Below are 57,671 nucleotides of genomic sequence, written 5' to 3' on the forward strand. Positions count from 1 at the left end.
TGCTAAAGTTGGTAAATAGCGCCATGTTTCGCCGGCCTTTTTAGCATCAGCTTCAACATACAAAGACAAGAATGGCGATTGTTCATCTGGAAAATCCAGCTCAAATTCGCCAATCGCCGATAAGTCTGAATTCGATACTTCAATTTTATCCGCCCAAAGTTTCCAACCAGATTGATACTTTTGCCATACCAGATTGACTTTACTTTGTTCAATATTGAGAGGCGCTTGGAATACATCGCCATAAGGCACCACATCATCTTGCAATGTTGCCTTAATCGAGGCGTTATTAGCATCTCCCGTCACAGTAGCTGAAAGCTTATTAATACCAGGTAGGAGATCCCATTGCTTCATCGCCACTTTATTTAATGAAACGGAATAAGTCAGCTTTTCACTTTGCTTAGGAATATTGACACGAATATCTTCAATAGAACCGGTGGGTTGTAATTTACTAAGCCATTCCATTGAGCCATTTTGGCTTTTCAATACACCAAGCAAAGGAGTTAATTTTTCAATCTCTAAACGAGATAAATTCAGCGCTTGATGATCAGGTTGCCAATCCAAGGCAAATTGAAATTGCGGCCATTTGCCATCGTTGGTCTTTATTAAAAAGTTAGAACCTAAGATCTTCCAACCTTCATCGCTCGGCTTGAGGTTGACCACACCATGATCAATATCGAGTTGATGTCGATTCTCTTTATTACCCCAAATTAAATGTGAAGGCTTTAACTCAACTAAAGCATCTGTTGGTGCCCCTTGCTTTAGCGTTAACCATGCATTCAGGCTAACTCTACCTGAATCGATCGTGGTCGACTCTTTAACATATTGTGGCACCCATGGAGTCACTCGGATATTTTCTGCTGAAACAAAAAACTGCCCATCGAGATAACGTAAGTTCCCTTGCTCACTAAAGTTAGCGATAACAGAAACCTTGTTTAAATTCGCCCCAGCGATACTCACCACCCCTTCTGCACGGTGCTGATTATCATTATTCTCCCAACGTAAACGTTCGATATCGACTAAACGAATTTCACCATTGAGCGAAAGGTATTGGATACTTGAATCGACAAGAGAAAACTCACCAAGTTGTCGTAAGAATAAGTTTTGCACATTTTTCAGGGATTTATCTGAAGGTTCAGAGTGTGAGGTTGTCTTTTGATCTTTTTCAGGAATTAAAGGCCAGCGACTAAGATCGGCACGCAGCCCTTCAATTTTAATATCCGCTAATTTAAGTTGCAGGTGAATTAAGGATTGGATTAAATCGATTTCAGCATCAGCTCGATCGATCGTCACTATTGGGATTGACTCCCCCGGCAAAAAGACTTGCACATGTTTTAAAGCTAGTGCTGGGGTAATATTTCCCCAGTAACCGCGGATCGATTCAAATTGAACTTCGACACCTGTGGATTGTAATACTTGAGCTTCAATCTCATCGCGATAACTATCAAGACTAGGAAGAAACAGACGGAGTAAAGTGACGCTAACCGCCCATACCACCGCTATCGTTAATACTGTCCATAATAAAATCCGCCACAGGCGCTTAGGCAAGGTCACTCTTTTCTCCGCTACATCATCACGACGTCAAACTGCTCTTGAATATACAAAGGCTCAGCTTGAATCTTAACTTCTTTTCCGATAAATACTTCTAGCTCACCTAATGCATGTGACTCTTCACCTTGTAATGCTTCGGCAACGGCAACGGCGGCATACACCACGAATTTATCAGCATCGTAAGCACGGTTAACTCGAGTCACTTCTCGTAGAATTTCATAACAGACGGTTTCAACGGTTTTCACCGAACCGCGACCTTTACAAGTAGGACAACCAGAACATAGAACATGTTCAATACTTTCTCGAGTACGCTTGCGGGTCATTTCAACTAAACCAAGCTGAGTAAAGCCATTAATGTTGGTTTTTACTCGATCTTTCGATAGAGCTAACTCTAGTGATTGAATCACTCGACGGCGGTGTTCATCTTCAAGCATATCGATAAAGTCGATAATAATAATACCACCAAGGTTACGTAAACGAAGTTGACGAGCAATCGCTTGAGTCGCTTCAATGTTGGTATTAAAGATTGTCTCTTCTAGGTTGCGTCGACCAACAAATGCACCAGTATTAATATCCACCGTCGTCATGGCTTCCGTCTGATCAATGATCAAATAACCACCAGATTTTAACTCCACCTTACGATCTAATGAACGTTGAACTTCATTCTCGGTGTCGTACATATCAAAAATTGGTTTATCACCATGATATAGCTCTAACTTGTCGGTCAAGTTAGGCACAAACTCGCCGGTAAATTCTAGCAAAGTCTCATAGGCTAAACGCGAATCGACCTGAATTCTGCTGATCTCTGTGCCGACAAAGTCACGTAAAATACGCTGAGCCAAGCCAATCTCACCGTACAACATAGATTTAGTCTTATATTTACTACGACGTTCGTTGATCTTATTCCACAAACGTTTTAGAAAAGCCGCATCTTGCGCCAGCTCTTCACTATCCGCTCCTTCTGCAGCAGTACGGATAATAAAGCCACCATTCTCATCACAATAAGGCAAAACCGTTTGTTTTAGGCGGTTACGTTCCGATTCATCATCAATACGCTGTGAAACGCCAACATGAGCGGCTCCAGGCATAAATACTAAGTAACGCGAAGGCAAAGTTATGTCAGTGGTTAGACGAGCGCCTTTAGTGCCTAGTGGATCTTTAACGACCTGCACAACTAGATCTTGACCTTGACGAACCAATTCTGCGATATCTCTTACTTGGAATTGTTTCTTTTCATTTTCGGCTACACATTCAGTATGAGGAACAATATCTGAGGCATGTAAAAAGGCCGCTTTATCTAAACCAATATCCACAAAAGCCGCTTGCATGCCAGGCAATACTCGGCTGACTTTACCTTTATAAATGTTGCCTACGATGCCACGGCGTGACTCACGTTCAATATGGACTTCTTGTAATAACCCAGCCTCAATCATCGCGACTCGAGTTTCACTAGGGGTGACGTTGATCAGTAATTCTGCACTCATGATTGTGCCTCATAAATTTTGGTCGCTAAAAATGGAATAGCGCAATAAATCTTAAATATATCGATTCAATAACTCATCGGTCTCATATAAAGGTAACCCCATTACAGCATGAAAACTGCCATCAATACGGGAAACAAAACGGCCACCAATACCTTGAATGCCATAGCCACCTGCTTTATCGCACGGTTCGCCAGTTTGCCAATAAGTTTCAATTTCTTGTTCAGTTAAAGACTTAAACCATACATCAGTTATCACCACTTTAGTGTGATGCTCAATAGAAGTTGCGACAGTCACAGAAGTCATTACTTGATGTTGTCGATCCGATAATGCCTGCAACATGCGTAAACAATCCGCATAATCATTTGGTTTTTCGAGAACTTGATCATCGACAACAACAATTGTATCAGCCCCTAAAACAGGAAGCTCTGATGCTTCTGCCATAGATGAAATAAGTTTAACACCCGCTTGGGCTTTTTCACGAGAAAGGCGCTTTACATAATCGACAGGGGATTCGTTGATTTGTTTCTGTTCTTCAATATTAGGAACCACAATATTGAATTGGTAGCCAAGTTGAGTGAGAAGTTCTTTGCGTCTAGGTGATCCTGAAGCCAGATAAAAATTAAAATGCTTTGAATCAGAAGAATTAGACATGCCACCTCACCAATGAAAGTTATTTATCGAAGTTGTAGTGTGAATGTATTTGCAACTAACCACACTGCAACTTCAAGTCACTATAATACTCTAGCGCATGTGCCAATGTCGTCTCACTCTTCTTAAAAGTAAGAACATCCACGGCCATAAAATGCAATTCACTGCACCCGACCATAGAAGATGAGGATTAAAGTCGATATCTTTTATTAAAAACTCACCAAAGAACTCTATAAACTCAGCTAATGCCGTTAACCCTCCAATCACTACACCTTGCTGCCATAATGCCATGTTACGTAATACTTGGAAGTTTAGTGCAACCAGATATGCGGTAATCGACATTACGATACCGTGTACACCTAACGTCGTACCTATCACCAAATCCCAAAGTAGACCTAAGATCAAAGCGGTTCCAACATTAACACGATGTGGTAAGGCTAATATCCAGTAACTAGAAACAAGAATAAGCCAACTTGGACGCATCATTTCGAGCGGTCCAGGCCAAGGCACAGCTTGTAGAATAAGAGCAATAAAAAAAGATACCCAAATAATTAACTTGCTTCTAAATAAGTGATTAGTCATTACCAATCGCCTCTTCTTCAGTTAATTCGATGGTTTGAGCTTGCTTTTGGCGCTCTTGATCAGGCCACACCAACAATAAATAACGCAGGCGATCAAATTCAACGACAGGTTTAGCGGTAATTTCAGCAAAAGGAAGGTGGTTATCATTTTTAACGCTAGTGACATAAGCCACTGGATAACCTTCAGGATATCGTCCCGCTAAGCCAGAAGTCACTAATAAGTCACCAGTTTCAATATTAGTACTGGTTGGTACGTTTTCTAATTTAATAGAATCGATATCGCCATTGCCCGATGCAATTACGCGAATATCATTACGTAAAACTTGGACCGGAATAGAACTATTACTATCGGTTAATAACAATACGCGACTATTATGAGCCGATACATTAATGACTTGGCCGACAATACCTTTTTCGTTAATGACGGGTTGTCCTTCATAAACACCATCAGTACGGCCTTTATCGATTACGACCTGATGACGATAAGGTGACGAGTCAACGGCCATCACCTCTGTCACCACTTTACGCTCATCTCTCACATAAGGAGAGCCTAGTAGTTCTCGTAAACGAACATTTTCTTCTTTGTATTGCTCAAGTAATAACAAATTACTCTTTAAGCTAAGAACTTCATTTTTTAACGCACTGTTAGTTTGAACCAAGGTTTTCATACTATTCAAACGTTCATACATTCCATCAAACATACTTCTTGGTAAGTTGGCCGCATATTGAATTGGCGCTACCGAGCTATTGAGTAAATATCGAATATTTGAAAAAGTATCTAAACGACTATCAGCCAGCATTAAGCCGGCTGATAATATCAGTGCGAAAAACAAACGCAATTGTAAAGAAGGGCCGCGGCCAAATATCAATTTCATGCAGTTAAATTGTTCTATCTATTCTTATAGATAATTCCCAAATACTTAGGAATTATTCTTCGCTGAATAGATCACCACCATGCATATCGATCATTTCAAGCGCTTTACCGCCACCAAGAGCAACACAAGTTAGTGGCTCATCAGCAACCACAACCGGAATACCCGTTTCTTCAGTGAGTAGGCGATCAAGATCTTTTAGTAGTGCACCACCACCAGTCAAAACCATACCATTTTCAGAGATATCTGAAGCAAGCTCTGGTGGACATTGTTCTAATGCAACCATTACGGCAGATACGATGCCAGATAGAGGCTCTTGCAATGCTTCTAAAATTTCGTTTGAGTTCAATGTAAAGCTACGCGGCACACCTTCAGCAAGGTTACGACCACGAACTTCCATTTCCATCACTTCATCGCCAGGGTAAGCTGAACCGATTTCGTGCTTGATTTTCTCAGCTGTCGATTCACCGATTAAGCTGCCGTAGTTACGACGAACATAATTAATGATCGCTTCATCAAAACGGTCACCACCGATACGAACAGAAGATGAATAAACCACACCATTCAAAGAAATCACGGCCACTTCCGTCGTACCACCACCGATATCGACAACCATAGAGCCGGTTGGCTCAGAAACGCGAAGGCCAGCACCAATTGCTGCTGCCATTGGTTCATCGATTAAGTACACTTCACGAGCACCTGCACCCAGTGCTGACTCACGAATTGCACGGCGTTCAACTTGAGTAGAACCACAAGGTACACATACCAATACGCGTGGGCTTGGTTTTAAAACACTATTATCATGCACTTGCTTAATAAAGTGTTGCAGCATTTTTTCTGTCACGTAGAAATCAGCGATCACACCGTCTTTCATTGGACGAATGGCAGAAATATTACCCGGTGTACGACCAAGCATTTGCTTAGCTTCATGACCTACTGCTGCTACGCTTTTTGCAGAACCAGTACGATCCTGACGAATAGCGACTACAGAAGGCTCATCAAGAACAATGCCTTGACCTTTAACATAAATAAGTGTGTTGGCTGTACCTAAATCTATTGAAAGATCGTTTGAAAACATACCACGAAGTTTCTTGAACATATTCTTCGTTATCCTAAGAGCGATAGAAGGAAATAAAATTGTGCTAAATGTACCAATGCCTTGCACTGTCGGCAAGCATTAACCGTACACAGAGTAAGAATAGGCGGTATTCTTACATAAAGTTAACTCAAGGTCAGGAAAAAGATGGGATTCGGATCTCGATACTCGGGAGTTTCACTGCTCGTAGCTCGAAAAAAGAGCAAAAGCGGTTCCTAGTTTCTAGAAAAATAAGATCGCTGGTCGTTACTCGGTGCTCGGACGGTTTCGTAGCTAGCTAAAAACCGTCATCCTGAAAAGCGACGTAGGAGCGCAGTTCAGGATCTCCAACCGCTGTAGGAGATTCCAAACAGTTCGTACCTCACTTTTGGAATAACGACGTTACATTTCCCTTCTCTAAAAGACGCTCCCCGAAACCACTCTTCCTAGGGACTAGGACCCGCTCCCCTATCACTTCCCCGTTAAATTCGGCTCACCCCGATAAATAATACGATCATTACCTCGATAGGCGCCAAAATTAACGACAGTCGAAGGATCTTCATCCCCTTTATTGCGCCAATTAAATTGCAGCCAAGGTTGCTCGACATTTTCAGCATTACTCCAGCCATCAATCGTTTCATAAAGATCATCATCTTGCTTTGGTTCAGGGTTATTACCAAAGCCACCAGAATCATTCCCCTGTCTTAAGAATAAACGGACCGTCTCGCGAGTCAAGGTCTCTTGCTTAGCTTTTACTTGGCTCGAACGACCATTCGAAACCGTCACAAAGGACGACGAATTACCACTGGTCAGTGTTGCTGAGCTGCCAGAGACATTACTCATCACATAGTAAATATCGGTTTTAAACTGACTACCATTATCATCTTCATTAACAACAAAGTTTGAATCATCCCAATACTCTATTCGAAGTGGTACTGAAATAGGGCCACCAATAGGGCCACTCACCGCATTTAGTACCATACGACCATAACGGAAGTCTGGTTGGTGCATAAAGGCTACACCTACGTTATCTAACCCAAATGGTGTAGTGAAAGTATCCGTAGAAACAAAATTCTCATTGAAATTCACTTGATCATCATTGGTATATTCACTACTTGATGTATCAACAACGACACCAAAAGTACTATTTGAATTACTATATGGTCCATCAGGAGTGCTTAAATATGGTGAACTATCAAGTAAAATCTTTAAAAACATAAAATCATTACTCTCAAATTCATAAGTTGCTTTATCCCAAGCATTATCTACTTGATTCGACCCTTGAGAAATTCGGCTGTTTAAAGAATCACCCTCAATCTCACCGCCAAAAACCACTTCTTTTTCTATTGCCTCTACAGAAAAAGCCGCTTTTAAACTATTCACAAAATAGTCATAGTTTTCAGTATCACTATCCGTTGCACTTTTCGCTTTGACTCGATAATCCATCTGAATAGGCTGATTCATATAAGCAAATTCATAATGACCATCGGCATAATCCCAAATATTGTCATTTTCCAATTTGAAATGGTGTGGATAGAAGCGACCAATTTCACGGTAGCCTAGATTAATATCCATGCCTAAATAATCTGACGTAGTATCAGCATTAATATTTAAACTGCCGACTTCCTGCCAAGCTAAAGTATTATAGCTATAGTAATGATCGCCATCATTTGCTTCAGCATTATAGGCTCTCTCTAAACCATCATCAGATTGAATTCCGGAACCTAAACGGCCATTTACTGGTGTTGCTAAAGTGTTCCCCATCAAGACCGTAGCTGATTGAGCGTTATCTAAGAAGAAGTTGGATGTAACTGCAACATCACAATAACTAGAAATGTCAATATCATCCGTTAACGAGCCTCTATCTTGCCAAACAATCGGCGCTACGCGTAGGCTGAATTTTTCCCCAGCAGCAACAAAGCCACTGCCTCCATTTGAATCACCACTCATATCTTGGTTATCAGGAGAACATATAGCAAACGTCCACGGACGAACATCAACATTAATAAGCCCGGTTAAGGTTTCAATATTTTCTGTGGTGCTATCGCTATTGGTTACTTCACATCCATCATAATCTTCTGGACAAACAAAATCTGGGTCGGTTAACGTAAAATTTAACGAACCAGATTGCATATATTTCAAGTAAGCCGTGCTTTTTGCTTCACCAGAAAAATCTAACGTTACATCGGTAGCACTATAACTGCCATTTTCATCGCTACTTACCTGTAAATCACCATTGGTAGCACCTTGTGCGACGGTAGGTTTGGTTAAAGTCACATCCGATATTTTCAGTGCTTTGCCACCGCTATAACCTTCAACAAGCGTGACGGTATCATCCTTACAAGCAAGAACTTGAACATCAAACTTTGTAGGATGGCCAGCAATGGCTTTAATGGGATCAGGAGTCGATGAGAATTTATACGGACCAAATAAAATATGACCTTCATCATTAGCCGTAGAGTCTTCTGTCAATTCAGCATAAACTGTGTATTCATTAGTAAAGCTTGATTTAACAGGGACAACAACTACTCCTTGATTTGGGGTATAAACATAATCGATCACTTTAGAACCTGTTGCTGGGTTTTCAGGTGTTAAATCATCAGGGAATGTGGCAGTAATGGTTCCATCATAATCGGTCGCGACACTACCATCTTCGTTATAAACCGTAAAAGAGATTTCAGGTGCTTCACATAACAAAGAAAACTGATGAGTTGGTGTCACGGTTAGAGTATGCGATGCATTCGGTGCGACACCACACCCTTCAATAGTGGTTGCATAAATATAGTTATCACTCGAAGAATCGCTGATTTCGATATTAGCAGCAGAAAGTGACCCAATAAACTGCGTAGGTTTGGCATCATTATAAACTTTAAAACCCGTAGTAGATTCAGAAGAAATGAACCAACGAGCATTGATATAAGTATCCGATTGGTTATCGTCATAACCAGATTCACTACCATGGCCAAGTAATATTAAATCATCAGGTGAATATTCGGTTAAATCTATTTGATCAGGAGCATCACTAATATGATCAGCTCTATTAGGGTTTGCATTTATATATACACCTTGAGCCGTTGCCTTTATTTTATTGTAATGAAGAATAACCTGACCATTCACCTTTAAGTAATGATTTTCACCACTTTCAAACTTTAATTCTCCTATCCAATATTCGCCAGAATTTAAAGTTACACCTTTGGTTTCACCATCCTTATTCCCTTGAATCGTTAACTTTTTATAATTCCCAGGTTCTAAAATTAATTCATCACTACCTTTTTTCCATTTAATATCACTACCAGAAGCTTCAAAACTAGGTAGGCTTGGAACACCCTCACTAAAAATATCCCCAGAAGCATTAATACTGCAATCTTCAACCGACTGACCTGCAAAGGTTCCATTACTAGAAAATACACATCCATTCGGATGTTCAGCGTTGAACTCGATGTCTTTAGAGCCAAAGAACAAAGCAGCATTGTTATCTAAATATAATCGGTTAGCACTCCCCTTATCGCCATCGATCAATGTCAATTTACCTGTTGCAATACCATCAGAACTCACTAGGTTTGTTTGAATAGCACTAGGGAAATACTCACAAACATCAAACGATGGAAGTGGTGGAGGGTCAGCACTTAAGCACTGATCTGTTCCTTCAATACCCACATTTGGATCAGCAACAAATTTAGTGCTAGTAACAGCCCCATAAATAGTTACGCTATTATTTAATGTCACTTCTTTTGCAATTATACACCCGTGATAATCACCGCCATTCGTGGCTGAAACAGTCATTGTTCCAGTAGGGGCATAATAAAAAATTGGATTCGTGGTGGTTAGAGTAGGACGTGATATTGTTTCAAATGAGTCGATAATATTAAAAAGCACGTCTTCTTCAGTGGTAATTATAGCATTATTCCCCCAAACCATCTTTTTTGTAGTAATGGTAGTGTCTGACTCAAAAATCATTTCAGAATTACCGTCACTTGCTAACGTCATGCTACCAATATACAGTTGCCCTGAAAAAACAATATTAATCTGACTTGCACCAAGGTTGTTACCATATATTGAAACAGATAAAGAATTTAAATTTTCATCAATATATATATTAATGATATTACCGACTTGTTCATAATGACACATTTGGGAGTCGGCTCCACAGTTAGAGCTAATCGAATAACCTGTAAGGTTTAAATTAGTCGAAGGTAATGGAGAAGGTATAGACGTTATTTCTGGTGGCGCTGGGGCTTTTTTAGATTCAGCGCTATCATAATCAGATTCAAGACCACAGCCTAGCCCCGGACTGCATTCTGCCGCCCAGGCCGTTTGGTATTCATTATCACTTGAATCAAAACCTAGCAATAAAACCGGAGTAGAAGGGTTATATAGATTATTATTTTGTTGATATATACCTTGGTTGTTTTCAATAAATTCATCACTCCAACCATTTACAGTACCACCAGATTGGAAAGTCACAGAACTCGTTACCCCTTTCCACCCTTGTAAAGGCTCTGGGAAGTACTTTTTATAATCATCCGTGTTATTAGCCCAGACGATAGCGGGAACCGATAACAAAAACAAAATAATAAAGCGAAAGAAAATACGCATCTATTCCTACCTTGAACCTATTAAAATACCTTAAAAACTATTTTAAAGTCGTGACTACAATATCTTGTGCACGCTCTACTCTGAATAGGCCATCATCATCGCCACAAGAAGCTTTAGCGGAGACTTTAAAGAAACCATATTTTACTTCACTTCCACCTGAGTCGGTCATAATGTGGGGAGTACAGGTTAAGCTGTCAATTTGGCAATGTTGATACTCAGCATCATTGGCAAAATAACCATTTGGAAAAGTCAAAGAGCTTGTACAATAGCTGGAAAGTTTATCTAAATCTTCCCCAGTTTCACCTAAAGGAAACAACTGTGTCATCGCCCATTCATTAGCAGAGTGAGCCATAAACCATGCACGGTTACCCATAATTTCTCGGCTTTGAGTATCTTGATTTGACCATTCTAAACGTGCCATGGTTGAGGCCAATAACCCCATAACCACAACAACAAAAATCACAACAATCAAAACGCTACCTGATTGAGAAGCTAAAGATGAATGAGCTTGCTTTATTTTATTCATATACATTCACCTATGGCACATTCATCACTTGAACATCATTTTCATAATTACTCACTTCATCACCACGTTTAAAACGTAACTGAAAGTGAATCAAAGCACTACGTGATAGTGAGTTTTCGCCATCAGCCCCACCGGTACCATCAGCAAAGTAAGCGGTCTCAACGTTTTCTCCCACTTGAATAGCACCATTAGTATCCACTTCACGAGTTAAGCGAGTACCTTCTTGGCAATAAGTCACTTTATGGTTGTAGATGTATAATCGATTAGCAGGAGAGGCAACAACATTACTGGCGTTAAAATCATCATCAAAGGCAATAGAATAAATATTGTCATCATTTTTAGTCACACTAGAAAGCACAATACTTTGTGTACTATTAGTAGGTTCTAAATCTTCCGGTGTAGCTGGATTAATCACCATATTATTACCTTGTAGTACCGTACCTTCTGGTGATGAGTTGGTATTTACCACCACAAAACGAAACCGATCATTTATTGAATCGTCATTTTGTTCAAGAACAGCATAACCTCCAGAATATTCAATAGGATAAAAACTTAAACATGTATCATTATTGGTCACAGAAAAACTGTTTGGAACAGCATGACGTATTTCACGAGTCAGTTTTTCAACAACAAAGCGCGCTTGGTTTTGCAATTGCTGTCGATCAACGGTATCGGCATACCCTTTGGTACCAAGCTCGATAAAGCCAGTAATGCCCATCACCATAATGCCGATCGCAACAATGGTGATAATTAATTCAATTAAAGTGAAGCCGCTCTGTTTCTTCATCTTCGCCATGATCAGTAATTTCCTTTATAACCTACGAATTTAACGCTTTCGTAATTTTGGGAGGAAACCGTCAATGTCACTTTTTTCATGGTGTGTTTACTGTCAGTAAACGACTCAGTGCCATTATTATTAATATTCATGACATCCACCATCACTTTAAAATGTGGATATTGGTTACTATTATTGATCAAATCTGACAAAGGGTAAGAGTTGCTTTCTGTACATTGCACATCAGCGGCATACCAACATCCAATGTAGTCATCCACGTCATTAAAAGCGTTTGCTGTCTCTTCCTCTGGGCCAAGAGCGGATGAACATTCTTGAATCTCAACATCAACTGCATCAGGATTACCTTCATCATCACAACGAATTCGGCTACCACTTGGATCACTATTGTCATCAAACCCACGCGACAAAATAGTATTCATTACGCTTTGTCCTAAAGCTGATGCACGTACAATGTATTGTGGGCGGCCTGAATCTTCAACTCGCGGAAAAAAGATAGAAAATAAAATAGTCATAGCAATGCCCATCACCACCATGGCGACAATACTTTCTATTAAGGTGAATCCTCGCTGATGAGCATTACGATTGTTTTTATTATTCATTGTCACAATCTCCACCAGAAACAAAGCCTTCTGAGTTAATGCAAACTTGGGGACTTTCAATATTATTACCATGCGCTTTTATAGTAATGGTGTAATAAGATCCAATTGGTAATCCTCCATCAACAAATGGGCGTCCGAGTAAATCAAATTGGAGGACACCAAAATCAGGAGTAACAGTAAAAGCTAAATTTTGCCCATCAACTTGAACCTTGCTACTCAATGACTCATTACCATTACAAGCCGCCTGAGAGCCTAGGCAAGTAGTTGAGACATGTAATTGATATTGTGGGTTTCCTGAGCCATCTTGAGTATTAGACTGCATACGCGCTAATTGAATTTGACGAATAACAGAAATTGCTTGTGCTTGTGCTGCATAAGGAGAAAAAGAGGATGCGCCTTGAAAGCGACTGGCGGCAAATACAGAAAGTATTCCCAATATAACGATAACTATGGTGAGCTCAACTAACGTAAAACCACACTGTGAAGAATAACGTTTCAGCATTTGGCTGCGCCTGTATTCGATTTTTAGTTTTTTGGCTATTGGTTCCTAGTTCTTAGTCCCTAGAGATTGGGAGTAAGAAGTAAGACAACTTTGAGTTCAACATTTAACTACTTAAATTTAAAATGAGAAAAGCGAGGTATAAACCCCGCTTTATTAAACCAATTAAAATTAGTTTGATGGATTAAGCTCACATTGAATATCGCTAGCTTCGCCATCAACATTAGCAATAGTTACAGTTGCAGGAGCGCTATCTGTTGCTTGAGTATAAATAGCAACACATGGAAAGTTAGTAAATCCGTAAGCAACAGCATCTGCACCAGAAATAACAGATGCAGCAGCAGTTGTCATATTAGACCAATCACCAGGTAAACCATCAACCGCAGCTTCAATACCATCAGCTGTAGCTGTTGGGTAACCATAGATAGTTTCGACCTCTGTACCATCAGCAGATGAAACTGTAACAGCTGTATCTGAACGATCTACACCTTGAATAGCCGCTTTACCATAAACGATGCCAGCCGCACCTTTCATACCACCAGAAAGGCCTTTAACCGCACTTACTTTTGCATCATCTTGAAGGTTTAAGAATTTAGGTGCCGCCGTTACAGCAAGAATACCTAGGATTACAATTACAACCACTAATTCGATTAGGGTGAAACCGCCTTGTTTTTTCATAGTACTTTCTCTCTATGTTTTAAGTTTACGATACTGCCATAAATTATGGCTGTAAGTTTACGGTCACACGACCAGTTTTCATTTCATACGTAAAGGAGTGCTTTGCCCCTTCTTGCTGAAAATAAATACAAGCGTTCGATTGTGCCTTTGCTAAATAACGCACATTCTCACTCTTATCTTGTTGCGCTACATCCACACTTTGGGTTAACGGTGGGTTCTGCAGCAAGTATTCCATTAATAACACACAACCCTCATTAGTGATGGTGGTGGTATACTCTGAGTTATCTTCTCGAACTGACATAGGATAACCATTTAAATAACCACTTAACCCTGAAGCTTCGTTATCGGTTAGCCATAATGGTGAACCATCTAATTCAACATAATTATAATTTGAACGTCCCGATTGTTTTTTCGGCCTACGATTCACTTCCCATTGAGATCGAGCTGACAATACCGCAGCTGCATAGCCAGCCGCAACACCTTCTACGCTACTTTTTTTCGCTTCTTCTACGATATTCAAATATTTAGGTAAAGCAATAATGGCGATTAAGCTAATCACTACTATCACTATAACTAATTCTAACAGAGAAAAGCCTGACTGTTTTTTCATCGTTTTAAAAAACCATAGCCATAGTCGCTACTCTATAAATAAGATTATCAATATTCATGAATTCATTCGTCCTACTATAAAATTGATACTCACACTGCAAGGCACGACTTTTACCTTCAACGCTAACGACTCAATAAACTTGAGTTGTTTATTGGTATCGCTCATGGTTTCTATTAGTTCCTAGTTTCTGGTCCCTAGTTCCTAGTTCCTAGGAGTGATCGTTGTTGTTTTTTCAACTCCCGGGCACCTCATTATTCGTTGCTTGATTCGCGCTTTTGCTTTTATTTTTGCTCTTGCTTTTCCTAGAAACTAGAAACTCGCAATCTAGGGGCTTTATCCCCCCTTAATCACATCCAACATATTCCACATCGGTAAGAATATACCCAATGCTAAAATCAGGACCATAATTGCTACTATGACCAATAAAATCGGTTCAATACGTGCGGTTAAGGTTTTCAGGTCATAATCGACTTCACGTTCGTAGAAATCAGCCACTTCAAGTAGCAGCTCATCAATACGACCAGTTTCCTCACCTACCGCGATCATCTGAATAACCAACGGGGTAAAAATATCGCTGTTGACGGCAGCGGTTGAAATATTCCCCCCCGCTTCAATGGCCGCTTTCATTTCCAATAAACGAACTTCTAAAAACCGATTACCTAGTGCTTCGGCAGCTAATGCCAATGATTGGTTAATCGGTACACCAGCACGAAGCATCAAGGAAAAGGTTCGTGAGAATCGTGACATTTGCGCACGGTTTACAATACTTCCCACAAGTGGCATATGTAGCTTGAACTTATCCCACCGCTCTCGACCAGAAGCACGGCTTACCCAAGATTTAAAACCAAATATCGCACCAACAAAAAGGGCTAATAGTAACCCCCAATAATCAACAAAGAAGTTAGAGGTGGCGATCAACATACGTGTTGGCAAGGGTAAATCAACACCAAAACGCTCAAACATTGAAGCAAATTTAGGAATTACCATGATGTTCAAAATCACCATCGCAATACCGATAAAACCAATTACAAAACTAGGATAACGTAGTGCTTCTTTAATTCGTTTTCTGGTTTCAACTTCTTTTTCGTAATAATGGCTAAGCTGTAATAATGCCTCATCCAAACGACCGGTGTTTTCACCTACATGGATCAGTGAAACAAACAGTGGTGTGAACACAGTAGGGTGTAGCTGTAAAGCAGCCGAAAAGCTACGACCATTGGTTAATTCAGTACTAACATCTTCTAGTGCTTCTTTTAATTGCTTATTGGTGCAATTTTGAGTCAAGCCTTTCATTGCACGCAACAAAGGAACACCAGCTTTAGTCAGGCTATACAACTGGCGACAAAAGATGATGAAGACTTCAAGCGGCACGGCAATGGCAAAGAGTTCGGCAAGATCAAACTCCTTCTTTGCTTTACCGCCTCTGCTGATTGATGTTGGTATAACCCCTCGAGAAAAAAGCGATTCTGCCGCGAGCTCCTCGGTTGGTGCGTCAACTTGTCCTGAAACTTGCTTGCCTTGCGCGTTTCTGCCTTGATATTGATAAGTTGGCATTCAATATTCCTTACAGCAGAATCGGTTGTTGATTAGCAGAAGAATCCCCTTCTGCAAGTATCATTACTTCATCTAAGCTAACGACACCTTGCAGAGCCAATTCCATTGCTGAAGCAAGCAAGGGTTTATATCCTTCAGTTTGACGAGCTTTGACAGAAAAACCAACGGCATCATTACAACGCAATGCATCCATCATTGGTTGGTCAAGCTCCAATAATTCAAACACACCAATACGGCCACGGTAGCCAGTTAAGTTACAGTTTTGACAGCCAGTGCCTTTTTTAAAGCTGGCCCCTACTTGATTAGGGAAACGCGTTGCGATCCATTGCTGAGTAGACGCATCTGGTTCATGTTCATCACTACAATCAAGGCAAACTTTACGAATAAGACGCTGCGCCATTACCGCACGTACCGCACTTGCCACTAAGTAGCCCGGTGCGCCCATATCCATCATACGCAGTGCACTATCCACAGCATCATTAGTATGCAGCGTAGACAATACCAAGTGGCCAGTTAATGCTGCACGCAAACCTATCTCTACCGTTTCTTGGTCACGCATCTCACCAATTAAGATGATATCGGGATCTTGACGCAAGAAAGTACGTAACACTGTTGAGAACTCCAGATTGATCTTAGAGTTTACTTGTACTTGGTTGACACGAGGCAAACGATATTCCACCGGGTCTTCGGCGGTAATGATTTTTTTTCCCGGCTCGTTCAGTTCCGATAACGCACCATATAAAGTGGTGGTTTTACCAGAGCCAGTTGGCCCGGTAACCAAAATCATACCATGTGGCCGACGCAGCTGTTGTCGGAAACGGATGAGCAGATCTGGTGATAAGCCTGATTCATCAAGCGATTGAATGCCTGAAGATTGGTTTAATAAACGCATTACCACAGATTCGCCAAATTGTACTGGCATAGTTGAAATACGGATATCCACCGACTGACCACGTACTCGGATATTAAAGCGACCATCTTGTGGTAAACGCTTTTCTGAAATATCCATGTTGGCCATTAATTTCAAACGCAATACTAAGGCAGAAGCCACATTCACTTCATTGAGCAAGGTTTCATGTAATACACCATCAATACGTTGACGTAAGCGCAGAACATCCGAATCTGGTTCGATATGAATATCTGACGCCCCGACTTGAATCGCATCTTCAAACAATGAGTTGATCAGTTTTACGACGGTAACTTCTTCGCTTTCATCATCTTCAAACGCGAGATCAAATACTGTACTCCCTTGGTGTTCCGCATGTAACTGTTCGGCAAAAGAGGCAATTTCTTTGGTACGACGATAAAAACGATCAAAGCAACTCAATAGCTGCTTTTCAGAGGCAACCACAAACTCCAATGAGTAATTACTTAACTGAGTTAACAGCGACTCTTGTACCGCAAGGTCTGCTGGATCACTCATAGCAACACGCAGTGCGTTACCATTATGACCAATGACTAAAGCGCGAAGTCGACGTGCATGTACTTCAGGCAGCAATTGCACCGCTTGGACATCAATATTCGCACGGCTTAAATCGATTAACGGCAGAGCAAGTTGTTGAGAAAGAAACACCAACATTTTCTGCTCGGTCAAAAAGCCTAAACGAATTAAAGTATCCCCAAGCTTCCGGCCTGTTGATTTTTGTGATCCGAGCGCAGTATCAAGCTGAGCTTGCGAGATAACGTTTTCTTCAACTAATAAGTCACCAAGACGTTTACGTAATTTAACTTGAGCCATACTTAGTCTGCTCCTTGCTCTAAAGATTTCAGAACATTAATACGGTCACGAATAAACGCTTGAGATTGTGATGATAGACCAACCATAGTTAGGGCCTTTGTGTAGGACTCTTTCGCTTCTTTTAGCTGTGCGCTGCGCTCTTGTTGAATACCAAGCCCAAGCCACCAACGGCCATTTTCAGGATCACGTTGAGACAGCATTTGGTAACTTTGCAGTGCCCATTCATTATTCTTTAATTTTTGAGCCAGTGCGGCACGCATTGCTAGGTATTTATCTGTCACGTCATCAGGTAGATAACCTAGGCTACTTAATGCTGCTTCAGGCTGTTCTTCTTTTAATAAAATTCCAGCTAAAGACATACGTAGCGCAGTGCTGTTCTTGTTAATTCTTATGCCTTCTTCGAGCAATTCCGCTGATTTACGAACTTGATTATTGCCATAGTACAGAGCTGCTAACTTACGGCGAGTATTTTCATCTTCAGGAACATAGCGTAACGCGGTTTGGAACTCTGCACTTGCGCCCTCAAAGTCATTTGACTCTAACGCTTTATTAGCACGTTCAATTGCTTTGTCGGCCATTTGGCGATGAGTCAGCTCAACATGTTGAACTTGCATTGAAGACTCGTTAGCTTCTTGAGTTACGGTAGGTTGTGTACTATTGGAAGCCAGTAATAGGCCATCGTTTGATGGTTTCGCAGAAGCGACAGAACGCAGAGGGGTAGATGACTGTGCTGGAGTATTAACCTCTGCTATTACAGGCTTAGTTGTCACAGGTTTCATTACAGCAATGGTTTTACTTGTCGATTGAACGGCTTGTGGCGCGGGAGAAGGTGCAACGGCTACTTTGGGTACTTCATATATTGTCGCATATACTGGCTCAACCACTTTACTCGTGTTACTAGGCATAGTCGGTATTGATGCCAGCGTGGCAGGTTGAGCTAATTGGGTATCGTTTTGCACCATCACAGAGGTTTGGATTGGATTTGGCGCACTGCTTACCGCCCAAGCACCAAGGCCGAGACTTAACGTAAAGCCACCAATTGCCCATACCAAACGAGATGATTTAACCGGAGCAACCTTAGCTCTCACCAAAGAGCCAGCAGTATTTGGTACTGTCGCTGATTCATTTTGAGCTGACTGTTGCTCCGCTAATTTTGATAAAGCGTTATTAATGGTACTCATGTTTAACTCCAACCCCATAAATATGGTGTCTTATATTTTGGTTTTCTAACATCAAAGGTGTCATGTAACGCGCTAAACAGATGGTGATTCTCCACCTGTTTTTTTTGTTCCATAAAAGCCATTAATAACGATTTATGACACACTTGATTAATCATTCGAGGAATGCCTTGTGTCGCTTTCCATATGGATTTTTTTAAGTGAAGGCTAAACACTTCGGATTCGCCGCCACTTTGAATCATTCGGTGCTCGATATAGGCAACGGTTTCACTCATGGTTAACGCTCTTAATTGTGCACTGAACGTAATACGTTGACGAAACTGACGTAAACTATGCTGCTGTAAGCGTTCATCAAGCTCTGGTTGCCCTAAAATCACCATTTGTAATAATTTGCGATGCTCGGTTTCTAAGTTACCAAATAAACGTAGTGTCTCTATCGCCTCATCACTTAATGCCTGAGCTTCATCAATCAGTGCCACTACAGTGCGACCACTTCGATGTATCTCTAATAGTTTCAGATGAATTGCATCCACTAAATTAACCGAATCAACATCATTTGGTAACGACAACTCATGCGCAACCGCTTGTTTTAATTCATATCCGGTGAGAATAGGATTTGGTAAATAAATTAGATGGACATTACTTTTTAGCTGGTTGATCAACATCCGGCAAACCAAAGTTTTACCTGTACCAACTTCACCCGTCACTTTAACAATCCCTTCGCCCATTTCAACAGCACTGAGCACAGTCTGAATCGCTTCATAATGAGGCTCTAAACCGTAAAAAAGTGCTGTTGTCGGAGTCAGGCTAAAAGGTGCCTGACTCAAACCGAAGAAAGATTGATAAACCATTATTCAGAATCTGGGAACCATTCTTGTAGTAGGTCACGAGATTTTTCAACTTCTTGAGACCAAGTGTTCACTCCTACCACGGTTGGTTTAAGTAAAATAACCAATTCTGTCTTTTTAGTTAATTGATTGGTGTTACGGAATAAGTGTCCTAATCCAGGGACGTCACCTAGAAATGGAACCTTCGTTGTTTGTTCAATTGTAGCGGTACTCATCAAGCCACCGATCACGATAACATCACCATCTTTAGCACGTACCACCGTATCAGATTCACGAATTGAACTTTTCGCTAGTGGTAGCTCTAAAATCCCACCTTGGTCTCCTAGGTCAATTAAGGTGTTATCAGTCGTCACATCAATAACCGCGGGGTGAACGTGCATCATCACATTGCCTCTGTCATCGATTTGTGGCGTTACATCCAATGAAATACCCGAGAAGAATGGCGTTAAGTCAACATTTTGTGCCACATTCGCGTTATCACCACTCCCTACCTCACCATCAACACCCGTTACGTAGTATTTATCTTCACCAACTTTGATGACTGCTTTTTGGTTATTTGAGGCAGTCACACGCGGGCTAGATAGTACGTTTAGGTCGCCTTGGGTCGCCATAAAGTTCATCACGGCAGTAAAGTTACCATCACTGATCACCATGTTAGTGCCGCCACCTAATAGATCCCCAATAGTATTAAGCCCCGGAACGATACCAGAACCAGATGTGCCACCAGTAATCGTTGTACCACCGATCGAGCCACTTAGATTTGACCAGTTGATACCTTGCTGGTAACCATCACTTAATGTCACTTCCATGATTTTCGCTTCAAGCACCACTTGACGATGCAAGCGTTTCTCTGAAGCGCCCAGGAAAGCTTTAACTTCACGTAATTCATTTGGGTAAGCCCGAACAGTAACTACGCCAGCTTGTGGTGACACGATCACGCTACGACCATTGCCATTACCAATCATTGATTTAAGCGCTTTATGTAATTGTGGCCAAAAATCACTCTTGTTAGTGGTTTCGATACGAGTACCGCCAGTCGCATTGGTTTCTGTCGACATTCCATCATCGCTGCTGTAGTCATCGCTATTTGAATTGCTACTACTGGTTGTCGATGAACTGTTATTATCATTACTATCATCATCATATTCAGATGTAACAGAGCCTGTCGTAATAGTCGTCAGTGACATACCACGGCGTTTAAATTGCAGATAATCAACAGGAATGGTTTCCGTTCGTAAACCAGCTGGATACACTTGGAGCACTTTACCGCTTTTAACTACGTCATAGCCGTAAATATCACGTACTGAATCAAGCACTTCATCTAATGTGACATCTGAAAGGTTTAAAGTAATTTGGCCTGTCACATCAGGATGCACGATCACACTATAATCGGTGCCTTGAACTAAGCTAGCAAAGAATGTTTTGGCATTGACGCTTTGTGCTTGTACTCGAAAACGCTTAACTGAAGCATTAGCACTAGAGCGAGCTCCATCAACATCTGGCATAAGATCTGATTGAACGGAATCAGGTAAGTCATCAATCGAGCTACTATTATTCTCATTAACAGCTTGATTCAAGGCATGCTTAATTTCGGTGGGATCTCTGTGTCCCATAGAGCAACCTGCTAACGAAGCAATCATGATACTTAAAATAAGTTTACGCATAAGTTAACCTTGAAACCTTAATATTTTATCTGAGAAAAGAGCTCTAAATTCCATGTTTTAGATCCTCGAGTTAGAGTGACATATTCACGGCTAATATCAGCCACTCGATAACCACTTACCGACTCTCCTTTACTCACTATTCTATCATTTAATATTGCTCGGCATTGACCACCATCATTACAAACAATGCTTTGTAGGGATGGTACTCGGTAATAAACAGGTCCGGGCTTAGCGGCTGGTATTTTGCCTGTCATCCAATCAAGCGGAGCCGTTGGATCGCTATTTTGTGCCATTACGCTACTAGGCACGCTCAAAAGAAGGCTTAATATAAAGGTTCTAACCACCAATAAACTCCTTTTTTGCTCCTAAGGTATACACGACTAGTTGCAATTGAGCTTGCGGGTATTCAATGACCTGATAATTAAAGCTGCGCCAGTAATATTTCACTTTCATCTGCTCTAATTCCGCAAGATACTCTAAAATATCAAAGTAGTTACCTGCTAATTCAATTTTAACCGGATGGATGTAGTAACCAATGTCTTCATTGGAATCATCACGCGTAATTGGCTCACTCGATACAGACGTTAAAGAAACCAATTTCAGTTTGTGCGTTTTCTCTAACACTTGCTCAAGCAATTCCGCCATACCACTCGGCGTCACAAGACTGTCAACAACGTTAGATAAACGTAGTGACAGATCCTGACTTTCGGTTAATAGCACCGTGTATTCTTTATCAACGTCTTTATCTGGATCTTGCTCAAGTTTATGTTTAATGACTTCCACATCACCTTGCAACTGACCAATTTGACCTTTTAATGAGGCTAATCGAAGAGTTTTAGCGTTATGATCAATTTGGGCTGGCTCTACCACAAAGGTATATAGCAAGAATAGAACAGCAATCCAGCCAGCAGCAGTCGTCAGCCACTTTTCACGTTCAGAAAGTTTGGCAAATTTAGCGCTCAATTCTGCCCATTGGTGTTTCAATTGATCCATTAGTCTTCATCTCCTGATTTCGAACGTAAGGAGAAGATCACTACGTTATTTTCATCACGACCAATCGATAAGCTTTCGAAAGTACGACCAACCAAGTTCATTTCATTTTTAAACTGTTGTACCCAGCTTGGGATCACTTCCGGAGATTTAGCTAAACCTTGAATATTCATTTTGCCATTTTTGATATCAATATTGGTGAGCGAGATATCGCTTCTATCAATCGATGATAGACCAGACATAATGCCGGAGTACCCTACTTGGAGCTGTGAATCAAAGCTTGAAATAACTTTCAAAGACTCTTGCTTAGTTTTGACATCTTCTCGTAAACGCTCAACCGCAGCGAGTTTTGCTGGAGAAGGTTTATGTGCAGCTAACTTCTTATTCAACGCCGCGACTTCGTTAGTCAGTTCAGTTGCTTGACGGTTTGTTATCGTAATCTGCTCATCTAGCTGATGATTGTTATAATTATAGATACTATAAATCACCATCATAATCAGAAGCATAGCAGCCCAACTGGCGACAACGATATTCAGATTAAATATATCTTTCTTTGGCTTAAGGTGCTCGGGATATAAATTAACCCCCTTTTGCCCTAACTGATAAGCTTCATAAATTAAAACTTCACCGCTTTTTTGCGTCACATTAGATAGTAGTAACGGCTCGACCATTACGTTCAGACGTTCTTGCAGTGCTTCTCGTAGTTCTTCGGTATTTTCATCATCACAACAAATAAACAGTTTATTAATCTGAACTTGTTTCAACTGTGCTGATAGGTAGTCCATTGAACGCTGTAATTCAAGTGCTAAGGCATCAATCTGCAATGAACTGGTGAACTCACCGGTTATTGGCGATTCCACACCACGAACTGCTCTTTGAAAGACCGAGCTCTGATTAACAAAGGCACCAATTCTAAAATCACTGTTTTGTGAACGATGTAGTAAAATGAAAGCTGGCACCTCAGGACGTGTGTGCGCCCACACTTCATCTTCAGGTGCGATATTTAATAATTTAACACTACGGTGAGTAAGTGCTTGCTTTAGTTGCTCAACAAAACGCTTACTAACAACATAAGCTTGTATTTTATTGCTATCAGCAAGCTCAATTCCATCCGCTACAATCTCATTAACGCGTTCTGTAATGAGATCTTTCAATAAGAAAGGCAACGCAACCGGCCATTCTTCTTTAGGAATAGCCGGCTTATCAATTTGATAGCTTTGGTATAAATGAGAACCTAATGTCACGGTAGCATTCAAGTTTTGGCATTGATGCTCTTTTAGTGCCGAGCTTAAAACAAAATCCCAATTGTTATCCGTTAACTCATGAAAAGAAGCAACTTCCAGACCAGACTCTGGATCAACTTTAGACAAGTAAATACCGTCACTCAGCATGACAATGCTAAGTGTTGATACCTCTGGCCCTCTATTCATAAAGTTCTGGAGTATTGAGTGAAGACTCATAGATTGTTTAAATCCCTCTATTTACGCCAACGGTTTCTACGACCCGGCTTAATCACGCGTGTTGTTTCCATATTTGGCAGTAATTGCTGTTCAGTTGCGAAGAAGCGCCCTTGAGCACCGTCTAACCCTAATTGAGATAAGACAGACCATTCATTTTCAGTTTCCACGCCTACTGCAATAACTTTGGTGTTACTGTCAATACAAGAACCTAGTATGCTACGAATAAATAGTTGATTCTCACTTCTTCTATCTATTTGTTTTACCAAGCTACGGTGCAATTTTAAATAACTAATCGGCAGTGTTTTTATATAGTGAGTGCTGACGATTGTTCTGCCAACTTGGTTCACTATTATTTGGCAGCCCAAGCCTGAAAGCATCTTTAAAACTGGGCGCATGACATCAAGATCCGTCACTAAATTTCGTTCAATAAAGGAAAAACTTAATCGATGCCTTGTTTCCGTCGGTATTTGCAGCAATTCGTCTCTTAACCAGCGACGATAATCTTTTCTCTTAAATGGCACAGTAAATAAATTTACCGCATAGCGATTCTCTAACCATTCATTTTTCAGCTGATTAAATACCGTTTTAAGTATTGCTTGATCCAAAATCCTCTCGTAACCAACTTGTTCAATTGCAGTTAAGAAACGAGAAGCTTTAATTATGTCGCCTTTCTCATCTTGAATTCTAGTGAATAATTGATGGTGTTCTATCATTTTAGAGTTATCATTTTCTATTAGATAACAAGGCTGTTCATAAATAAATAGCTTATTTGGACTTAAAGACAAATCAAATAGGTTTCGCCAACGAACTCCACCACGGTATTCTACAGGTTGATGCTTATATTTTTTGAACTTAGCCCAACCATTAACCCCTTCTAGTCGGGCACTTTTTATTGCCGTTTCAGCTTCATCAATGATCTTACCGCGACGCTCTCCTTCTGAGAACATTGTTGCACCGATGTGACACCAGTTTTCACTATCTAAATCACTTGGAATATCGAGTTTTTTAAGCTGATTCATACACTGACTTGCTAGGATAGAGATTTCTTTTTCTGACTGATGAGGGATTAATAAAGTAAATTGGCCGCTGTAGTAACGAGCAAATACTGAATTCGGATATTTTTGAGTTAAATTCATCAATACATGACCAACAGCAACCAAAAACGATTCATATTCAGCTTTTTCGGAGGTTTCAACAAACTCATCCCAACCATTAATTTCAACGGCCAGAACGCCACCTCCTGCACCAGTTTCTTGCAATGCAGAGGTCAAACGGCTATCGAATAACACTCGATTAGCTGCACCGGTTAGTTTATCCAAGAATGTATGGGTGCGAATGAAGGTATCAAAACGGCTGCGCTCTTGTCTGGCATCATTTAACTCTTCAATTAATTGAGTTAAAGCTTGGCTAGCTGAATATGGAAACTCTCTTTCATCGCCTTTTATATACTGCTCTACTCGCCCTGCTAAAATCATTCGACCGCGTTCTTCAAGTAGTTCAGATCCATATAGTTGCTCCCTTAACCATTGCAACCCCTTCAATAAACAAAACATCACTAAAATAACTGCTAGTGTTAGCGAAAAGAATGCTTCAAAAGAATAACTATTATTGGCATAAGGCGGCACCACTTGGAATTCAGCAAAATAATCTGGATTTCGCTCAAGCGGGTACGTTTTTTTATACAGCAACAACTCATCTTGTTGCAGCAGAGATTTATTTTTGAAGGTATAAATGACACCAGCTGGTGAGGTGATTTGCAACTGTCCAACATTACTGGTTTGTAATAATTTGGGTAACCAATGACGCATAGCATCAAAATCTTGTGGTGTAGCTAACTCTTGATCAATAACCGTTGTCACACGCTGCAAGTTTTGATCGACATATTGTCCACCCATTTTTTTAAAGGTAAACACTCCTCCCACGAATAATATGAACATGGCACTCACAACAATCATGGTGACAAAAGCAACCAAGCGGGTACTCAGTTTTAATGTTGGAGTAGGTTTCATTTAAGTCGAAGTTCCATATCGAGTGAAATCTATTAGTACTATACCCAAGTAAGTTCAAGATGCAGAATTCATTGGGGTATATATCCAAGTAACTTCAAAATGCGAGTTTCAGCAAGATTAAAACAAGTTTTAGGCAAGGCAAATTGAATATGATCATAGTTATTCTATCTCTATTTAATTTAACGCAGCATAAAGCTTGTTTTAACTTGCCCTTCGGGAGCTTCATCCAAGCCTTTACACTGCGTCAGATTCGTTTAAAAGGTGATTACATTCCTGTACGAATCTTTCTTGTTTAAAGACTTGGATGATAGCTCTGAATTCTGCATCTTGAAGTCACTTGGGTATATCTATTTGTTATAATAACAAAAAAGCCGCATTTAAGACGCGGCTTTTTATCAAATCGTGCGATGACGAACATTTTTATTCAGTTAAGTACACTGACATTAAAATGGAATATCGTCATCAAAATCCATTGGTGGCTCATTATATTGTGGAGCCTGTTGCTGTGGTGCTTGTTGTTGAGGTGCACGCGGCGCAGATTGTTGTGCTTGTGGTTGCTGAGGCTGCCCCCAGTTACCTTGATTGCCTCCTGCTGCTGGTGCTTGTCCACCTTGAGAACGGCCACCTAGCATTTGCATTACACCATTAAAGCCTTGTACAACCACTTCGGTCGTGTAACGGTCTTGACCGCTCTGGTCTTGCCATTTACGTGTTTGCAATTGACCTTCAACGTATACTTGAGAACCTTTACGTAGGTACTCACCTGCCACTTCCGCTAACTTGCCAAACAAAGCAACACGGTGCCATTCAGTTTTTTCACGTTGTTCGCCTGTCGCTTTATCTCTCCATGTTTCAGAAGTAGCAATGGTAATGTTTGCAACCGCACCACCGCTTGGTAGATAACGAATCTCTGGGTCGTTACCTAGATTTCCGACTAAAATTACTTTATTTATTCCGCGGCTAGCCATGTTCTGCTCCGTCTTAATACATTTCAAAAATAGCTGTCGATCATATCACGATTTATACAGCTAACGGTATAATAATATCGCCTCAAATCACTTTGAGATTCGCCTTCATGTTCACTATAACCAACAGCAAAAGTCACTACTTAGCATAGTAACTTCCAAAGCATTCATCATAAATTATTGAATACAGTGAATCTCTTCTCAAAACCAAGAATCGTATAAAAAATCAGCACAAGTTTATACTATTCAAGCTGTATGTTTCATACAGTCGCGATATTCAAAATATCAACCAAGGTCTGTTGACATGACTTGCCAAAATCAAGAAACCTCTGTGTATTTGTTATCGCCACTAATTGAAGCCAATGACACTTTTATCTCAATAATCAACACACTGGTTGATATTCAATTAAAGCTTATCAATTACGATGAAGCGGATAAAATTTCACCTCAACAAGAACCTTACGTTTTGCTTGTTGATGCTCGCTTTACCGAAGAAGAATTATTTGAATTACAAACACTCCCTATTTTAAAAAAAGCTCAAGCAAGCGCTCTTATCTTCGCTCCTGAAAAAGCAAATTTAGTCTTAGTCTCTCAATGGTATAACTTGGCAGGTTATTTTTATCACTCAACGCCCAATGAGCAGTTTTGCGACGAGTTAATAAAAATGCTCGCAGGGCATAACTGCCTTCCTAAATCACTGTTAATAAAATTATTTAAACATTGGCAAGCGATTAACCACCAGCAAGCTAATCCAACTGTAAAGGCTAAGTTATCACTAACCCGTCGAGAATTAGAGATATTGACCCACCTACAAATAGGCCAATCGAATCTAGATATTGCAGACTCATTATTCGTCAGTGAGCATACGATTAAGTCTCATTTATATCGAATATTTAGAAAGCTTAATGTGAGCAATCGTAGGCAAGCCATCAACTGGGCTCAGCTTTATTTATCTGAAGGTTAATTTCAAGTAATCACGAAGATGCCACTCTTAACCGCCATGTTCTTTACTATATACCCAAGTGACCTCAAGATGCAGAATTCAGAGCTATCATCCAAGTCTTTAGACAAGGAGGATTTATGCGGAATGTAAGCACCTTTCAAGTAAATCTGACACAGGCTAAGGGCTTGGATGAAGCTCCCGATGGGCAAGTTAAAACAAGCTTTATGCTGCGTTAAATTAAATAGAGATAGAATAACTATGATCGTATTCAATTTGCCTTACCTAAAACTTGTTTTATTCTTGCTGAAACTCGCATTTTGAGATTACTTGGGTATATTTGTGTTTCTAATGAAAAAAATGCTATTTTATCGCACAGATATCTCCTATTTATACAAGGTCTCGCTCATGATCAAAAAATGTCTATTCCCTGCGGCTGGCTATGGCACTCGTTTTTTACCAGCAACTAAATCTATGCCAAAAGAAATGATGCCTGTCGTTAATAAGCCGTTAATTGAATACGGCGTTGAAGAAGCTATCCAAGCTGGTATGAATGGCATGTGTATCGTTACCGGTCGTGGTAAGCACTCATTAACTGACCATTTTGATAAAAACTATGAATTAGAGCACCAAATTAGCGGGACAAACAAAGAAGAATTATTAGTTGATATCCGCAACATCATCGACAGCGCTAACTTTACTTATATTCGCCAACGTGAAATGAAAGGTTTAGGTCATGCCATTTTAACAGGCCGTGAATTAGTCGGTGACGAACCATTTGCAGTGGTACTTGCGGATGACTTATGTGTAAACCCAGATCAAGGCGTTTTATCGCAAATGGTCGCACTTTATAAGCAATTTCGCTGCACGATTGTTGCGGTACAAGAAGTACCAAAAGATGAAGTGTACAAATATGGTGTCATTGCCGGTGAGATGATCAAAGACGATCTTTATCGTGTGGACGACATGGTGGAAAAACCAGAGCCAGGCACAGAACCAAGTAACCTTGCGATTATTGGTCGTTACATCATGACTCCGGATATTTTTGAGTTAATTGAACAAACTGAACCTGGCAAAGGTGGTGAAATCCAAATTACTGACGCCCTACTCAAGCAAGCGAAATCAGGTTGTGTTTTGGCTTATAAATTTAAAGGTAAGCGTTTTGATTGTGGTAGCGTTGAAGGCTACATCGAAGCCACTAACTACTGCTACGAAAATATGTATCTAAAAGATCAAGATACTAAGACGAGTAAGAAGTAACCCGTCACCGTCTTAAGTCGTAAGCTCTCCTAGGCCGTAATAGATTACTATTATGGCCTTTTTTTATCTCTTATTAATCGCTACAACTGTATTTTTATACAGCTAACTATTTCCACTTTTCTTAACCTATGTAATACTTATCTCCTACTCAATATTCAACCAAGATACAGATTGGTATCACTTCTATCATTTATGAGAGCGTGAAGCATGGAAACAATTGAAGTTCGCGGAGCCCGCACCCATAACCTGAAAAATATCAACCTCACCATGCCACGTGACAAACTTATCGTCATCACAGGCTTGTCGGGTTCAGGTAAGTCTTCATTAGCTTTTGATACCTTGTATGCTGAAGGTCAACGCCGCTATGTTGAATCGCTTTCTGCTTATGCTCGTCAATTTTTATCTTTAATGGAAAAGCCGGATGTGGATCATATCGAAGGCTTGTCTCCTGCTATTTCAATTGAGCAAAAATCCACCTCGCATAACCCTCGTTCAACGGTCGGAACCATCACTGAAATCTACGATTATTTACGTCTATTGTACGCACGTGTTGGTGAGCCACGTTGCCCTGATCACAACACCCCATTAGCGGCACAAACTATTTCACAAATGGTCGATAAGGTATTAGAGCTACCAGAAAACAGTAAGCTGATGCTGTTAGCGCCTATCATCAAAGAACGAAAAGGTGAGCATGTAAAAACACTGCAAAACTTAGCCGCTCAAGGTTTCATCCGCGCACGCATTGATGGGGAGACCTGCGATCTTTCCGATCCACCTACCCTTGAGTTACATAAGAAACACACCATTGAAGTGGTAGTAGATCGCTTTAAAGTACGTGATGGCCTGCAACAGCGTTTAGCTGAATCTTTTGAAACGGCACTGGAGCTATCTGGCGGAACTGCCACCATTACTTGGATGGACGACTCACAGCAAGAAGATATTATATTCTCTGCCAACTTTGCCTGCTCTCACTGTGGCTATAGCATGCGTGAGTTAGAACCGCGCCTGTTTTCCTTTAACAACCCAGCTGGCGCTTGTGAAACCTGTGATGGACTGGGGGTGCAGCAGTACTTTGATGCAGAACGCGTGATTCAAGATGAAAATCTAAGCCTTGCTAATGGTGCGATCCGTGGTTGGGATAAAAAGAACTTCTATTACTTCCATATGCTAACAGCATTGTCAGAACATTACGGTTTTGACTTACAACAACCGTTTAATAAACTGCCCAAAAAAGTCCGTGATGTAGTACTACATGGATCGAAAAAGGAAGAAATCGAATTTAAATACGTTAATGATCGCGGTGATACTCGAGTTAAACGACACGCTTTTGAGGGGATCTTAAATAATCTAAATCGTCGTTATCATGAAACTGAATCAAACTCGGTACGCGAAGAGCTATCTAAATATATCTCTAATAAGTCATGTTCTAGCTGCGGAGGCGCGCGCCTAAAAACCGAAGCTCGCCATGTATTTATTGATAATACTGCACTACCTCAAGTAGTCGAAATGAGTATTTATGGTGCGCTGCAATTTTTTGAGTCGTTAAAACTCACAGGACAACGTGCTCAGATCGCTGAAAAGATCTTAAAGGAAATCAATGACCGATTAAATTTCCTGATTAATGTTGGCTTAAATTACCTCAATTTATCGCGTAGTGCTGAAACTCTTTCTGGCGGTGAAGCTCAACGTATTCGTCTCGCCAGTCAAATTGGTGCCGGCTTAGTCGGCGTAATGTACGTACTAGATGAACCATCGATTGGCTTACATCAAAGAGATAACGAGCGCCTACTGAAAACTTTAATTCATCTACGTGACTTAGGTAACACGGTTATCGTTGTCGAGCATGATGAAGACGCCATTCGCGCAGCCGATCACGTCATTGATATAGGCCCAGGTGCTGGTGTCCATGGGGGTAATGTAATTGCCGAAGGGACAATGCAAGATATTCTTGAAAATCCCAATTCTCTTACCGGCCAATACTTAAGTGGCGTTAAACAAATTGAAGTACCTAAAAAGCGTACTCCAATCGATAAGAAGAAAACGGTTGAATTGCTTGGCGCGACCGGTAATAACCTACAAAATGTTAACCTATCTATTCCAGTTGGTTTATTAAGTTGTGTTACTGGCGTTTCTGGTTCGGGTAAATCGACTCTAATCAATGATACTTTCTTCAAAATCGCTCACGCCCGCTTAAATGGTGCGACGACAGCTGAGGCAGCACCTTACAAAAAAATCACTGGGCTAGAGCACTTTGATAAAGTCATCGATATCAACCAAAGCCCAATTGGTCGAACGCCGCGATCAAACCCTGCCACCTACACTGGCATTTTCACCCCGATCCGTGAACTATTTGCCGGCACGCCAGAGTCTCGCTCTCGCGGCTATAAACCGGGACGATTTAGCTTTAACGTACGTGGTGGCCGCTGTGAAGCCTGTCAAGGTGATGGCGTCATCAAAGTCGAGATGCATTTCCTACCTGATGTATATGTGCCTTGTGATGCCTGTAAAGGTAAGCGCTATAACCGTGAAACGTTAGATGTGCGTTACAAAGGTAAGAGTATTGATGAAGTACTGGAAATGACGGTTGAAGATGCTCACACTTTCTTTGAACCCGTTCCTGTCATAGCAAGAAAACTAAAAACCCTGATTGATGTAGGCCTGTCTTATATCCGATTAGGTCAAGCAGCAACCACCTTATCTGGCGGTGAAGCTCAACGTGTTAAATTGGCTAAAGAGCTGTCAAAACGCGACACAGGTAAAACCTTATATATATTGGATGAGCCTACAACTGGGCTGCATTTTCACGATATTCAACAGCTATTAAATGTTTTACATCGCCTGCGAGATCACGGCAATACCGTAGTAGTCATTGAGCATAACCTCGATGTGATTAAAACTGCCGATTGGATTATCGATCTAGGTCCTGAAGGTGGTAGTGGTGGCGGTGAAATCATCGCAGCAGGCACACCAGAGCAAGTGGTTAAAGTTAAAGGATCGCATACTGCGCATTTTCTTAAGCCGTTATTGAAGTAAGTTTCTAGTTTCTAGTTTCTAGTTTCTAGTTTCTAGTTTCTAGTTTCTAGTTTCTAGTTTCTAGTTTCTAGTTTCTAGTAGGCAACTTTCAATACCTACTATTTTAAAGCAAGTGAAGATGTCTATTTATTGCTGTAAATACTTAGCATCCTCCTCTAGAGACTAGGAACTAGGGCCCAGATCCGCCCTCCTTTCCTAACCCGGAAAACTAGAACTCGGCCCCATAATTCCAGTTACTTTTCACCATTTTTTTCATACAAACAATGCTAATATAGCCGCCTTATAGGCAAATCAAACATCTAGAGGCTGTACTGTACATGGCAACGTTACATATCCAAGGCACAAAACTAGAAGAAATGCCTGAACCTAACATCTTAGCTAAACCATTTCTTTGGTCGCTAGGAGTGGTGTTCTTACTCGCCATGCACTTTTTCCAACCGAATCCAGGTGGTGCAGGATTAGCCTTATCTTTTAATTCCGCGACCTGGTTAGCATTAAGTGTTAGTTTTGGGATTGGCTTGTATGCGATGGCCAATCAGCGGGTATTACGCATCACCAGTCTCACTATAGTAATGTTTATTGCTTGCATTATTTTAACCCTGCCAATTTTCTATTCGACTGCCAACGTTCAAGATGCCATGTTACGTTTGATCGGATTGTGGGCAGGTTGGTTGCTGCTACTGATTCTGCACCAATATCCTCTCTCAATTAAACAAAAGCAGACACTATTACTCCTCATTGTTGGCGCAGTCTGTATCGAAGCAGCCTACAGTTACTTTCAATACTTATTTTTAGAACCTGGCAATTCATTTGGTTACAACACCGAACAAAATCGTCCGTTTGCGATATTTCAACAACCTAATGTTACCGCGAGCTTTTTAGCCACCGGATTAGCTATTAGCTCTTACTTATTGGCGAGACAAAAACAGACGAATGTCCAACTGCACAAAGTATTTTCCGGCTTATTGCTGTTTATGCCAATCATCACCATTCCATTATTATGGGTGCTTGCCTCACGTACTGGCTGGTTAGGGGCAACAATCTCTACCGTACTTCTGATCCCATATTTAGCTAAATTCTTACCAAAACGAATGATGTCATTATGGCTAATTTCGATCATTGTAGGTTTGGCAGGTGGCTATACCCTCGCAACAGCGAATGGTGGTAATGAGTTAATTGCTAAAAAGTCTAATTTAGAAAGCCCACGCCGTTATACCTTTCCGCAAACCTTAGATATGGTGATAGAACAACCACTCACTGGATATGGCTATGGGCAATTTGAATCAGCTTATATGGTCTATACAGCAAGACAATATCAGCTAAATCCTGACTACCATCCAGGATTGCCTTCGATGGATCACCCACATAATGAGATTTTATATTGGGCAGTAGAAGGTGGCATCATATCGGTACTTGGTTTGTTGATGGCTGCCTTGATGGTATTTCGTAAAGTGCGCAAGTCACAATCTGGAACTCGTTTGGCATTAATCGCTTTATTTTTCCCAATCGTATTACATACCCAACTTGAATATCCGTTTTATCACTCTGCGGTCCATTGGATCATCTTTGTAATACTCATCTACTGGGTCGATCAGTTAACCTCTCAATATAAGGTGGTGAGTTTTAGCAAAATAACAAAAAGTTTATTGAGTGTATTTTCATTAATCATCCCGATCATTACTGCATTTTTTATGCTCACCGCACTGCATACAAACTATGTTCTCAGTCGGTTTGAATATACCAGACCAATTAATCCAGATTTATTAAACCAAGTGACCAACCCTAGTGTTTGGAAAGATAGGTTTGATTGGGACGTTTACAGCACCCAACTCAACATTGGTTTGCATCTTGATAATCCAGAATACATTCAACCTTATATTGATTGGGCAACTCAAGTCATCAAGCGCAAACCAAGAGCTGCTTTTTATTCAAAATTAATCGTAGCCTACCAAGGGATTGGCGATAACAGAAAAGCGGAAGAAATCCGCAAGGAAGCAAGTTTCTTATTCCCCGCACAAGATTTTTCGAAGATTCGTTATATTCCGCCGGAAGAAAGAGTTTCAAAGGCAGAGGCAGCATCAGAGGCTAAAGCACAATAGGTTTCTAGTTCCTAGAGAAACACTCTGAAGCCCATACAATATAAAAATGGACAATGAACGAAGTATTTCCCTTCGCTCGTTGTCCAAGTCTATTAGTTGATAGGAAAAATTGTCATCCTGAAAAGCGACGTAGGAGCGCAGTTCAGGATCTCCAAGTACCATTAGGAGATTCCAAACAGTTCGTTCCTCACTTTTGGAATGACGTTGTTAAATTTACCTCTCTTGTGAAACTAACAGAAAAGCGCCCGAACAATGAAAAAGCTCTTCCTAGAAACTAGGGACGAGCAACCTAGCCCCCCTATTCTCATTTCCCTATAGTCTCTTGTAACGCCTTCAAACATAACGCAACATTTTCATTTTTGGCACTATATCCCATCAAGCCGATACGCCATACCTTACCTGCTAATGCTCCTAAACCTCCGCCGACTTCAAGGTTATATTCTTCAAGTAAATGTTGACGAGTTTTGGCATCATCGACACCTTCAGGTAGATAGACAGAATTCAATTGCGGCAAACGACACTCTTCATCAACCACATACTTAAAGCCTAACTCTTCAAGACCTTGTTTTAGTTTCTGATGCATATCAGCATGACGTTGCCAGGCATTTTCTAGCCCTTCGTTATACAAGCCAAGCAAAGCTTCATGTAATGCATATAAACTATTCACTGGCGCTGTATGGTGATAACTACGTTTACCTTCGCCACTCCAATAACCAAGTACTAGACTTTGATCTAAAAACCAACTTTGAACCGGTGTCGTTCTCGCTTGGATCTTAGCAATCGCTTTAGGTGAAAAAGTTACTGGCGATAAACCTGGTACACACGATAGGCATTTTTGACTACCTGAATACACCGCATCTAACTGCCACTCATCAACTTTAAGTGGTACACCACCAAGTGACGTTACTGCATCAACAATCGTCAATGCATCATATTGTTTAGCGATTTTCGATAGTGCTTGTGCATCACTTAATGCACCGGTTGATGTTTCAGCATGAACAAAAGCCAGAATTTTAACATCTGAGTTTTCCGCAAAAGCGGCTGCTACTTTATCGACACTAACTGGTTTGCCCCATTCATCATCCACCAGTACCACTTCTGCCCCACTACGAATCGCATTTTCACGCATACGTTCGCCAAACACACCATTACGGCAAATCATCACTTTATCACCGGGTTCGATAAGATTAACAAAGCACGCTTCCATACCAGCACTACCGGGCGCTGAAACCGGAATAGTAAAATCATTTTCGGTTTGAAAAGCATATTTCAGGAGTGTTTTTACTTCATCCATCATACCGATAAACAGTGGATCTAAGTGGCCGACAGTAGGACGACTTAAAGCTTGCAAAACATCCGATGAAATATCAGAAGGACCTGGGCCCATCAAAATACGGCGAGGTGGGAAAAAGCGCTGAATTGTCATAATAATCCTTAATGGTGTATTCCATATTTATCATTCGCTCGGTGATGCATTTACTTCAGCTTTTGGGTGGCCTAGCAAAATAACATCGGCGAAATTAGTGTGCTATATAAGATAAATTATCACGCTCTGATGGCCCCCTCATCGGCAGCAAACAAAACTGTGAACTTTGTATACAGTTTTAATTTTTATTGTCTACAAATCAAGTTTAAAAATTTCTTCATATAACGTTTTCAATGATTGACTTTTCTAATGCAACAACGTTCAATGGATACCCTAGTAACCTTAAGGTACGCTTTGAGGTCACTTAAATATAGCTTTCAGCCATAGGATAATGGTTGAAAAGGAAGAGGAGCGTAACCCAGGCAGATGACCAGTGGATCCCGAGATCCTAAACTAGTCATTCAGGGGGAGTTACGCCGAGATGGGTAAATGCTCGGAAATTTATCGCATCGGTTGTTCAGGTTGAATCCTGGCAACTGTCATCATTAAATATGATGAAGAGCTTCTAAGATTTACATGATCACGATTCAAGTGATTCACTTCTATGTATTTCCCCCGCTCTAAGAAATCTCTCTTCAACATTGGACGTTCGTTTATTGATTGTTGATATCAATAAGCATTATTTGAGAATTATGGGAGACAATGCCGTGAGCGCATTTAACGTAGCAAAGTTTGGTGGCACCAGTGTGGCAAATTTCGAAGCCATGAGTCGTTGTGCCGCTATTATTGAAGATAATCCATCCACTAAACTAGTTGTTAGTAGTGCCTGTTCTGGCGTGACAAATTTATTAGTAGAGTTAGCACTTGGGGTGCAAAATTCCGATGATCGTGTTGCGACAGTCGAAAAAATTCGTTCTATTCATTACAGCATCATCGAACAATTTTCCGAGCAAGAAAAAACCAGACATGCGATCGATACCATTTTAACGACGCTTTCTAGCATGGCTGAAGCTGCTTCTTTCCAATCGAGCGATAAACTCACCGATCATATCGTGGCGTGTGGCGAATTAATGTCGACTCATATTTTGACTCAGTTGATGGTAGAGCGCGGCATTAACGCGGTTCGATTTGATATTCGTGAAGTATTACGTACCAATTCTGATCACGGTAAAGCTGAGCCAGTTATTGCCGATATTTCTGCTCTAGCACAACAAAAACTCACTACGCTTTGCCAACAGCATGTTGTTATTACACAAGGCTTTATTGGTAGTGATGCTGATGGTAATACCACTACGCTTGGTCGTGGTGGTAGTGATTATAGTGCAGCATTAATTGCTGAGGCGGTTAAAGCTTCAGGCTTAGAGATTTGGACTGATGTTCCAGGGATCTACACCACAGATCCTCGCATTGCTCCAAAAGCGACACCAATTCCGGAAATTAGCTTTAGTGAGGCCTCTGAAATGGCCAACTTCGGGGCGAAAATTTTGCACCCTTCGACTCTACTTCCTGCGCTTCGCCACCAGATCCCAGTATTTGTAGGATCTTCTCGTGAGCCAGAAAAAGGTGGTACTTGGATCCGCAAGCAAGTAGAAAGTGCTCCATTATTCCGTGCACTGGCGTTACGTAACAACCAAACCATGGTGACATTACGTAGCCCTGATATGTTCCAAACGTATGGATTCTTAGCTCAAGTATTCAATATCTTAGCTAAATACCAGATCTCGGTAGATTTGATCACCACTTCAGAAGTGAGTGTGTCGTTGACACTCGATCAAACCAATACGTCTGGTCAAGCACCTGAACTGCCTGCCGATGTACGCGCAGAATTAGAGCAATTATGCCTAGTTGAGGTGGAATATAACCTAAGTCTAGTAGCATTAATCGGTAATAAGATGAGTGCTAAAAAAGGCTACGCTAAACAAGTCTTCAGCGCGCTAGAAGATTTCAATTTACGTATGATTTGTTACGGTGCTAGTCCACATAATTTGTGTTTCTTGGTAGGGGAAGCGGAAGCGAAAACTGCCGTGGAAGTATTGCATCGGGAGTTGTTTGAATAAAGGTAGCTAGGTTTCTAGTCCCTAGTACCTAGAAAAAGAAGCTCGAGGAAACTACTTTAACTTCTTTATTCAGTAAATAAAATTTCAAATATTCAGAAAGATTAAAGGCGATAACTGATGATAGGTTATCGCCTTTGTTTTAGCTTAAAAGGTGGTTAAGTATAGAGAAAAACTCGCAGCACCTCCGCCTAGGGACTAGGAACCAGGAACCGCTCTTCCCTATAATCAACTCAAATTCGGCCCTAGCCATTTCTCCATTTCCACTTCATCCCAACCTTTACGTTGTGCATACTCTTCCGCTTGATCTTGTTGGATCTGGGCAATCGCAAAATAGCGAGAATCAGGGTGAGAGAAATACCAGCCTGATACTGAAGCGCCCGGCCACATTGCATAACTGGTAGTTAAAGACATGCCGATGGTTTCTTCAACCTTGAGAAGCTCCCACAAACTGCCTTTTTCAGTATGTTCAGGGCAAGCTGGGTAACCGGGTGCAGGGCGGATACCTTGGTACTTTTCACGAATCAGATCATTATTGGTTAAGTTCTCATCCGCAGCATAGCCCCAAATATCTTTACGTACTTGTTCATGCATATATTCAGCAAATGCTTCGGCTAAACGGTCAGCCACCGCTTGAATCATAATGGCATTAAAGTCATCACCTTGCGCTTTATAAGCATCCGCTAATTCACGTTCACCAATACCACCAGTAACCGCAAAACCACCAATCCAATCAGATTTACCACTATCTTTTGGCGCAATGTAATCCGATAAACAGTAGTTCGGGCCTTTTGGTTTCTCCGTTTGCTGGCGTAAGTTATGCAGCACTTTAATCACTTGTGTGCGAGTTTCATCCGCATACACTTCAATATCATCCCCAACACTATTAGCAGGGAACATGCCACACATACCGCTCGCTTTAAGAATGCCATCTTGCTCTATTTGATCTAAGAAAACATTAGCGTCATCGAATAAGCGCTTAGCCTCTTCACCAACTTCTTCATGCTCAAAAATAGATGGGTATTTACCCATTAATCCCCAAGTTAAGAAGAACGGCGTCCAATCGATATATTGACGTAAAATTGCCGTATCAATATGCTCAAACACATGCACGCCCGGTTTAACTGGTGCTGGTGGGGTATAGCTTTGCCAGTCAATATTCACCTTGTTGGCACGTGCCTGCTCTAGTGTTACAGGCTTAGTGCGAGGACGCTTACGCGCATGCTGATCACGCACTCGATCATAGTCTAGATCAAGTTTCTCAACAAATGCTGGACGTAAAGAGTCAGAGAGTAATGCCGAACATACTCCAACCGCTCGAGAAGCATTGTTCACATACACAACAGGTTGAGAGTAATTTTGTTCAATTTTCACCGCGGTGTGAGCTTTTGAGGTAGTTGCCCCACCAATCAATAAAGGCAAGTCAAAACCTTGGCGCTCCATCTCTTTCGCCACATGCACCATTTCATCGAGTGATGGAGTGATCAGGCCAGATAGACCAATAATATCGACATTTTCTTCTTTGGCGACTTTCAAAATAGTCTCGGTTGGCACCATAACACCAAGATCGATGATCTCGTAATTATTACATTGCAACACAACCCCAACGATGTTCTTACCAATGTCGTGAACGTCGCCTTTTACTGTTGCCAATAAAATTTTACCATTGGTTTGCCCGACTTGCTTTTCAGCGTTGATGTAAGGTTCTAAGTAGGCCACCGCTTGCTTCATCACGCGCGCCGATTTCACAACTTGAGGAAGGAACATTTTACCTTCACCAAACAAGTCACCGACGACGTTCATGCCATCCATCAGTGGGCCTTCAATCACCTCAAGAGGTTTGGCAGCTTTAGCTCGGGCTTCTTCAGTATCTTCAACAATAAATTCGGTAATGCCTTTGACTAAGGCATGCTCAAGACGCTTTTCGACTTCCCAAGTTCGCCATTCCAATAAAGCAGGATCTTCCGCTTTACCAACTCCGTTTGAACGGTACTGTTCAGCCAATTCTAGTAAATTTTCGGTCGCATCGGCATGACGGTTAAGCACCACATCTTCAACCGCATCACGCAGCTTTTCCGGTACGTTATCGTAAATTTCTAATTGCCCTGCGTTAACGATCCCCATATCCATACCACGTTTAAAACAGTGGTATAGGAATACCGCATGGATTGCTTCACGTACGTAGTTATTGCCGCGGAATGAGAACGAAACGTTAGATACGCCTCCAGAAATCATCGCGTAAGGCAGATCACGCTTAATATCGCCCACTGCTTCAATAAAATCGACCGCATAGTTATTGTGTTCATCAATACCGGTGGCAATGGCAAAAATATTAGGGTCGAAAATAACATCTTCTGGCGGGAAACCCACTTCATCAACCAGAATACGATAGGCCTTGGTACAAATTTCGGTTTTACGTTCACGAGTATCCGCTTGGCCAACTTCATCAAATGCCATTACGATAACTGCCGCGCCATAGCGACGGATCAATTTGGCTTGCTCAATAAAGTTCTCAACACCTTCTTTCATCGAGATAGAGTTGACGATGCCTTTACCTTGTACGCACTTTAAGCCGGCTTCAATGACGTCCCATTTAGAAGAGTCGACCATGATAGGAACTTTCGATATTTCTGGCTCAGAGGCACATAAATTCAAGAAGCGTTCCATGCAAGCTTTAGCATCGAGCATCCCTTCATCCATATTGATATCGATGATTTGAGCGCCATTGGCTACTTGTTCGCGAGCCACATCAAGCGCTTCATCATATTGCTCTTCAACAATCAGACGCTTGAACTTAGCGGAACCCGTTACGTTAGTACGCTCGCCGACGTTCACAAACAACGAATCTTTATCTATGGTAAGTGGCTCTAAGCCCGATAGGCGGCAAGCTTTTGGTAATTCAGGCAATGCGCGAGGTTTTACCCCTTCAACAACACGTGCCATCTGACGAATATGCTCAGGTGTAGTACCACAGCAGCCACCAACCATATTTAGAAAACCACTTTCAGCCCATTCTTGAATATGCTTCGCCATTTCACGCGGTTCAAGATCATATTCACCGAAAGCATTAGGTAAACCGGCATTAGGGTGAGCGGATACATGGCTTTCTGAAATACGCGATAGTTCTTCAACGTATTGACGTAGTTCATTAGGCCCTAGTGCACAGTTGAGGCCAAATGACAATGGTTCAACATGGCGCAATGCGTTATAAAATGCTTCGGTCGTTTGCCCTGAAAGCGTACGACCAGAGGCATCTGTAATCGTGCCTGAAATCATCACCGGTAGTTTGAAGCCAAGCTCATCAAATACGCTTAATACCGCGAATGCACAAGCCTTTGCGTTTAAGGTATCAAAGATGGTTTCAATCATGATGATGTCCGCACCACCATTGATAAGCGCGCGGGTAGATTCAGAGTAAGCAATCACTAACTCATCAAAACTGACATTACGAAAACCTGGATCATTTACATCGGGAGAAATTGAGCAAGTACGATTGGTTGGCCCTAGTACACCTGCAACAAAGCGAGGCTTATCTGGTGTTTTTGCTGTCCATTCATCAGCCGCTTCACGAGCAAGTTTCGCCGCGGCAAAGTTTATCTCTGCACTTAAGCTTTCCATGTCGTAATCAGCCATCGCAATGGTAGTGGCATTGAAGGTATTGGTTTCTAGAATATCGGCACCAGCCGCTAAGTAGTCACTGTGTATTTTTTTTATTAACTGCGGTTGCGTTAAAACCAATAAGTCGTTATTACCTTTAAGATCACTATGCCAATCCGCAAAGCGCTCTCCTCGATAGTCATTCTCTTGTAATTGATGAGACTGGATCATGGTTCCCATGCCACCATCAATCAATAAAATGCGAGATTTTAATAACGTTTGAATTTGATGTTTTACTTCACTGTAATGAGAATTTGTACTTCCAGCCACGATACAACCTCTTTCCTTGATTCGTTAAGACATCCTAACATGCTTTATTTGCAATGGAAATCTAGACGTCTAAAATGAAATTTAAATCTCTAATATATCCTTTTTAACATGATTTTTATCTGCTTTACTCTAATCTTGTTAAAAATGTATTGATATTTATCAGTAAGCACACGAAAATTGCGGAATTACAATTTGTTACATTAGCCAAGGTTAAACTATGTCGGTCTATAATACCCTCTGCTTCCTATCGTTTGCTGCGATGGTGATTGCATTGATTAACAGTAAGTTTGGTCGCCTGCAAACGACTATTGCTATTACAGCGGGCTCAATGATGCTCTCGCTACTTATTATTATTGCCGGCCATAGTGGCTGGTTTAACCTTATCGACATCGCTTCAAAAACGATGACGGAAATTAACTTTGAAAGCTTCTTACTCAATGGGGTGCTTGGCTTCTTGTTATTTGCCGGTGGTTTAGGCATCAAGTTACCGCATTTTGCTGATCAAAAATGGGAGATCGCCATCCTTGCATTTGGTGGCACCCTATTTTCTACTTTCTTTATCGGTTTCAGTTTATATGCAATCTGCGATGCGATTAACATTCATATTGATTTAATCTACTGCATTCTGTTTGGTGCACTTATCTCACCAACCGATCCAATTGCGGTACTGGCAATTGTTAAGAAACTCCAAGCGCCACAACGCATCTCAACTCAAATTGAAGGTGAATCGCTATTCAATGATGGTATTGGCTTAGTTATTTTTGTCACTATCTTTACCGTCGCATTTAGTGGCCAAGCCCCTACTCCTGGTGGCGTGCTGACATTATTCTTACAAGAAGCAGTTGGCGGCATCGCTTACGGCTTTGTTCTAGGTCTATTGTTCCACTACCTAATTAGCTCAACCAATGATCACTCAATGGAATTACTCTTGATGATCTGTATTCCAACCGCCGGCTACGCTTTTGCTGAAACACTTGAAGTATCGGGACCACTAGCAATGGTCGTTTCCAGTATCATGATTGGTAACTGGACACGTTATGTTGGTTTTTCTAAAGAAAGTACCGAGCACATGGATCACTTCTGGGAACTAATTGATGAATTCCTTAACGGTATTCTGTTCCTACTTATCGGTATGTCTCTATTGTTGTTCGAATTCCACTCTGAAGATTGGATTATGATGGCGATTGCAGTACCACTGGTTCTACTGTCTCGTTTCCTAAGTGTTTGGATTCCATTTATCGGTTTTAAACGTTTTAGAACCTACAACAAATGGTCAGTGAAAATCCTAACTTGGGGTGGCTTACGTGGTGGTTTGGCACTAGCAATGGCGCTATCGATTCCACACGGTAAATACTTTATAACCTCTGCCAATATTGATATTAAAGAGATCATAATGGTGATGACCTACGCGGTAGTAGTCTTCTCGATCCTAATTCAAGGTTCAACCATTACTCCTATGATCAATAAAGCGAAAGTGGTACAAAAACAAATGGAAGAAGCAGATCAGCTACGTGCTCAAATGGAAGTGGATTCGAAAGATCAGGAAAATAAACCAAGCTAATAATTAGCCCATTCACTATATCGCCTCACAAAAAAGCAGCATAACTTTAAGGAATCTTCCAAAATAGTTATGCTGCTTTTTTGGGTTCTAAAACTTTATTTATCAATCATCTTTGGTGAAGTTATCTATCGAGAAATGGTCAAGATCGTAAGGTGTTTGCTGGTAGACACAGTAATTTAACCAGTTAGAAAACAATAAATGACCATGGCTTCGCCAACTGGCAATCGGTGGATTGTCTGGGTTGTCATTTGGGTAATAGTTCACTGGGACAGCAGGATCCATTCCTTCAGCTAAATCTCGCACATATTCATTATGTAAAGTATGAGCATCATATTCAGGATGTCCTGTGACAAATACATGCCGCTTATCTTTACTACTCGCAAGATAAACACCAGCATCATCAGAAGTCGCTAAGATATCTAAATCAGTATGTTCAGATAAATATTCTGAAGTGAAATCGGCATAGCGAGAATGAGGTGCTAAGAAGCTATCATCAAAGCCTCTGACTACCGGATGAAACTCACTAACCACATCATGATGATATACACCTGACAGCTTCTCTTTACGAGTACGTTTAGGTAAGTTATACAAAAGCTTTAAGCCAGCCTGAGCTGCCCAACAAACATATAATGTAGAAGTCACATGGTCTTTAGCCCACGACATTATTGTCTGCAAATGCTCCCAGTAAGCTACATCTTCAAATTGCACTAGCCCTAATGGCGCCCCCGTAATAATCAAGCCATCAAAATTTCTATTTTTCACTACATCAAATTGGCGATAAAAATTATTCAGGTGTTCGGTTGGCGTATTTTTACTTGGGCGGTCATCAATACGCAGCAACTCAATATCAACTTGCAGCGGACTGTTTGAAAGTAAGCGTAAAAACTGAGTTTCCGTCTCAATTTTTTTCGGCATCAAATTTAAGATCAATACTTTAAGTGGACGGATCATCTGCGTAGTCGCACGTGTCTCCGACATAATAAAGATTCTTTCCTGACGTAAGATATCAGAAGCAGGAAGTTGATCGGGAATCTTGATTGGCATTGCACTCTCTCCATAAGCAATCTAGACGTCTAAACACCCACGAGTATATCAAGACAAAAAGGAATGTCGAGCAGGAATATAAGGAGAGTCCATTGCTTACTTCTGTTTATTCCACATTAAGTTTAGCTCAAAAAAAAGCAGCGCATTAAATGCACTGCTTTTGAAAACGAAATGACTTATACCCAAGTTACTTGGGTATAGTTATCACTACTTAACGATAGTTAAACTCGGGCGACCTTTAGGTTTAGCCGAAGCTTCAGGTTCATCAGTAGTTGATGCTTTAGGATCTTCATCACTTGAGCTAGTAACACTTGATAGTGACGATACTGGCTCTTCTTCGATGCCAGCTTCCATCTCAGCAGTGTAAGCATCTTCTGGTTCAAACATAGTTCCAGCGCCGTTTTCACGTGCATAGATAGCCTGTACTGCATACATAGGAACAATGACGGAATGTGGACGACCGCTAAAGCGAGCATTGAACATAATGGCATCATTACTGATTTCTAAGTTACCAACCGCTCGTGGCGCAACGTTCAAAATAATCTGTCCGTCTTGCACAAACTCTATTGGTACACGTACACCAGGTAATGTCGCTTCCACCACTAAGTGTGGAGTCAGTTCATTATCCACTAACCATTCATAAAATGCGCGCACTAAATAAGGGCGTCTTGGTGTCATTTTGTCCATATCCATGATTAACGAACCAAGCGCATTTCTCGTTCAGCTTCTGTTAATGAAGCTAAGAATGAATCACGCTCAAACACGCGGCTCATGTAGATTTTTAGCTCTTTTGAACCAGGGCCAGATAGCTCAATACCAAATGTCGGTAGACGCCATAGTAATGGTGCTAAGTAGCAGTCGATTAGGCTAAACTCTTCGCTCATGAAGTGCTCATATTCAGCAAAAACAGGAGCCAAAGTTAACAAGTCATTACGTAGTTTAGTACGAGCCGCTTCCGCTTCTTCAGGTGTACCTGAAACAATTTTCTCTGCTTGTGAATACCAGTTACGCTCAATACGGTACATCATCAAACGGCTATTACCACGAGCAACAGGATAAACAGGCATCAAAGGTGGATGAGGGAAACGTTCATCAAGGTATTCCATGATGATATTTGAGTTATAAAGTGCAAGCTCACGATCGACTAGAGTCGGAACTGACTTATATGGGTTAAGTTCAATAAGTTCAGTTGGTAAGTTATCTTCTTCAACTAACTCAACTTCAACACTAACCCCTTTTTCGGCTAGAACAATACGAACCTGATGGCTATACATATCTGAAGCACTTGAAAATAGAGTCATCACAGAACGTTTATTGGCAGCTACAGCCATTGAGAAGCCCTCCAGCACACTTAAAAATAAAAAAGAATGGAGGCTCAATGCCCCCATTATATAAAAATTAGCAAGGAATTTTAGCACAAATGTTTACATTCAGGCTAATTTTTATTCCCAAGGCTTACTGATTATAGCTCAATAAGCCTTAGCTATTAATGAACATCACGCCAGTATTCTTTCTTCAGTAAAACCACTACGATAGTAAAGATCACTAAGAAAGCCATTACCCACCAACCTAGAGCGTGGCGTTCTAGCTTCACAGGGTCACCAGAATACTCAAGGAAATTAACTAAATCACGGACAGTATTATCATACTCTTCCGTCGTTAACTCACCCATTTTAACGATTTTAGTCCCTGTGACGACTTTATGCTCTTCACCATCGACTGTCGTGGTTTCAAATACAGGCTCAGGGATCCCTTGTAAACCTTCCAGCACGTGTGGCATACCAACATTAGGGAAAGTCGTGTTATTCACCCCAAATGGACGAGATGGATCAGCATAAAAACTGCGTAAATAGGTGTATAACCAATCAACACCACGTACTCGAGCGACTAAAGTTAGATCTGGTGGCGGAGTACCAAACCATTTGCCAGCATCTTCTGCTGGAATCGCATTGGTCATCAAATCACCGATTTTCGCATTAGGATCAAACACTAGGTTTTCCATCATTAAATCATCTGGAATACCTAAATCTGTCGCGACACGCTGATAACGTTGATATTGCGTTGAATGACATGCTGCACAATAACTCATAAAGGTTTTAGCACCACGTTGTAACGATGCTTTATCCGTTAAGTCATTATTAGCACTGTCTAAATGTACATTTCCACCTGCTGCCATTACCGTGAATGGCAACATAATAGTCAAAAGTCCTACAATCCACTTTTTCATTTGAATGTTACCCTCTCTGGCAATGGTTTCGTCGCTTCATTTTTACTATAGAAATACAGTAGAACGAAGAACATGAAATATCCTAGGCTAAAGATCTGTGATAACAAGGTATACAGTGGTGTTGCAGGTAAAGTACCTAAAACACCTAGGCCAATGAAACACACGACAAACTGAATAATATTCAATAAGTGCCACTTGCTTCGGTAGCGGTATGAACGAACTTTACAACGGTCAAACCAAGGCAGTAGGAATAGGAACAGAATCGATGCTCCCATTGCCGCTACACCTAATAATTTATCAGGAACCGCACGTAAAATTGCGTAGAACGGTGTGAAATACCATACTGGTGCAATATGCTCAGGTGTTTTCAGCGGGTTAGCAGCTTCGAAGTTTGGCGGCTCAAGGAAGTATCCCCCCATTTCTGGGTTAAAGAACAACACATAACTAAAGAAGAACAAGAAACCAGCAACACCGACCAAATCTTTAACCGTGCCATAAGGATGGAAAGGTACTGAGTCGATGATGTTATATTTCTTAGTGAACTGCTTATGGAATTTAAATTGTGTCTTATGCTCGCCGTTATCATCTGGCGCTTTTGGAATCTTAGTATCAATACCATCAGGGTTGTTCGAACCTACTTCATGCAAGGCTAGTACGTGTAATACAACCAATAGCAATAATACAATCGGTAATGCAATCACGTGCAATGCGAAGAAACGGTTTAGCGTCGCGCCTGAAATAACGTAGTCACCACGAATCCATAGTGTTAAGTCATCACCAATAACAGGAATCGCACCAAATAGTGAAATGATTACCTGTGCGCCCCAATAAGACATTTGTCCCCAAGGTAATAGGTACCCCATAAAGGCTTCAGCCATCAGTACTAAGAAGATCAACATACCGAAGATCCACAATAGCTCACGTGGCTTTTGATAAGAGCCGTAGATAAGGCCACGGAACATGTGTAAATACACCACAACAAAGAACGCAGAAGCGCCAGTTGAGTGCATATAACGAAGTAACCAACCATATTCCACATCACGCATGATGTATTCAACTGAGGCAAACGCACCATCGCCAGAAGGCACATAGTTCATTGTTAACCAAATGCCGGTAAGGATCTGGTTAACGAGTACCAACATAGCTAAAGAACCAAAAAGATACCAAAAGTTGAAGTTCTTCGGCATTGGATATTCAGATAAGTGCTTTTTATAAGCATCCATCGCAGGTAGACGTTTTTCTACCCAATCAAGTAAGGCTTGCATCAGGCTCCCTCCTCACGACTTTCGCCAATGATAATCCGTGTATCACTCAAATAGCCATGTTCTGGAACCACCAAGTTTAATGGTGCCGGCACGCCTTGGAATACACGCCCCGCCAAATCAAACTTTGAACCATGACATGGGCAGAAAAAGCCTGATTTCACGCCTTGAACTTGCTCACTAAAAGTGTCTGGTAGATAAGTCGGTGAACAACCAAGGTGAGTACAGATACCAACTGCAACAAAGTATTCAGGCTTTATTGAACGATATTTATTTTGAGCGTAACTAGGTTGCTGCTCTTGCTCTGATGCAGGATCACGAAGCTTATCACCCAAAGCTTCTAGCTGCTCTAAAGTGCTTTGAGAACGACGTACAACCCAAACCGGTTTGCCTCGCCATTCAACACGAACTAGCTGACCTTCTTCTATTTTACTTACATCGACTTCAACTGGAGCACCAGCCGCTTTTGCTCTTTCACTTGGATTCCAAGATTTAATAAAAGGCACGGCGACAGCCACAGCCCCTATTCCACCCACAACCGCAGTGGTGGCAGTCAAAAAGCGCCGACGGCCATTATTGATAGGCGCATTGCTCATCCAAACATCTCCCAATCTGTATTAAATACAAAAGAGTAACCCAATCCTTAGATCTTGCGACCTTTGTACTCTTAACGTGCATTTTCATTTTTTTAAAATCGATTTAAATAACATCGATATTAATATGCTTATTATCATGCACATGTTTATAAAAATTCTTTTAAATGATAAAGAAACCGCTACATAGAGACAAGGTAAAGCTACCTTTTAGTAACATCTGTGACCCATATTTGTTTAGGACTTCACAAAAGCGCCTAAAAACCCTAAATACAAGGGGATGAAGAATAAGCAGAAAGTCTAAAAGACCTAAAACAAGCCAGATATTGCAAGATAATCTACCCCAAATGACACATTATGTAACATTTAGGTTTTAAGGGAGGTTTGAGAAAACAGTAGGGATTAAAAAGGAAGTATTTTCTACAGATACAAAAAAGCCCGACCGAAGCCGAGCTTTTGTAACCACACACCAGAAAACTGGTGACGTTGATTTGCAATACAGAGAAAACTCTGTAGAGAAAATTAACGCTTAGAGAATTGTGGTTTACGACGTGCTTTACGTAGACCAACTTTCTTACGTTCAACGCAACGAGCGTCACGCGTAACATAGCCAGCTGCGCGTAGAGCAGGACGTAGAGTTTCATCGTATTCCATAAGAGCGCGTGTGATACCGTGACGGATCGCACCAGCTTGACCAGAAATACCACCACCTTTAACAGTGATGTATAGGTCAAGTTTCTCTACCATGTCAACAAGTTCAAGAGGTTGTTTAACAACCATACGTGAAGTTGGACGACCGAAGTAGGTGTCTAGGTCACGCTTGTTAATTACGATGTTGCCGCTGCCTGGTTTGATGAAAACACGAGCAGCTGAGCTTTTGCGACGGCCAGTGCCGTAGTATTGATTCTCTGCCATTTCGATAATCCTCGATTAGATGTCTAGTACTTGTGGTTGTTGAGCAGCATGGTTGTGCTCAGCGCCAGCGTAAACTTTTAGCTTACGGTACATAGCACGGCCAAGAGGACCACGTGGTAGCATACCTTTAACAGCTAGTTCAATAACCATTTCTGGCTTTTTATCAATCAGTTTTTCGAAAGAGATTGATTTTAGGCCACCAGGGAACTCAGAGTGACGGTAATAGATTTTACCTTTCGCTTTGTTACCTGTAACAGCTACTTTCTCTGCGTTTACAACGATGATGTAATCACCAGTGTCAACGTGAGGAGTGTACTCAGCTTTATGTTTGCCACGTAGGCGAGATGCAATTTCACTTGCTAGACGGCCAAGAGTTTTACCTTCAGCGTCTACAACATACCAGTCGCGTTTTACAGTTTCTGGTTTAGCAACGAAAGTTTTCATGCTAATAATACCCGTTTAATTTAAATTCATAGTTTAAGGAACAAGCAACCGCTTATTACCCTTAGGATAAGAAGCTCTAAAAGCTTATTCCCACTGTCTAAGAGTCCCATTCATCACCCCTTCGAGTCGTTGGTACTCTCGGCTTCGTCCATAGAACTTAGCCTGCAGTAACGGTGGGTCGCAGGATTATAGAGAAGAGTGAGGGAAAAATCATCTATTTTTACCAAAAAACTGAGATTAATTATAAAAACCAATGAATCACTACCTAATTCCCTTTTTTAGCATAAAAATCCAGCCAGCACTTACTCACAGACCTATATTAAGCCAAGTGTTCATTGGCTAGGTAATCAATGCTTTGCATCTCGATCAAACGTGATTGGCAACGTTGGAACTCAAATTCAAGCTGTCCTCCGCTATATAAAGATTCTAGTGGGACTTCTGCTGAGATAATTAGCGTCACATTACGCTCATAGAATTCATCAACCAAAGCAATAAATCGACGTGCTGCGTCATCTCTATTACGCCCCATTTGTTTCACTTCAGAAAGTAAAACCGTGTGGTACAAGCGTGACATTTCAATATAATCAGACTGACTACGTGAGCTTTCACAAAGCTGAGAAAAACTGGCATACAACACACCATCGCAAACCCCTTTAACCTCAATTTTACGATTATTAATCTCGACTAATTGGGTTTCTCTACATTCATCTCGACTAAGTTGCAAGTAATAGTGCTCTAAATTTGCTTGTGCTTTTTCATCCAATGGAAAGTGGTAAATTTCCGCTTGTTCAAGGGTTCGCATTCGATAATCAATACCGCTATCAATATTCACTTCAATACATTGCTGCTCAATCAACTTAATTGCCGGTAAAAAACGGGCGCGTTGTAAGCCATTGCGGTATAGATCTTTAGGTGGAATATTCGATGTCGCCACCAGCACAATGCCACGTTCAAATAAAGCTTCAAACAATGTCCCCAGAATCATCGCATCGGTAATATCAGAAACAAAAAATTCATCAAAACAAATGATATCCGCCTGTTGCTTAAACCTATCAGCAACTATATGTAACGGGTCACTGACATCTTTTAAGCTGGAAAGCTCAGAATGCACCTTTTGCATAAAACGATGAAAATGCATGCGACTCTTTTTCTCGTAAGGCAACGCATCAAAAAACAAATCCATAAGATAAGTTTTACCGCGACCTACTCCCCCCCAAAAATATAACCCTTTTGGAATGATGACCTGAGCCTTCCGACCTAACAATTTTGAAAATAAACTCGGTTTTTCTGGTGGAGTTGATACATACTCAAGAAATTGGTGATAAAGTTGATCCAGTTTCTCAACGGCATATTGTTGTGCGGGGTCATGCTGAAATCCAGAATGTTCAATGTCGTACTGATACTTTTGCTTAGGCGTCATCATTCAATGTCATCCATGAATACGAAATAAAGTGGAATGTTGAGAAAAAATAGCCCATCTACGTTAGACGTTTTTAAGGGCAGTTTTTGCTTTATAGAGCAAGAATCTCATAGTACCATGTATTGCAAACATGTATAACACGTCGTAATAAACATGTTAAAAATCAATAGTAAGGAGCTTGTATGGCTTTTCTTTATGCTGCAGTAGGTTTGGTTATCGGTATCATTATCGGCATTATCGTTGCCCGCTTAATGACGCCTGAATACAAGAAACACAAACAACTACAAAAAGAACTCGAGACTGCTAAATTTGAACTAGAGCAGCATCGCCAAGATCTTTCTGATCACTTTTCAAATGCCGCTGAAATGCTTGATACTCTAGGCAAGAATTACACTAAGCTTTATCAACACATGGCGCAAACGTCATCTGATCTATTACCAAATATTCCCAAGCAAGATAACCCATTTATCACCCAATCCACTGAAGAACCATCGGAAGAACGTAGTAAACCCGAAGAAACACCTGAAACTCAACCTAAAGACTACGCCAAAGGTTCAACGGGGTTACTAAAAGAACAACCAAAGACTTATGTTGATTCTCCAAAGCTAAATAAAGCGTCATAAATAGCTATCATTAAACAGTTCAATTTGGGAACTTTGTAAAGGTTTTTAGTTCTAATCCCTTGATCTTGATTTTGTTCAATAAAGGAGTATTAGAATGAAAAAACCTTTACTTGTTTTGAGCGCTATCTCATTAAGCCTCAGTGCTATCCTTACCCCGGTTTCAGCTTCAACAAACCTTCCTAATTCGGTCAATGGTCAACAAATGCCCAGCCTAGCTCCTATGCTAGAACAAGTGACGCCTGCAGTTGTCTCGGTATTAGTTGAGGGTAAAAAAAATGCCAGCAATCAATCTATTCCTGAGCAATTTCGCTTTTTCTTCGGCCCTGACTTTCCAGCACAATCACTTCCTGAGAGAGAGTTTAGAGGATTAGGATCTGGAGTTATTATTGATGCCCAAAATGGCTATATAGTTACGAATTACCATGTCATCAATGATGCCGATAAAATTCTCGTGGCATTGTCAGATGGACGAGAAGTTAAAGCAACACTCATTGGTGGCGATAAATTATCCGATATTGCGATCATCAAACTCGACAAGAAAGTCTCCAACTTGGTGCAAATAAAAATGTCCGATTCCGATCAATTACGTGTCGGTGACTTTGCTGTAGCAATAGGTAATCCATTTGGACTTGGTCAGACTGTTACTTCAGGCATTATTTCTGCACTAGGACGTAGTGGACTAAATATTGAAAACTTTGAGAACTTTATTCAAACCGATGCAGCTATCAATACTGGTAACTCAGGTGGCGCACTGGTTAATCTCAACGGTGAACTTGTCGGGATCAATACCGCAATCTTAGGACCAAGTGGAGGCAATGTAGGAATAGGTTTTGCGATCCCCTCTAACATGGTGAAAAACCTAACTGAGCAAATTATTGAATTCGGCGGCGTTAAGCGTGGCATATTAGGGATTCAAGGTGGAGAAATTACGCCAGATCTTGCCGAAGCTATGGGGTATAACAACAGCAAAGGCGCTTTTGTCAGCCAAGTACTGCCAGATAGTGCTGCCGAGAAAGCTGGACTACAAGCGGGTGATGTGATCACTTCAATAAATAATAAAAATATTGATACCTTTGGGGAGCTTAGAGCGAAAATCGCCACTATAGGAGCTGGCAAAACCGTCAAGCTTGGCTTAATTCGTGATGGTAAAGCGTTAACCAAAACCGTGACACTGGGTGAAGCGGAACAAATTCAAGCCAGTGCCAGTGATATTCACCCTGGGCTAGAAGGTGCGAAATTCAGCAACACCGACAGTAGCGATGCTATTTCAGGAATTAAAATTACCGACATTGCCAAAGGTTCACCCGCCGAATCCTATCAGCTACAACAAGGCGACATTATTATTGGCGTGAATCGAACTCGCGTGAAAAACCTCGCGCAAATGAAAAAAGTACTCGAGCAAAAAACGAATATTCTCGCTTTAAATATCCAACGAGGCGATCGAACCATTTATCTTGTGGTGAAATAGCCTCCTGAAAACAGCGCCATTCAAATATATACAGATTGATTTGAAAGGTGCTTACATTCCTTCGTCAATCTTCCTTACCTAAAGGTTTGGATGATAGCTCTGAATTCTGCATCTTGAAGTCACTTGGGTATAAAGCCCAACTTAAAGAGAAGTTTATCGATAAACTTCTCTTTTCTTTGCTTTCCATCCAGTGCTATTCTTTGCCAAATCATCTCTTTTCTAATTCTGCCTATTTGAGGAAAAAATGCTTAAATTTTTGCTTCGACCTATTCTTATCGGGCTAGCAACAGCAGCGGTCATTCTCATTGCCGTTCCCTCATTACGTCAGGATTTAGTTCATATTGAAAGTGAATCTAAAACTGAAAATATCAATGATGTACAAGTTTCATTCAGCCACGCGGTACATCGTGCAGGCCCTGCTGTCGCAAATATTTATAGCCGTCAATATGTAGAAGGCGATCGTTTAAAGCTTAAAACTCAAGGGCTTGGATCTGGGGTTATTGTATCAGATAAAGGCTATATCATTACCAACTACCACGTAGTCGCACAAGCCGATCAAATCGTAGTCGCCTTGCAAGATGGCCGAGTATCGAGTGCTCAATTAGTTGGAACCGATAAACAAACCGATATTGCGGTACTCAAAGTTGAAATGAGCAACTTACCCGTTATTCCACAAAATTCACATAGCAAAACCAAAGTTGGCGATATTGTTTTAGCGATCGGTAACCCTTATAACCTAGGTCAAACCACTACGTTTGGGATTATTTCGGCTATTGGCCGTTCCTCCGTCAGCGCCGATGGCCGTCAAGCCTTCATCCAAACAGATGCAGCAATTAACAAAGGTAACTCTGGGGGCGCATTAGTGAATACCCGCGGTGAACTTATTGGTATTAATACGGCTTCATTTCAACAAGCCACTGATCTTGAAACCTATGGGATCTCTTTCGCTATTCCCTACCCTTTAGCGTATAAAATAATGACTAAAATTATTGCCGATGGTCGGGTGATCCGTGGTTACATTGGCATTGATGGTCAAGACATGAATGCGGTTGCCGCACGTCTACTGGGTATTGATCAGGTTAACGGTATTATTGTGTTAAGCATTGCCGAAGGCGGTCCAGCAGACAAAGCTGGCTTAAAAGAAAAAGATGTACTTGTTGGTATTGATGGTAACAAAGTACTTAATAGCCAAAGCGTCATGGAGATAGTCACCGAACTTAGACCTGGCACCACGGTTAATTTTGATGTGTTACGTGACGGTAAAACCATTACTCTCCCTGTCACAATAGAAGAAGACCCTAGGGATTAAAGTGCTCATACCCAAATGACTTCAAGATACAAAATTCAATAAGTATCAATTTATAAACTAAATGGAAACCTACCATGACATGGATATTATTTACTTTGATGGCTGCTTTTATGCAGTCTTGGCGCAATGCTTTTCAAAGTAAATTATCCGCAGAAGTCAAAACACTAGGGGTAACACTGGCACGATTTTTATGGGCTAGCCCGATTGCGGCGCTGTATCTATTTGTCCTCTATCAAACCCACCCTGTCGCTTTACCTGAGCTCAATACGCGTTTTGTTTCTTTTGTCATAGCAGCCGCTTTAATGCAGATTCTTGCTACTGCGCTAATGGTACAATTGTTTAAACTCAATAATTACGCAATAGGTGCAGGGCTTGCCAAAAGTGAAGCATTAGCCGCTGCTATTTTAGGAATGCTGTTTTTTGGTACGCAATTATCATTACTCGGCTGGCTGGGCGTTTGCTTAGGTGGAATTGGAGTATTTCTTTTGAGTACTACTTCAGGAATTCGAGGGATTTCCCTTTCAACTGTGTTACTGGGTTTATGTTGCGGTAGCGCATTTGCCTTAACTTCCCTATGGATCCGCGAAGCGAGCCTCTCACTTAATTTGCCCTTCCCTTATAACGCTGCATGGGTATTGTGGTTAGTAATTAGCATACAAACTCTGATCTTGCTGCTTTATATTTTCATAACGGATAAATCTACATTACAAGACCTGTGGCAACGCCCAAAACTGACATTTCTAGCCAGTGCGACAAGCTGTTTGGGCTCTATTGGTTGGTTTAGTGCCATGTCGCTGGAAGCAGTACCATATGTTAAAACGCTAGGGCAAGTTGAAATCTTTTTTACTATGATGATTTCAGTGCTTTGGCTAAAACAGAAGGTCAAAATTAAGGATGGCTTAGGTTTAATTCTGGTCGCGATTGCGGCAATTTTAGTTATGTGGAGCTAGCCGAGTTGCGAGTTGCGAGTTGCGAGTTGCGAGTTGCGAGTTGCGAGTTGCGAGTTGCGAGAAATTATAAAGCCGCTAAACAACCTGTCTAGCGGCTTTGATTATTTTTGATAACAAAGAATGAATTTACTCTTCTTCGTTACTTACCGAACTATTAGCTTCCACTTCAATGCGAGTTACACGTTGCAAGCCTCTTGGTAGTTTACCCCCTCGACGACCACGTTCACCTCGGAAATTATCCAGATCTATCGGTTTCAAGCCTAGTTTACGTTTTCCTGCATATAAGGTCACTGTGACACCATAAGGAATGGCAATCAGTTGCGAGACCACTTCTTCACGTGCTTTAGCTTTAGCGGAAGGAATATTAATGATCTTATTACCTTTACCTTTACTTAGTTGAGGCAAGTCTTTGATCGGGAATAGAAGCATTCTGCCATCATTGGTGATCACTAAGATTTCATCTTTCTCGATATCTGAAACCGGGCTAGGTGGTAGCACTTCTGAGTTTTCAGGAAGATTTAATAACGCTTTACCACTGCGGTTTTTCGATAATAGATCCGCACCTTTACATACAAAACCATAACCGGCATCAGAGGCAATTAACCATAATTGATCTTCTTCACCCATCACCACTTGGCGAATTTGACTGCCTTCGGCAATACCTAAACGGCCAGTGATCGGTTCCCCCTGACTACGTGCTGAAGGTAGCGAATGAGACTCTAATGAATAGCTACGCCCATCGGAACCTAAGAACACCGCTGGCTGGTTACTCTTACCATGCGCTGAAGCTAGGTAACCATCACCCGATTTATAGTTAAGTGTTGAAGCATCGACATCATGACCTTTTGCATGACGAATCCAACCTTTTTCAGATAGTACTACCGTAATGGGTTCACTTGGAATCAAGTCACGTTCCGTTAAGGCTTTCGCTTCCGCACGCTCAATTAGTGGAGAGCGGCGATCATCACCATATTTTTCCGCATCCGCTTGGATTTCTTTCTTGATCAAAGTATTTAAACGACGATCAGAGCCCAGCAATTGCTCTAGTTTTTGACGTTCTTTTTCCAATTCATCTTGCTCACCACGCAACTTCATTTCTTCAAGCTTGGCTAAGTTACGCAAGCGAGTATCTAGAATCGCATTGGCTTGAATTTCGGTAATCCCAAAACGTGCCATTAGCACTTCTTTTGGTTCGTCTTCCGTACGGATAATTTCAATGACTTCATCAAGGTTTAGATAAGCAACCAATAAACCTTCTAAGATGTGCAAACGATCAAGTACTTTGTCTAAGCGATGTTGCAGACGACGACGAACTGTCGTTTTACGGAATTCAATCCACTCGAGGAGAATTTGAACTAAACCTTTCACTTCAGGACGATTGTCTAAACCAATCATATTTAAGTTAACACGGTAGTTTTTCTCAAGATCGGTAGAAGCAAATAAATGGTTCATCAACTGATCACAATCGACACGGTTTGAACGCGGTACAATTACAATACGAGTTGGGTTTTCATGATCCGATTCATCACGTAGATCATCCACCATAGGCAGCTTTTTAGCTCGCATTTGGTTAGCAATTTGCTCAAGCAGTTTTGCACCAGACACTTGGTGAGGCAACGCGGTAATCACAACGTCAGAACCTTCTTTGTGCCATACTGCGCGCATTTTAATGCTGCCACGACCATTGCGATAAATTTTTTCAATATCAGTAGGTGACGAGATGATTTCCGCTTCAGTTGGGTAGTCTGGGCCTTTAACATGCTCCATCACTTCGCCCAAATCGGCTTTCGGGTTATCGATCAAATGCACCGCAGCACCAGCAATTTCGCGTACGTTATGTGGCGGAATATCGGTCGCCATACCGACGGCAATACCGGTAATACCATTGAGTAAAATGTGTGGTAAACGCGCCGGCAGCATTTTCGGCTCTTTCATGGTGCCATCAAAGTTTGGTGTCCACTCCACCGTGCCTTGGCCCAACTCTCCAAGCAATACTTCGGCAAACTTAGATAATTTGGCTTCGGTATAACGCATTGCGGCGAAAGACTTAGGATCATCTGGCGCCCCCCAGTTACCTTGACCATCAACCAATGGGTAACGGTAAGAGAACGGCTGAGCCATTAATACCATAGCTTCATAACAGGCAGAGTCACCATGAGGGTGGTATTTACCAAGTACATCACCGACAGTACGCGCCGATTTTTTATATTTTGCTGCCGCGGATAAACCAAGTTCAGACATCGCATAAATAATACGAC

46 protein-coding genes and 1 riboswitch (2 of these 47 only partly in view) are annotated in these 57,671 nt (G+C 41.2%); of the genes, 11 read left to right on the forward strand and 35 right to left on the reverse strand.

Annotation, left to right across the window (positions count from 1 at the left end; genetic code table 11):
- The 22 genes from QQJ93_RS10405 to csrD all read right to left on the reverse strand — a co-directional run.
- Positions 1–1,551, reverse strand: the 5' end (the start) of a protein-coding gene (locus QQJ93_RS10405; RefSeq protein ID WP_089122286.1) for a YhdP family protein. It extends 2,394 nt beyond the left edge of the window; the window shows 1,551 of its 3,945 coding nt (coding positions 1–1,551); its start codon is at positions 1,549–1,551; its stop codon lies off the left edge, out of view.
- 11 nt (positions 1,552–1,562) lie between these two features.
- The gene (gene rng, locus QQJ93_RS10410; protein WP_089122285.1) at positions 1,563–3,032 is read right to left on the reverse strand and encodes a ribonuclease G; all 1,470 of its coding nucleotides are present in this window, start codon (positions 3,030–3,032) and stop codon (positions 1,563–1,565) included.
- Between the two features lie 51 nt (positions 3,033–3,083).
- Positions 3,084–3,683, reverse strand: a complete 600-nt coding sequence (locus tag QQJ93_RS10415; RefSeq protein WP_089122284.1) for a Maf family protein — start codon at positions 3,681–3,683, stop codon at positions 3,084–3,086.
- A gap of 90 nt (positions 3,684–3,773) precedes the next feature.
- Positions 3,774–4,262: a rod shape-determining protein MreD gene (gene mreD / locus QQJ93_RS10420; RefSeq protein WP_089122283.1), complete on the reverse strand. Its 489-nt coding sequence runs from the start codon at positions 4,260–4,262 to the stop codon at positions 3,774–3,776.
- On the reverse strand, positions 4,255–5,136 hold the full coding sequence (gene mreC, locus QQJ93_RS10425) for a rod shape-determining protein MreC (protein ID WP_089122282.1): 882 nt from the start codon (positions 5,134–5,136) through the stop codon (positions 4,255–4,257). Before mreC ends, mreD begins: the two co-directional genes overlap by 8 nt.
- Positions 5,137–5,188: 52 nt before the next feature.
- Complete coding sequence (locus QQJ93_RS10430; RefSeq protein WP_089122281.1) at positions 5,189–6,232, reverse strand: rod shape-determining protein; 1,044 nt, start codon at positions 6,230–6,232, stop codon at positions 5,189–5,191.
- A gap of 447 nt (positions 6,233–6,679) precedes the next feature.
- The gene (locus QQJ93_RS10435) at positions 6,680–10,804 is read right to left on the reverse strand and encodes a DUF6701 domain-containing protein (RefSeq protein WP_089122280.1); all 4,125 of its coding nucleotides are present in this window, start codon (positions 10,802–10,804) and stop codon (positions 6,680–6,682) included.
- 37 nt (positions 10,805–10,841) lie between these two features.
- A complete protein-coding gene (locus QQJ93_RS10440; protein ID WP_089122279.1) occupies positions 10,842–11,330 on the reverse strand; it encodes an MSHA biogenesis protein MshP in 489 nt (162 codons plus the stop codon).
- Between the two features lie 10 nt (positions 11,331–11,340).
- Entirely contained in the window at positions 11,341–12,126 is a 786-nt protein-coding gene (locus tag QQJ93_RS10445) for a PilW family protein (RefSeq protein ID WP_089122278.1), read from the reverse strand.
- A gap of 2 nt (positions 12,127–12,128) precedes the next feature.
- Positions 12,129–12,725 (reverse strand): type IV pilus modification PilV family protein, encoded by a 597-nt coding sequence (locus QQJ93_RS10450; protein ID WP_089122277.1) that lies wholly within the window; start codon positions 12,723–12,725, stop codon positions 12,129–12,131.
- The gene (locus tag QQJ93_RS10455) at positions 12,718–13,227 is read right to left on the reverse strand and encodes a prepilin-type N-terminal cleavage/methylation domain-containing protein (RefSeq protein WP_089122276.1); all 510 of its coding nucleotides are present in this window, start codon (positions 13,225–13,227) and stop codon (positions 12,718–12,720) included. The genes QQJ93_RS10450 and QQJ93_RS10455 overlap by 8 nt, the downstream gene beginning before the upstream one ends.
- 168 nt (positions 13,228–13,395) lie before the next feature.
- Positions 13,396–13,902 (reverse strand): type II secretion system protein, encoded by a 507-nt coding sequence (locus tag QQJ93_RS10460; RefSeq protein ID WP_089122275.1) that lies wholly within the window; start codon positions 13,900–13,902, stop codon positions 13,396–13,398.
- 43 nt (positions 13,903–13,945) lie between these two features.
- Positions 13,946–14,512 carry a prepilin-type N-terminal cleavage/methylation domain-containing protein gene (locus tag QQJ93_RS10465; RefSeq protein ID WP_089122274.1) on the reverse strand — a complete coding sequence of 189 codons (567 nt, stop codon included), beginning with the start codon at positions 14,510–14,512 and terminating at the stop codon, positions 13,946–13,948.
- A gap of 333 nt (positions 14,513–14,845) precedes the next feature.
- Positions 14,846–16,066 carry a type II secretion system F family protein gene (locus tag QQJ93_RS10470; RefSeq protein WP_089122273.1) on the reverse strand — a complete coding sequence of 407 codons (1,221 nt, stop codon included), beginning with the start codon at positions 16,064–16,066 and terminating at the stop codon, positions 14,846–14,848.
- Between the two features lie 10 nt (positions 16,067–16,076).
- The gene (locus QQJ93_RS10475) at positions 16,077–17,804 is read right to left on the reverse strand and encodes a GspE/PulE family protein (protein WP_089122272.1); all 1,728 of its coding nucleotides are present in this window, start codon (positions 17,802–17,804) and stop codon (positions 16,077–16,079) included.
- A gap of 2 nt (positions 17,805–17,806) precedes the next feature.
- Positions 17,807–18,985, reverse strand: coding sequence for a tetratricopeptide repeat protein (locus tag QQJ93_RS10480; protein WP_089122271.1), 1,179 nt, complete (start codon positions 18,983–18,985; stop codon positions 17,807–17,809).
- Positions 18,986–18,987: 2 nt separating this feature from the next.
- Positions 18,988–19,833 (reverse strand): ExeA family protein, encoded by an 846-nt coding sequence (locus tag QQJ93_RS10485; RefSeq protein ID WP_089122270.1) that lies wholly within the window; start codon positions 19,831–19,833, stop codon positions 18,988–18,990.
- A complete protein-coding gene (gene mshL / locus QQJ93_RS10490; protein WP_089122269.1) occupies positions 19,833–21,494 on the reverse strand; it encodes a pilus (MSHA type) biogenesis protein MshL in 1,662 nt (553 codons plus the stop codon). Before mshL ends, QQJ93_RS10485 begins: the two co-directional genes overlap by 1 nt.
- A gap of 17 nt (positions 21,495–21,511) precedes the next feature.
- Positions 21,512–21,787, reverse strand: a complete 276-nt coding sequence (locus tag QQJ93_RS10495; protein ID WP_416376206.1) for an MSHA biogenesis protein MshK — start codon at positions 21,785–21,787, stop codon at positions 21,512–21,514.
- A gap of 43 nt (positions 21,788–21,830) precedes the next feature.
- Positions 21,831–22,487: a type II secretion system protein GspM gene (locus QQJ93_RS10500; protein ID WP_089122267.1), complete on the reverse strand. Its 657-nt coding sequence runs from the start codon at positions 22,485–22,487 to the stop codon at positions 21,831–21,833.
- Positions 22,487–23,914, reverse strand: a complete 1,428-nt coding sequence (locus tag QQJ93_RS10505) for an MSHA biogenesis protein MshI (protein ID WP_284186083.1) — start codon at positions 23,912–23,914, stop codon at positions 22,487–22,489. The genes QQJ93_RS10500 and QQJ93_RS10505 overlap by 1 nt, the downstream gene beginning before the upstream one ends.
- Before the next feature lie 47 nt (positions 23,915–23,961).
- The gene (csrD, locus tag QQJ93_RS10510; protein ID WP_089122265.1) at positions 23,962–25,953 is read right to left on the reverse strand and encodes an RNase E specificity factor CsrD; all 1,992 of its coding nucleotides are present in this window, start codon (positions 25,951–25,953) and stop codon (positions 23,962–23,964) included.
- A gap of 149 nt (positions 25,954–26,102) precedes the next feature.
- On the opposite strand from csrD, the gene QQJ93_RS10515 reads away from it, so the two are divergent.
- Entirely contained in the window at positions 26,103–26,249 is a 147-nt protein-coding gene (locus QQJ93_RS10515) for a hypothetical protein (RefSeq protein WP_284186084.1), read from the forward strand.
- Positions 26,250–26,396: 147 nt separating this feature from the next.
- Here the strand turns inward: QQJ93_RS10515 and QQJ93_RS10520 are convergent, their stop codons facing one another.
- Positions 26,397–26,921, reverse strand: a complete 525-nt coding sequence (locus QQJ93_RS10520; RefSeq protein ID WP_089122264.1) for a single-stranded DNA-binding protein — start codon at positions 26,919–26,921, stop codon at positions 26,397–26,399.
- Between the two features lie 301 nt (positions 26,922–27,222).
- Between QQJ93_RS10520 and QQJ93_RS10525 the strand changes: the two genes are divergently transcribed.
- From QQJ93_RS10525 to QQJ93_RS10540, 4 genes are all read left to right on the forward strand, one after another.
- Complete coding sequence (locus tag QQJ93_RS10525) at positions 27,223–27,882, forward strand: LuxR C-terminal-related transcriptional regulator (RefSeq protein ID WP_089122263.1); 660 nt, start codon at positions 27,223–27,225, stop codon at positions 27,880–27,882.
- Between the two features lie 384 nt (positions 27,883–28,266).
- Entirely contained in the window at positions 28,267–29,118 is an 852-nt protein-coding gene (galU, locus tag QQJ93_RS10530; protein WP_089122262.1) for a UTP--glucose-1-phosphate uridylyltransferase GalU, read from the forward strand.
- Between the two features lie 207 nt (positions 29,119–29,325).
- Entirely contained in the window at positions 29,326–32,151 is a 2,826-nt protein-coding gene (uvrA, locus tag QQJ93_RS10535) for an excinuclease ABC subunit UvrA (RefSeq protein WP_089122261.1), read from the forward strand.
- A 317-nt stretch (positions 32,152–32,468) separates the two neighbouring features.
- Positions 32,469–34,250, forward strand: coding sequence for a PglL family O-oligosaccharyltransferase (locus tag QQJ93_RS10540; RefSeq protein ID WP_089122260.1), 1,782 nt, complete (start codon positions 32,469–32,471; stop codon positions 34,248–34,250).
- 304 nt (positions 34,251–34,554) lie between these two features.
- On the opposite strand, the gene QQJ93_RS10545 is transcribed toward QQJ93_RS10540, so the two are convergent.
- Positions 34,555–35,676, reverse strand: a complete 1,122-nt coding sequence (locus QQJ93_RS10545; RefSeq protein WP_089122259.1) for a pyridoxal-phosphate-dependent aminotransferase family protein — start codon at positions 35,674–35,676, stop codon at positions 34,555–34,557.
- Positions 35,677–36,012: 336 nt separating this feature from the next.
- Positions 36,013–36,189: riboswitch (Lysine riboswitch) on the forward strand.
- A gap of 134 nt (positions 36,190–36,323) precedes the next feature.
- On the opposite strand from QQJ93_RS10545, the gene lysC reads away from it, so the two are divergent.
- Positions 36,324–37,673 carry a lysine-sensitive aspartokinase 3 gene (lysC, locus tag QQJ93_RS10550; RefSeq protein ID WP_089123534.1) on the forward strand — a complete coding sequence of 450 codons (1,350 nt, stop codon included), beginning with the start codon at positions 36,324–36,326 and terminating at the stop codon, positions 37,671–37,673.
- 225 nt (positions 37,674–37,898) lie between these two features.
- Here lysC and metH read toward each other — a convergent pair whose 3' ends face one another.
- A complete protein-coding gene (gene metH, locus QQJ93_RS10555; protein WP_089122258.1) occupies positions 37,899–41,597 on the reverse strand; it encodes a methionine synthase in 3,699 nt (1,232 codons plus the stop codon).
- A gap of 217 nt (positions 41,598–41,814) precedes the next feature.
- Between metH and QQJ93_RS10560 the strand changes: the two genes are divergently transcribed.
- Positions 41,815–43,158, forward strand: a complete 1,344-nt coding sequence (locus tag QQJ93_RS10560) for a cation:proton antiporter (protein WP_089122257.1) — start codon at positions 41,815–41,817, stop codon at positions 43,156–43,158.
- Between the two features lie 102 nt (positions 43,159–43,260).
- On the opposite strand, the gene metA is transcribed toward QQJ93_RS10560, so the two are convergent.
- The 9 genes from metA to zapE form a co-directional block, all read right to left on the reverse strand.
- Positions 43,261–44,202, reverse strand: coding sequence for a homoserine O-acetyltransferase MetA (metA, locus tag QQJ93_RS10565; RefSeq protein WP_089122256.1), 942 nt, complete (start codon positions 44,200–44,202; stop codon positions 43,261–43,263).
- A 207-nt stretch (positions 44,203–44,409) separates the two neighbouring features.
- Positions 44,410–44,895, reverse strand: coding sequence for a ClpXP protease specificity-enhancing factor (sspB, locus tag QQJ93_RS10570; protein WP_089122255.1), 486 nt, complete (start codon positions 44,893–44,895; stop codon positions 44,410–44,412).
- Between the two features lie 2 nt (positions 44,896–44,897).
- Entirely contained in the window at positions 44,898–45,533 is a 636-nt protein-coding gene (gene sspA, locus QQJ93_RS10575; RefSeq protein ID WP_027697782.1) for a stringent starvation protein SspA, read from the reverse strand.
- A gap of 155 nt (positions 45,534–45,688) precedes the next feature.
- Positions 45,689–46,429 carry a cytochrome c1 gene (locus QQJ93_RS10580; protein WP_089122254.1) on the reverse strand — a complete coding sequence of 247 codons (741 nt, stop codon included), beginning with the start codon at positions 46,427–46,429 and terminating at the stop codon, positions 45,689–45,691.
- Positions 46,426–47,694: a cytochrome b gene (locus QQJ93_RS10585; RefSeq protein WP_089122253.1), complete on the reverse strand. Its 1,269-nt coding sequence runs from the start codon at positions 47,692–47,694 to the stop codon at positions 46,426–46,428. Before QQJ93_RS10585 ends, QQJ93_RS10580 begins: the two co-directional genes overlap by 4 nt.
- On the reverse strand, positions 47,694–48,287 hold the full coding sequence (petA, locus tag QQJ93_RS10590; protein ID WP_089122252.1) for a ubiquinol-cytochrome c reductase iron-sulfur subunit: 594 nt from the start codon (positions 48,285–48,287) through the stop codon (positions 47,694–47,696). The genes QQJ93_RS10585 and petA overlap by 1 nt, the downstream gene beginning before the upstream one ends.
- 519 nt (positions 48,288–48,806) lie before the next feature.
- Entirely contained in the window at positions 48,807–49,199 is a 393-nt protein-coding gene (gene rpsI, locus QQJ93_RS10595) for a 30S ribosomal protein S9 (protein ID WP_089122251.1), read from the reverse strand.
- Between the two features lie 15 nt (positions 49,200–49,214).
- Complete coding sequence (rplM, locus tag QQJ93_RS10600) at positions 49,215–49,643, reverse strand: 50S ribosomal protein L13 (protein ID WP_089122250.1); 429 nt, start codon at positions 49,641–49,643, stop codon at positions 49,215–49,217.
- 319 nt (positions 49,644–49,962) lie between these two features.
- Positions 49,963–51,063, reverse strand: a complete 1,101-nt coding sequence (zapE, locus tag QQJ93_RS10605) for a cell division protein ZapE (RefSeq protein ID WP_089123533.1) — start codon at positions 51,061–51,063, stop codon at positions 49,963–49,965.
- Positions 51,064–51,245: 182 nt separating this feature from the next.
- On the opposite strand from zapE, the gene zapG reads away from it, so the two are divergent.
- The 4 genes from zapG to QQJ93_RS10625 all read left to right on the forward strand — a co-directional run bounded on the left by zapG (position 51,246) and on the right by QQJ93_RS10625 (position 55,413).
- Complete coding sequence (zapG, locus tag QQJ93_RS10610) at positions 51,246–51,686, forward strand: Z-ring associated protein ZapG (RefSeq protein WP_089122249.1); 441 nt, start codon at positions 51,246–51,248, stop codon at positions 51,684–51,686.
- A 94-nt stretch (positions 51,687–51,780) separates the two neighbouring features.
- On the forward strand, positions 51,781–53,154 hold the full coding sequence (locus QQJ93_RS10615; protein WP_089122248.1) for a Do family serine endopeptidase: 1,374 nt from the start codon (positions 51,781–51,783) through the stop codon (positions 53,152–53,154).
- A 244-nt stretch (positions 53,155–53,398) separates the two neighbouring features.
- Entirely contained in the window at positions 53,399–54,463 is a 1,065-nt protein-coding gene (gene degS / locus QQJ93_RS10620) for an outer membrane-stress sensor serine endopeptidase DegS (protein ID WP_089122247.1), read from the forward strand.
- Between the two features lie 74 nt (positions 54,464–54,537).
- Entirely contained in the window at positions 54,538–55,413 is an 876-nt protein-coding gene (locus QQJ93_RS10625; RefSeq protein ID WP_089122246.1) for a DMT family transporter, read from the forward strand.
- 126 nt (positions 55,414–55,539) lie between these two features.
- Here QQJ93_RS10625 and parC read toward each other — a convergent pair whose 3' ends face one another.
- Positions 55,540–57,671 carry the 3' portion of a DNA topoisomerase IV subunit A gene (parC, locus tag QQJ93_RS10630; protein ID WP_089122245.1) on the reverse strand. 142 nt of this gene lie beyond the right edge of the window, so 2,132 of the gene's 2,274 nt are visible here — the last part of the coding sequence; the start codon falls outside the window, past its right edge — the gene reads right to left on this strand; the stop codon is at positions 55,540–55,542.

The sequence above is a fragment of the Vibrio algivorus genome (genome assembly GCF_030161215.1).
GTDB lineage: Bacteria > Pseudomonadota > Gammaproteobacteria > Enterobacterales > Vibrionaceae > Vibrio > Vibrio algivorus.

Bases quoted from the DNA above. Each gene is read 5' to 3' on its own strand.
- rng (WP_089122285.1), bottom strand. From the start codon at position 3,032: ATGAGTGCAGAATTACTGATCAACGTCACCCCTAGTGAAACTCGAGTC.
- QQJ93_RS10415 (WP_089122284.1), bottom strand. From the start codon at position 3,683: ATGTCTAATTCTTCTGATTCAAAGCATTTTAATTTTTATCTGGCTTCA.
- mreD (WP_089122283.1), bottom strand. From the start codon at position 4,262: ATGACTAATCACTTATTTAGAAGCAAGTTAATTATTTGGGTATCTTTT.
- mreC (WP_089122282.1), bottom strand. From the start codon at position 5,136: ATGAAATTGATATTTGGCCGCGGCCCTTCTTTACAATTGCGTTTGTTT.
- QQJ93_RS10430 (WP_089122281.1), bottom strand. From the start codon at position 6,232: ATGTTCAAGAAACTTCGTGGTATGTTTTCAAACGATCTTTCAATAGAT.
- QQJ93_RS10435 (WP_089122280.1), bottom strand. From the start codon at position 10,804: ATGCGTATTTTCTTTCGCTTTATTATTTTGTTTTTGTTATCGGTTCCC.
- QQJ93_RS10440 (WP_089122279.1), bottom strand. From the start codon at position 11,330: ATGAATAAAATAAAGCAAGCTCATTCATCTTTAGCTTCTCAATCAGGT.
- QQJ93_RS10445 (WP_089122278.1), bottom strand. From the start codon at position 12,126: ATGGCGAAGATGAAGAAACAGAGCGGCTTCACTTTAATTGAATTAATT.
- QQJ93_RS10450 (WP_089122277.1), bottom strand. From the start codon at position 12,725: ATGAATAATAAAAACAATCGTAATGCTCATCAGCGAGGATTCACCTTA.
- QQJ93_RS10455 (WP_089122276.1), bottom strand. From the start codon at position 13,227: ATGCTGAAACGTTATTCTTCACAGTGTGGTTTTACGTTAGTTGAGCTC.
- QQJ93_RS10460 (WP_089122275.1), bottom strand. From the start codon at position 13,902: ATGAAAAAACAAGGCGGTTTCACCCTAATCGAATTAGTGGTTGTAATT.
- QQJ93_RS10465 (WP_089122274.1), bottom strand. From the start codon at position 14,512: ATGAAAAAACAGTCAGGCTTTTCTCTGTTAGAATTAGTTATAGTGATA.
- QQJ93_RS10470 (WP_089122273.1), bottom strand. From the start codon at position 16,066: ATGCCAACTTATCAATATCAAGGCAGAAACGCGCAAGGCAAGCAAGTT.
- QQJ93_RS10475 (WP_089122272.1), bottom strand. From the start codon at position 17,804: ATGGCTCAAGTTAAATTACGTAAACGTCTTGGTGACTTATTAGTTGAA.
- QQJ93_RS10480 (WP_089122271.1), bottom strand. From the start codon at position 18,985: ATGAGTACCATTAATAACGCTTTATCAAAATTAGCGGAGCAACAGTCA.
- QQJ93_RS10485 (WP_089122270.1), bottom strand. From the start codon at position 19,833: ATGGTTTATCAATCTTTCTTCGGTTTGAGTCAGGCACCTTTTAGCCTG.
- mshL (WP_089122269.1), bottom strand. From the start codon at position 21,494: ATGCGTAAACTTATTTTAAGTATCATGATTGCTTCGTTAGCAGGTTGC.
- QQJ93_RS10495 (WP_416376206.1), bottom strand. From the start codon at position 21,787: ATGGCACAAAATAGCGATCCAACGGCTCCGCTTGATTGGATGACAGGC.
- QQJ93_RS10500 (WP_089122267.1), bottom strand. From the start codon at position 22,487: ATGGATCAATTGAAACACCAATGGGCAGAATTGAGCGCTAAATTTGCC.
- QQJ93_RS10505 (WP_284186083.1), bottom strand. From the start codon at position 23,914: ATGAATAGAGGGCCAGAGGTATCAACACTTAGCATTGTCATGCTGAGT.
- csrD (WP_089122265.1), bottom strand. From the start codon at position 25,953: ATGAAACCTACTCCAACATTAAAACTGAGTACCCGCTTGGTTGCTTTT.
- QQJ93_RS10515 (WP_284186084.1), top strand. From the start codon at position 26,103: ATGATCATAGTTATTCTATCTCTATTTAATTTAACGCAGCATAAAGCT.
- QQJ93_RS10520 (WP_089122264.1), bottom strand. From the start codon at position 26,921: ATGGCTAGCCGCGGAATAAATAAAGTAATTTTAGTCGGAAATCTAGGT.
- QQJ93_RS10525 (WP_089122263.1), top strand. From the start codon at position 27,223: ATGACTTGCCAAAATCAAGAAACCTCTGTGTATTTGTTATCGCCACTA.
- galU (WP_089122262.1), top strand. From the start codon at position 28,267: ATGATCAAAAAATGTCTATTCCCTGCGGCTGGCTATGGCACTCGTTTT.
- uvrA (WP_089122261.1), top strand. From the start codon at position 29,326: ATGGAAACAATTGAAGTTCGCGGAGCCCGCACCCATAACCTGAAAAAT.
- QQJ93_RS10540 (WP_089122260.1), top strand. From the start codon at position 32,469: ATGGCAACGTTACATATCCAAGGCACAAAACTAGAAGAAATGCCTGAA.
- QQJ93_RS10545 (WP_089122259.1), bottom strand. From the start codon at position 35,676: ATGACAATTCAGCGCTTTTTCCCACCTCGCCGTATTTTGATGGGCCCA.
- QQJ93_RS10560 (WP_089122257.1), top strand. From the start codon at position 41,815: ATGTCGGTCTATAATACCCTCTGCTTCCTATCGTTTGCTGCGATGGTG.
- metA (WP_089122256.1), bottom strand. From the start codon at position 44,202: ATGCCAATCAAGATTCCCGATCAACTTCCTGCTTCTGATATCTTACGT.
- sspB (WP_089122255.1), bottom strand. From the start codon at position 44,895: ATGGATATGGACAAAATGACACCAAGACGCCCTTATTTAGTGCGCGCA.
- sspA (WP_027697782.1), bottom strand. From the start codon at position 45,533: ATGGCTGTAGCTGCCAATAAACGTTCTGTGATGACTCTATTTTCAAGT.
- QQJ93_RS10580 (WP_089122254.1), bottom strand. From the start codon at position 46,429: ATGAAAAAGTGGATTGTAGGACTTTTGACTATTATGTTGCCATTCACG.
- QQJ93_RS10585 (WP_089122253.1), bottom strand. From the start codon at position 47,694: ATGCAAGCCTTACTTGATTGGGTAGAAAAACGTCTACCTGCGATGGAT.
- petA (WP_089122252.1), bottom strand. From the start codon at position 48,287: ATGAGCAATGCGCCTATCAATAATGGCCGTCGGCGCTTTTTGACTGCC.
- rpsI (WP_089122251.1), bottom strand. From the start codon at position 49,199: ATGGCAGAGAATCAATACTACGGCACTGGCCGTCGCAAAAGCTCAGCT.
- rplM (WP_089122250.1), bottom strand. From the start codon at position 49,643: ATGAAAACTTTCGTTGCTAAACCAGAAACTGTAAAACGCGACTGGTAT.
- zapE (WP_089123533.1), bottom strand. From the start codon at position 51,063: ATGACGCCTAAGCAAAAGTATCAGTACGACATTGAACATTCTGGATTT.
- zapG (WP_089122249.1), top strand. From the start codon at position 51,246: ATGGCTTTTCTTTATGCTGCAGTAGGTTTGGTTATCGGTATCATTATC.
- QQJ93_RS10615 (WP_089122248.1), top strand. From the start codon at position 51,781: ATGAAAAAACCTTTACTTGTTTTGAGCGCTATCTCATTAAGCCTCAGT.
- degS (WP_089122247.1), top strand. From the start codon at position 53,399: ATGCTTAAATTTTTGCTTCGACCTATTCTTATCGGGCTAGCAACAGCA.
- QQJ93_RS10625 (WP_089122246.1), top strand. From the start codon at position 54,538: ATGACATGGATATTATTTACTTTGATGGCTGCTTTTATGCAGTCTTGG.